Source organism: Marinobacter sp. DSM 26671, assembly GCF_900112835.1.
GTDB classification, from domain to species: Bacteria; Pseudomonadota; Gammaproteobacteria; order Pseudomonadales; family Oleiphilaceae; genus Marinobacter; species Marinobacter flavimaris.
The window spans coordinates 1-56685 of record NZ_FONF01000008.1; the positions used below are offsets into that span (position 1 = coordinate 1).

At 56.9% G+C, this 56685-nt stretch carries 58 protein-coding genes and 1 tRNA gene (1 of these 59 only partly in view); 35 read left to right on the forward strand and 24 right to left on the reverse strand.

Annotation, left to right across the window (positions count from 1 at the left end; translation table 11 throughout):
* Positions 1–358 precede the first annotated feature (358 nt).
* Entirely contained in the window at positions 359–1165 is an 807-nt protein-coding gene (locus BM035_RS10495) for an FMN-dependent NADH-azoreductase (protein WP_254775473.1), read from the reverse strand.
* A gap of 42 nt (positions 1166–1207) precedes the next feature.
* On the opposite strand from BM035_RS10495, the gene BM035_RS10500 reads away from it, so the two are divergent.
* From BM035_RS10500 to BM035_RS10580, 17 genes are all read left to right on the forward strand, one after another.
* Positions 1208–2053 (forward strand): LysR family transcriptional regulator, encoded by an 846-nt coding sequence (locus BM035_RS10500; protein WP_254775482.1) that lies wholly within the window; start codon positions 1208–1210, stop codon positions 2051–2053.
* A 59-nt stretch (positions 2054–2112) separates the two neighbouring features.
* Entirely contained in the window at positions 2113–2400 is a 288-nt protein-coding gene (locus tag BM035_RS10505) for a DUF1330 domain-containing protein (protein ID WP_053114986.1), read from the forward strand.
* Between the two features lie 63 nt (positions 2401–2463).
* Positions 2464–2943, forward strand: a complete 480-nt coding sequence (locus tag BM035_RS10510; protein WP_008169502.1) for an acyl-CoA thioesterase — start codon at positions 2464–2466, stop codon at positions 2941–2943.
* A 150-nt stretch (positions 2944–3093) separates the two neighbouring features.
* The gene (locus BM035_RS10515; RefSeq protein ID WP_014576852.1) at positions 3094–3414 is read left to right on the forward strand and encodes a hypothetical protein; all 321 of its coding nucleotides are present in this window, start codon (positions 3094–3096) and stop codon (positions 3412–3414) included.
* Between the two features lies 1 nt (position 3415).
* Positions 3416–3913, forward strand: a complete 498-nt coding sequence (locus tag BM035_RS10520) for a hypothetical protein (protein WP_053114985.1) — start codon at positions 3416–3418, stop codon at positions 3911–3913.
* Between the two features lie 29 nt (positions 3914–3942).
* Complete coding sequence (locus BM035_RS10525) at positions 3943–4263, forward strand: DUF2834 domain-containing protein (RefSeq protein WP_008169507.1); 321 nt, start codon at positions 3943–3945, stop codon at positions 4261–4263.
* 98 nt (positions 4264–4361) lie between these two features.
* Entirely contained in the window at positions 4362–4628 is a 267-nt protein-coding gene (locus BM035_RS10530; RefSeq protein ID WP_008169508.1) for a DksA/TraR family C4-type zinc finger protein, read from the forward strand.
* Positions 4625–4717 carry a ChaB family protein gene (locus BM035_RS10535; protein WP_075267801.1) on the forward strand — a complete coding sequence of 31 codons (93 nt, stop codon included), beginning with the start codon at positions 4625–4627 and terminating at the stop codon, positions 4715–4717. Before BM035_RS10530 ends, BM035_RS10535 begins: the two co-directional genes overlap by 4 nt.
* A gap of 37 nt (positions 4718–4754) precedes the next feature.
* A complete protein-coding gene (locus BM035_RS10540; protein ID WP_008169509.1) occupies positions 4755–5207 on the forward strand; it encodes a GNAT family N-acetyltransferase in 453 nt (150 codons plus the stop codon).
* Between the two features lie 45 nt (positions 5208–5252).
* On the forward strand, positions 5253–5849 hold the full coding sequence (locus BM035_RS10545; RefSeq protein ID WP_008169510.1) for a glutathione S-transferase family protein: 597 nt from the start codon (positions 5253–5255) through the stop codon (positions 5847–5849).
* A gap of 65 nt (positions 5850–5914) precedes the next feature.
* Positions 5915–6457, forward strand: a complete 543-nt coding sequence (locus tag BM035_RS10550) for a DinB family protein (RefSeq protein WP_092031745.1) — start codon at positions 5915–5917, stop codon at positions 6455–6457.
* 61 nt (positions 6458–6518) lie between these two features.
* The gene (locus BM035_RS10555) at positions 6519–6851 is read left to right on the forward strand and encodes a YnfA family protein (RefSeq protein ID WP_092031749.1); all 333 of its coding nucleotides are present in this window, start codon (positions 6519–6521) and stop codon (positions 6849–6851) included.
* 219 nt (positions 6852–7070) lie between these two features.
* Positions 7071–7982 (forward strand): serine hydrolase domain-containing protein, encoded by a 912-nt coding sequence (locus BM035_RS10560; RefSeq protein ID WP_254775475.1) that lies wholly within the window; start codon positions 7071–7073, stop codon positions 7980–7982.
* 75 nt (positions 7983–8057) lie between these two features.
* Positions 8058–8477 (forward strand): DUF4399 domain-containing protein, encoded by a 420-nt coding sequence (locus BM035_RS10565; protein WP_405420962.1) that lies wholly within the window; start codon positions 8058–8060, stop codon positions 8475–8477.
* Positions 8478–8590: 113 nt separating this feature from the next.
* Complete coding sequence (locus BM035_RS10570; protein ID WP_008169520.1) at positions 8591–9337, forward strand: SDR family oxidoreductase; 747 nt, start codon at positions 8591–8593, stop codon at positions 9335–9337.
* Positions 9338–9359: 22 nt separating this feature from the next.
* On the forward strand, positions 9360–10679 hold the full coding sequence (locus BM035_RS10575; protein ID WP_254775477.1) for a serine hydrolase domain-containing protein: 1320 nt from the start codon (positions 9360–9362) through the stop codon (positions 10677–10679).
* A gap of 30 nt (positions 10680–10709) precedes the next feature.
* Positions 10710–11102, forward strand: a complete 393-nt coding sequence (locus BM035_RS10580) for a hypothetical protein (RefSeq protein ID WP_092031757.1) — start codon at positions 10710–10712, stop codon at positions 11100–11102.
* Positions 11103–11190: 88 nt separating this feature from the next.
* Here the strand turns inward: BM035_RS10580 and BM035_RS10585 are convergent, their stop codons facing one another.
* From BM035_RS10585 to BM035_RS10610, 6 genes are all read right to left on the reverse strand, one after another.
* A complete protein-coding gene (locus BM035_RS10585) occupies positions 11191–11913 on the reverse strand; it encodes an amino acid ABC transporter ATP-binding protein (RefSeq protein ID WP_014576841.1) in 723 nt (240 codons plus the stop codon).
* The gene (locus BM035_RS10590; RefSeq protein ID WP_008169529.1) at positions 11910–12563 is read right to left on the reverse strand and encodes an amino acid ABC transporter permease; all 654 of its coding nucleotides are present in this window, start codon (positions 12561–12563) and stop codon (positions 11910–11912) included. Before BM035_RS10590 ends, BM035_RS10585 begins: the two co-directional genes overlap by 4 nt.
* On the reverse strand, positions 12563–13228 hold the full coding sequence (locus BM035_RS10595) for an amino acid ABC transporter permease (RefSeq protein WP_008169533.1): 666 nt from the start codon (positions 13226–13228) through the stop codon (positions 12563–12565). Before BM035_RS10595 ends, BM035_RS10590 begins: the two co-directional genes overlap by 1 nt.
* A 153-nt stretch (positions 13229–13381) precedes the next feature.
* Positions 13382–14200: a transporter substrate-binding domain-containing protein gene (locus BM035_RS10600; RefSeq protein ID WP_092031758.1), complete on the reverse strand. Its 819-nt coding sequence runs from the start codon at positions 14198–14200 to the stop codon at positions 13382–13384.
* A gap of 309 nt (positions 14201–14509) precedes the next feature.
* Positions 14510–17077, reverse strand: coding sequence for an ABC transporter permease (locus BM035_RS10605; RefSeq protein ID WP_053114981.1), 2568 nt, complete (start codon positions 17075–17077; stop codon positions 14510–14512).
* On the reverse strand, positions 17067–17720 hold the full coding sequence (locus BM035_RS10610) for an ABC transporter ATP-binding protein (RefSeq protein WP_206076561.1): 654 nt from the start codon (positions 17718–17720) through the stop codon (positions 17067–17069). Before BM035_RS10610 ends, BM035_RS10605 begins: the two co-directional genes overlap by 11 nt.
* 165 nt (positions 17721–17885) lie before the next feature.
* Between BM035_RS10610 and BM035_RS10615 the strand changes: the two genes are divergently transcribed.
* Positions 17886–19082 (forward strand): CaiB/BaiF CoA transferase family protein, encoded by a 1197-nt coding sequence (locus BM035_RS10615; protein ID WP_092031761.1) that lies wholly within the window; start codon positions 17886–17888, stop codon positions 19080–19082.
* Positions 19083–19121: 39 nt separating this feature from the next.
* Positions 19122–20033, forward strand: coding sequence for a histone deacetylase family protein (locus BM035_RS10620; protein WP_039881763.1), 912 nt, complete (start codon positions 19122–19124; stop codon positions 20031–20033).
* 26 nt (positions 20034–20059) lie between these two features.
* Here the strand turns inward: BM035_RS10620 and BM035_RS10625 are convergent, their stop codons facing one another.
* Together BM035_RS10625 and BM035_RS10630 are read right to left on the reverse strand one after the other, a co-directional pair.
* Positions 20060–21163, reverse strand: coding sequence for a histone deacetylase family protein (locus BM035_RS10625; protein ID WP_008169546.1), 1104 nt, complete (start codon positions 21161–21163; stop codon positions 20060–20062).
* 16 nt (positions 21164–21179) lie between these two features.
* Positions 21180–21722 (reverse strand): GNAT family N-acetyltransferase, encoded by a 543-nt coding sequence (locus BM035_RS10630; RefSeq protein ID WP_254775478.1) that lies wholly within the window; start codon positions 21720–21722, stop codon positions 21180–21182.
* 177 nt (positions 21723–21899) lie between these two features.
* On the opposite strand from BM035_RS10630, the gene BM035_RS10635 reads away from it, so the two are divergent.
* From BM035_RS10635 to BM035_RS10645, 3 genes are all read left to right on the forward strand, one after another.
* Complete coding sequence (locus BM035_RS10635; protein ID WP_092031765.1) at positions 21900–23024, forward strand: hypothetical protein; 1125 nt, start codon at positions 21900–21902, stop codon at positions 23022–23024.
* Positions 23025–23037: 13 nt separating this feature from the next.
* Positions 23038–23703, forward strand: coding sequence for a DNA-3-methyladenine glycosylase I (locus BM035_RS10640; RefSeq protein WP_092031768.1), 666 nt, complete (start codon positions 23038–23040; stop codon positions 23701–23703).
* A gap of 88 nt (positions 23704–23791) precedes the next feature.
* On the forward strand, positions 23792–25891 hold the full coding sequence (locus tag BM035_RS10645; protein ID WP_092031771.1) for a TonB-dependent siderophore receptor: 2100 nt from the start codon (positions 23792–23794) through the stop codon (positions 25889–25891).
* Positions 25892–25942: 51 nt separating this feature from the next.
* Here BM035_RS10645 and BM035_RS10650 read toward each other — a convergent pair whose 3' ends face one another.
* Both BM035_RS10650 and BM035_RS10655 read right to left on the reverse strand, forming a co-directional pair.
* Complete coding sequence (locus BM035_RS10650) at positions 25943–26182, reverse strand: DUF1289 domain-containing protein (RefSeq protein ID WP_053114972.1); 240 nt, start codon at positions 26180–26182, stop codon at positions 25943–25945.
* A 104-nt stretch (positions 26183–26286) separates the two neighbouring features.
* Positions 26287–27198: a pirin family protein gene (locus tag BM035_RS10655; RefSeq protein WP_092031774.1), complete on the reverse strand. Its 912-nt coding sequence runs from the start codon at positions 27196–27198 to the stop codon at positions 26287–26289.
* A 158-nt stretch (positions 27199–27356) separates the two neighbouring features.
* Between BM035_RS10655 and BM035_RS10660 the strand changes: the two genes are divergently transcribed.
* From BM035_RS10660 to BM035_RS10675, 4 genes are all read left to right on the forward strand, one after another.
* Positions 27357–28376 carry a sodium:calcium antiporter gene (locus tag BM035_RS10660; RefSeq protein ID WP_008171986.1) on the forward strand — a complete coding sequence of 340 codons (1020 nt, stop codon included), beginning with the start codon at positions 27357–27359 and terminating at the stop codon, positions 28374–28376.
* 14 nt (positions 28377–28390) lie between these two features.
* Positions 28391–29086: an aspartate/glutamate racemase family protein gene (locus BM035_RS10665; protein WP_008171988.1), complete on the forward strand. Its 696-nt coding sequence runs from the start codon at positions 28391–28393 to the stop codon at positions 29084–29086.
* Between the two features lie 93 nt (positions 29087–29179).
* Positions 29180–31372 (forward strand): OsmC domain/YcaO domain-containing protein, encoded by a 2193-nt coding sequence (locus BM035_RS10670; protein WP_092031777.1) that lies wholly within the window; start codon positions 29180–29182, stop codon positions 31370–31372.
* 139 nt (positions 31373–31511) lie between these two features.
* Positions 31512–33071, forward strand: a complete 1560-nt coding sequence (locus BM035_RS10675) for a glutamate synthase-related protein (protein WP_062784763.1) — start codon at positions 31512–31514, stop codon at positions 33069–33071.
* On the opposite strand, the gene BM035_RS10680 is transcribed toward BM035_RS10675, so the two are convergent.
* Positions 33041–35119 (reverse strand): dehydrogenase, encoded by a 2079-nt coding sequence (locus BM035_RS10680; RefSeq protein ID WP_092031780.1) that lies wholly within the window; start codon positions 35117–35119, stop codon positions 33041–33043. The two genes, BM035_RS10675 and BM035_RS10680, sit on opposite strands and share 31 nt — an antisense overlap.
* A gap of 162 nt (positions 35120–35281) precedes the next feature.
* Here BM035_RS10680 and BM035_RS10685 point away from each other — a divergent pair, with 162 nt between their 5' ends.
* Positions 35282–36295, forward strand: coding sequence for a class I fructose-bisphosphate aldolase (locus BM035_RS10685; protein WP_092031783.1), 1014 nt, complete (start codon positions 35282–35284; stop codon positions 36293–36295).
* A gap of 30 nt (positions 36296–36325) precedes the next feature.
* Here BM035_RS10685 and BM035_RS10690 read toward each other — a convergent pair whose 3' ends face one another.
* From BM035_RS10690 to BM035_RS10725, 8 genes are all read right to left on the reverse strand, one after another.
* Complete coding sequence (locus tag BM035_RS10690; protein WP_008171998.1) at positions 36326–37318, reverse strand: MBL fold metallo-hydrolase; 993 nt, start codon at positions 37316–37318, stop codon at positions 36326–36328.
* 126 nt (positions 37319–37444) lie between these two features.
* Positions 37445–38416: a tRNA dihydrouridine synthase gene (locus BM035_RS10695; protein WP_008171999.1), complete on the reverse strand. Its 972-nt coding sequence runs from the start codon at positions 38414–38416 to the stop codon at positions 37445–37447.
* Positions 38417–38553: 137 nt separating this feature from the next.
* On the reverse strand, positions 38554–40725 hold the full coding sequence (katG, locus tag BM035_RS10700) for a catalase/peroxidase HPI (RefSeq protein WP_008172001.1): 2172 nt from the start codon (positions 40723–40725) through the stop codon (positions 38554–38556).
* Between the two features lie 365 nt (positions 40726–41090).
* Positions 41091–41309, reverse strand: coding sequence for a DUF2835 domain-containing protein (locus BM035_RS10705; protein ID WP_092031786.1), 219 nt, complete (start codon positions 41307–41309; stop codon positions 41091–41093).
* 6 nt (positions 41310–41315) lie between these two features.
* On the reverse strand, positions 41316–43208 hold the full coding sequence (htpG, locus tag BM035_RS10710) for a molecular chaperone HtpG (RefSeq protein WP_008172006.1): 1893 nt from the start codon (positions 43206–43208) through the stop codon (positions 41316–41318).
* A gap of 248 nt (positions 43209–43456) precedes the next feature.
* Positions 43457–43891 carry a PaaI family thioesterase gene (locus BM035_RS10715; protein WP_008172009.1) on the reverse strand — a complete coding sequence of 145 codons (435 nt, stop codon included), beginning with the start codon at positions 43889–43891 and terminating at the stop codon, positions 43457–43459.
* Positions 43888–44358: a PaaI family thioesterase gene (locus tag BM035_RS10720; protein WP_088557496.1), complete on the reverse strand. Its 471-nt coding sequence runs from the start codon at positions 44356–44358 to the stop codon at positions 43888–43890. Before BM035_RS10720 ends, BM035_RS10715 begins: the two co-directional genes overlap by 4 nt.
* A gap of 18 nt (positions 44359–44376) precedes the next feature.
* Positions 44377–45117, reverse strand: a complete 741-nt coding sequence (locus BM035_RS10725) for a DUF599 domain-containing protein (protein ID WP_008172012.1) — start codon at positions 45115–45117, stop codon at positions 44377–44379.
* 198 nt (positions 45118–45315) lie between these two features.
* Between BM035_RS10725 and BM035_RS10730 the strand changes: the two genes are divergently transcribed.
* From BM035_RS10730 to BM035_RS10745, 4 genes are all read left to right on the forward strand, one after another.
* A complete protein-coding gene (locus BM035_RS10730) occupies positions 45316–46593 on the forward strand; it encodes a M48 family metalloprotease (RefSeq protein WP_092031789.1) in 1278 nt (425 codons plus the stop codon).
* Between the two features lie 173 nt (positions 46594–46766).
* Positions 46767–47312: a hypothetical protein gene (locus tag BM035_RS10735; RefSeq protein WP_008172020.1), complete on the forward strand. Its 546-nt coding sequence runs from the start codon at positions 46767–46769 to the stop codon at positions 47310–47312.
* A complete protein-coding gene (locus BM035_RS10740; protein ID WP_092031793.1) occupies positions 47312–48499 on the forward strand; it encodes an iron-containing alcohol dehydrogenase in 1188 nt (395 codons plus the stop codon). Before BM035_RS10735 ends, BM035_RS10740 begins: the two co-directional genes overlap by 1 nt.
* 168 nt (positions 48500–48667) lie before the next feature.
* Complete coding sequence (locus BM035_RS10745) at positions 48668–49450, forward strand: substrate-binding periplasmic protein (protein WP_092031796.1); 783 nt, start codon at positions 48668–48670, stop codon at positions 49448–49450.
* A gap of 12 nt (positions 49451–49462) precedes the next feature.
* On the opposite strand, the gene BM035_RS10750 is transcribed toward BM035_RS10745, so the two are convergent.
* On the reverse strand, positions 49463–51949 hold the full coding sequence (locus tag BM035_RS10750) for an ABC transporter permease (RefSeq protein ID WP_092031799.1): 2487 nt from the start codon (positions 51947–51949) through the stop codon (positions 49463–49465).
* A complete protein-coding gene (locus tag BM035_RS10755) occupies positions 51949–52668 on the reverse strand; it encodes an ABC transporter ATP-binding protein (protein ID WP_041645164.1) in 720 nt (239 codons plus the stop codon). The genes BM035_RS10750 and BM035_RS10755 overlap by 1 nt, the downstream gene beginning before the upstream one ends.
* A gap of 62 nt (positions 52669–52730) precedes the next feature.
* Here BM035_RS10755 and BM035_RS10760 point away from each other — a divergent pair, with 62 nt between their 5' ends.
* Positions 52731–53360, forward strand: coding sequence for an arylesterase (locus BM035_RS10760; protein ID WP_008172029.1), 630 nt, complete (start codon positions 52731–52733; stop codon positions 53358–53360).
* Between the two features lie 7 nt (positions 53361–53367).
* Here BM035_RS10760 and BM035_RS10765 read toward each other — a convergent pair whose 3' ends face one another.
* Complete coding sequence (locus tag BM035_RS10765) at positions 53368–54216, reverse strand: YheT family hydrolase (RefSeq protein WP_254775479.1); 849 nt, start codon at positions 54214–54216, stop codon at positions 53368–53370.
* A gap of 189 nt (positions 54217–54405) precedes the next feature.
* Here BM035_RS10765 and BM035_RS10770 point away from each other — a divergent pair.
* Positions 54406–54481, forward strand: a tRNA-Asn gene (locus BM035_RS10770).
* Positions 54482–54537: 56 nt separating this feature from the next.
* Here the strand turns inward: BM035_RS10770 and BM035_RS10775 are convergent.
* Entirely contained in the window at positions 54538–55827 is a 1290-nt protein-coding gene (locus BM035_RS10775) for a M18 family aminopeptidase (protein ID WP_092031804.1), read from the reverse strand.
* 121 nt (positions 55828–55948) lie between these two features.
* On the opposite strand from BM035_RS10775, the gene BM035_RS10780 reads away from it, so the two are divergent.
* Together BM035_RS10780 and BM035_RS10785 are read left to right on the forward strand one after the other, a co-directional pair.
* Positions 55949–56434 (forward strand): hypothetical protein, encoded by a 486-nt coding sequence (locus BM035_RS10780; protein ID WP_014576806.1) that lies wholly within the window; start codon positions 55949–55951, stop codon positions 56432–56434.
* Positions 56435–56541: 107 nt separating this feature from the next.
* On the forward strand, positions 56542–56685 hold the 5' end (the start) of the coding sequence (locus BM035_RS10785; protein ID WP_092031807.1) for an outer membrane beta-barrel protein. It continues 465 nt past the right edge of the window; 144 of the gene's 609 nt are visible here — the first part of the coding sequence; its start codon is at positions 56542–56544; its stop codon lies off the right edge, out of view.

Consider the following 56685-nt stretch of genomic DNA (forward strand, 5'->3'; position numbering starts at 1 on the left):
CGACCACGCCCTTGGAGAGCCCGCAGGCACGGGCAATGCGCTCATGGCTCAGGCCCGCTTCGTACTTGAGGCGCAAGACCTCGATGATCTGTCGCATGGAAATCCTCGCTGCCGGCATCCGCCCTTCCTCGTGATGAAAAAGAAACGGGTATGCCGGATAAAGTTGAAGAATTCCAGCGTGTTGGCAGTGATTCCGGCATCGTGACCGGCGATTCCGGAAAAACGCCCGAAATCGGTCACGATAAAACGGAATGAGCGGTCACGATCGCCCGGAACAGGCGGTCACGTTCAAACGGAATGGGTGGTCACGATGGGCCGGAATATGCAACAGGTTGCCAGACGCTCTTCATCAATTCGGTCACGCATCGGTGACCTCATTTCTTGACGATAACGCCGGGGCTGAAAGGCTCAGCTCTGAAGCAAGGCTCTCGGCTCGAGCTTTGGCGTTGGCGACTGACACGCGGTGCCGCTCGTCGCCAAATTCCTGATATTCAGCGGTGACTTCGTAAATGGTGTCCACCCCGAGGTATTTGCTCAACGTTCTGAGGTGCGGCACCAGGTGGCCAGACTCTTCTCTTATTCCGCCTTTTTCAAAGCCAAACTCTCCGCTGGAGGTCACGATGATCAATGTCTTACCGGAGAGCAGAGGCTGCAGCGGGAAGTCCCCTCGTTCGAGATCGAAATCAAACGTTTTGCCGATACGTACGATCTGATCGAACCAGGCTTTTAGCTGAGCCGGCATACCGTAGTTGTACATGGGTGAGGAGATCACAATAACGTCGGCTGCTGAGACCTCAGCGATAAGTGTATCAGAGAGTGCCAGTGTCTCCTGCTGCGCCGGGGTCCTATCTTGCTCCGGGGTAAACACCGCGCCAATCCAATCCTGAGTGATGAAAGCGGGTGGGTTCACGCCAACATCACGATAGATATATTCATCCTCAGGCCGGTTCTGTTTCCAGGTATCAATGAATCGGCGGGCGACATTTTTCGAGATGGAATCGTGATCCGGGTTCGGGTTTGTCGCGGCTCTGACGCTTGAATCAATGTGTAATAGTGTGCTCATGTTCATTTCCTTGGCTGATTGATGACAGGAGCTAGTTTGTGGCGCTGGATGGACTTGCACAAACGGAAAAATTACACTTGCAGATGAATTAAACTCATCCAAACGTTCATGAACTCGTGATTGACCTGGAGATTCACATTGCAGGTGTCATTACAGGCGCTGAAAGCCTTTGAGTCGGCTGCCCGCCGGGGTAGTTTCAAGTTGGCGGCAGAAGAACTTTCGCTGACGCCGACAGCCATCTCACACCATATTGGCAACCTGGAAAACCGATTGAATGTGAGCCTGTTTCATCGGCAAGGAAGACGGATATCCTTGACGGGAACGGGTATCCGATTAGCCAAAGCGACCTCGGAAGGGTTTCGGAAAATCGACAGCGCTTTGGAAGAGGTGGTGAAGGCAGGCAATACAGTCAGGGTGACGACGACATCATCCTTGGCAGCGATGGTGCTGATCCCTTCCCAGCACGATTTCGAACAAGCCAACCCCGAGATTTCTGTGGAAATATCGACCGGCGAGTCGGTCGACAGCCAATCCTACATCATTCCCATTCGATTCGGGGATGTCTCAGTTGCTGAGCCTTCTGATGTCATTCGATTTGAGTCATTCAATGTATTTGGTGCCTATGGAATGACGCCTCCCTCCTGGGAAAATGCCCCTTTAACCCTTTTTACCACGGAGTGGAAAAACCAAGCGTTACCGGCCCCTCCCCTCGCCGATTGGTTAGAAAAAAATGGACTGCAGGGGGCAAATATCCAACTCAAAACGTTTGATCAGGAGCTTTTCGGGATCCAACAGGCTATGGCAGGCAACGGGCTGGTGTTCTGCTCTACAACGCTCGTCGAACGGCTGTTGAAGGCCAACGTTCTGCAGCACTTCGACACGCAATCGGTAACATCAGATTTGTGCTATTACGTTCCAGGTAGGGATAGCTTCGAAACGAGGAGTGCGGCCAAATTCCTGAATTGGATCGAAGATATCCTGAACCAGTAATACATACAGTCATTTTCATTTTTCATGGACATCAGCCCAATAAAAACCGGAGAACGCCAATGACCGCCTACGTGATCGGCAACATCACCGTAAAAGACCCCGAGAAATGGGCAGAATACCGCAGCCTTGTTCCGGAAACGCTGGTTCCCTGGGATGGGGAGCTGGTGCTTCGGGGTACACGGGCAAAGGTGCTGAGTGGGCAATACCGGCACACCGATACGGTGGTTATCCGCTTTCCCAATGCGGATTCCGCCACCGATTGGCACAATTCCCCTGCCTATCAGGCATTGGTGCCGTTACGCACCCAGGCAGCGGATGTGGATCTGGTGACTTTCGAGGCCGATTAATAACTACTGCCACCACCAGCACCCTGGCGCCTATACTGGACAGCAAACCAACAGAGAAGCGCCATGGAAAACAATTCAACAAGCCTGAGCATGACCGTCCTGATGACGCCGGACAAAGCCAATTTCTCTGGCAATGTGCACGGCGGCACCCTGCTGAAGTACCTGGATGAAGTCGCCTATGCCTGCGCCAGCCGTTACGCCGGGACGTATGTCGTTACTCTGTCCGTCGACCAGGTGATGTTCCTCCAACCCATCCAAATTGGCGAGCTGGTCACCTTTCTGGCCAGCGTGAACTACACCGGCCGTACCTCCATGGAGATCGGCATCAAGGTGGTTACCGAGAACATCCGCGACAAGTTGGTTCGCCATAGCAACAGCTGCTTTTTTACCATGGTGGCGGTTGATGACAACGGTAAAGCCGTCGCCGTGCCGCAGCTGGTTCCACGTACCGATGATCAGATCCGGCGATTTGCCAACGGTAAGGAGCGCCGCGCCATTCGTGCCGAACTGGAGGAACGCTACAGGGAGCTGCATAAAAAATGAGTCCGGCGCAAATAACTGAAGCAGATCTATTTTTTCGAATTTGAACGTGACTTGGTCGCAGTAGATTTACTCGCTCTCGCAATGATCATTTGCTAACGTGCAAAGCGTCCAGGAGGACGTGATCTCTCAGTAAACAAAAGGAATTGGATCATGGATCACAGTGACCGTGAGTATGTCTCCGCTGCCATCAACTTTTTCTGGGGCGATGGCACGGCCTCACCTGAATCCGTCAATGAACGATCCGCTGAGGTCGTCTATACCGCAGTAACCGAGTCGCAATCGTGCTCAGCTTCCATGGACCTGGTTCCCAGACCGAGCGGCGGCAAGCCAGGAATCTCCTATATCGTGAAACAAGTGGCTGGCATCGGTAAAAACATCGCTTCCGGTAACAGTCAGACTTATTACATTTGCAAGCTGCAAGTCAGCCAGAATTTCCGCTCTGAAATCCACATGGCACTAAAGGGAATTTGAGATGTTCAAGATTGGATTGATCGCTGTTGCTTTAAGTTTGTCCGTTGCTGTTCATGCCGGTAACCGAATCGAGCTTTTGTACTCGGACTTGAGATTCAGCATTCCGGCAGGTTTCGCCGCTGTTGGCGATATTGGCGACAGCCAGAACATGTTGATCTTCCGATACGGCGACGAGCTAGGTAAACGATTCCTGGCATTCGCAGACATGACCCACGATGAAACGTTGGAATACGGCTGCCCAGCGGCCACTTTCTTCGAGGCTGTTTTCTTTGAGACAGCTGCAGCCGATTGTGACCAGACGTTGATCGGGGCCGTGCACGAGAATTTTGTCAGCGGCAGAGATGTCGCCACCTGGACGCAGGATTCCTATTCACTCGCCTACTCCGACCACGGGAACAAAGCCTTCCTCTTTGTGATCGGCAAAGATGCAAAGCTGCTAAAGATTGACTCCGATTTTCTTGATGGCGAATCCCTCAAGCGCATCGCTGAAGACATTTAATTCCAGCAACAAATAAATCAAGGAAGATTATGAGACTATCCCCCCTCCCCCTCGTCGTTCTCTGCCTGTTTATGGGCTTCACCTTCTGGGTGATGGCCGGCGCCGAGCAATCGCTCCTCGCATTCGGCGCCCAGTTGATGTCGAGCCCCGATACCGCACAGGTTGTTATCGATCTCTACATTCTCGCGGTATTGGCTTGCATCTGGATGTACCAGGATGCCAAACGTCGAGGCAAAGGATTGGGTTACCTGGTTCCGTTTTTCGTTCTGACAGCAGTGTTTGTCTCCGCAGGGCCCTTGCTGTATCTGGTTCTTCGAGGTGGGCGCGAGACTGAAGCCGGTAGGCTTTAACCGTTCGCATCAGCCAAATCAGCGTCGGCCATCTTTGAGCACCCGAGCTACAATGCTAACGTTGAGTGGTTTCAGTCAGCCAGACTTCGGAGGGCCCCATGGCAGGCGGATGGTCTCGTGATGGTGCGGTTCAGGAACAGATCGACGCAAGCGTTGAGGATGAAATCCAGCGCGCACGCAGCCAGTTGGCCAAAGGCGAAAGTGCCGAGGAATGTGATGAGTGCGGAGCACCAATTCCAGAGGCCCGGCGCAAGGCCATTCCCGGTGTTCGTTTGTGCATTGACTGCCAGTCGGCCCATGAAAAGGAGCGCAGCCAGTCTGGCGGCATCAATCGCAGAGGCAGCAAGGACAGCCAGCTGCGATAGAGACGGCCCACAAAGTAGCCTGGGCGGCGGTTAAAGAGGAATATCGCAAGGAGGGCGACAGGTGGGTCAAAGGCAAATCCCAAGAATGAATCGCCATAGCACACCCTCCCGGACTAGCGTTTGAATATGGACATTTCAATCGAACCGGGGCGGGCTGATCATCTTGATGGCATTCACGCTCTGGTCCTCGAATGGGGTTACACAGCCAGCAGGCTCCGAACGAAAGCATGGCTCGAGGCAATCGCTAACTCTCCCGACCATCAGCTTTTCGTCGCCCTTTCCGGGGGTTCGGTCGTCGGATGGATAGCAGTGGAAAAGCGCCTGTTCCTCAGCGAGCTGTTTGTCGCGGAAATTACAGGCCTGGTTGTAGGCTCCCGGGCACGGAGGGCTGGTATCGGCCAGCTATTGGTCCAGTCTGCTGAAGACTGGTCCAGCTCTATGGGACTCCCGCGGGTGGTGGTACGCTCTAATGTAACGCGCCTGGAGTCTCATGGCTTTTATCCGGCGGTTGGTTATACGCAATCCAAAACAACGCATGTCTACACCAAAGACCTCAAGCAGCCCGGATCGGAGCCCTGAACGCCCCGGCCTGAAAAACGGCGCTCTCCCAGCAAAGGAAACTGCATGAAAATCTATGGCGATACCCAATCCGGGAACTGCTACAAGGTTCAGCTCGTTTGCCAACTGCTGAACATCGACCACCAGTGGATTGATGTCGACATTCTGGCGGGCGACACAAAATCCGATGATTTTTTGAAAAAGAACCCGAATGGCAAGATTCCTCTGCTGGAGCTGGATAGTGGCGAGACGCTGTCAGAGTCCAACGCCATCATCAACTACCTCGCGTTCGGCTCTGATCTGTACCCGAATGACCGCCTCGCTCAGGCCCGCGTTCTGCAATGGCAGTTCTTCGAACAATACAGCCATGAGCCGTTTATCGCCGTTGCGCGCTTCATCAACAAGTACCTGGGACTGCCGGCAGACAAAGCCGACGAGTATGCCGCCAAGCAAACCGGCGGGCACAAGGCCTTGCAGGTGATGGAGCAACAACTGGCAGAGACGCCATTCCTGGCGGGTGAGAAGGTCACTACTGCAGATATCTCACTCTATGCATACACCCACGTCGCGGATGAGGGTGGTTTTGAGCTGGAAGCCTACCCTGCGATTCGCGCATGGCTGGATCGGGTTGCGGCATTACCGAATTTCAGGCCTATGGTTTAGGAGTCCTTTGTAATTTCCTACCAATCCCCGTATGAAACCCAAAGAGTTCGAACAGGGTCAAGACAATGAGTCTGGGAACAAATTTCGAATTGATGGCCGCCTACAATCAGTGGATGAATGAAAAGATCTATGGAGCGGCAAGGGGCCTTGAACAAACCGAGTTGGCCAAGGATCGTGGCGCGTTCTTCGGCTCCATTCTCGGAACGCTCAACCACATTGTTGTTGGCGACACCATTTGGCTAAAACGGTTCGCCATGCACCCAACGTTTAGCATTGCCCTGAAGGAAGTCGTAGATCTGCCCTCACCCAACAAACTGAACGATATCCTGTTTGAGGACTTCGCCGCACTGTCGGAGCGGAGGGCCTGGCTCGACAACCATATTATCTGTTGGGTTGGCACGTTGTCGGATGACGACCTGAACGTGGTTCTCCGTTATCAGAACACAAAAGGGGTTCCAGCGAACCGTCGGTTCTCCAGTCTTCTTCAACACTTTTTCAATCACCAGACCCATCACCGCGGGCAGGTTTCTACGTTGCTCTCACAGGCCGGGGTGGATATCGGGGTGACGGATCTACTGGCTCTGATTCCAGACGAGGGTTTGAAATAACCCTAAGCGAATCTCGAAACCTCATTGAATACGGCATTTCATCGATCATAAGGAAAAACCTGTGCCTGAACTGAAGACAGTCGGTCTTTTTCTCGTCACCGCGCTGGCTGAAATCGTTGGCTGCTACCTACCCTATCTCTGGCTTCGCGAGGGAAAGAGCATCTGGCTTCTCGTACCCGGGGCCCTGAGCCTGGCGGCATTTGCCTGGTTACTTTCCCTGCATCCTACTGCCGCCGGTCGGGTTTATGCGGCCTACGGCGGTGTGTATATCTTTATGGCCATTCTCTGGCTTTGGGCTATTGATGGTATCCGGCCAACCGTTTGGGATCTGGTGGGATCCGGCGTAGCCCTGCTCGGCATGGCGATCATCATGTTTGCGCCTAGAGGCGCATAAATCTGCATCGCGTACCCGATAATCACCACAGATCTGATTAAGCCGTGACCTCCTCTCGGCGCGCTGACGTACAGTAGTCATATGATCGACGTTCCACTTACCAAAACGAAGACGCTAGCGCCTCCTTACACTATGCAACGCTTTTCATATTGGCTTTTCGCACTGCTGCTCCTGGTGACCCCGCCAAGCCACTCAGAGACGGCCGACTGGCAAACAGAGGTGTCCAGAGAGGCTGCAAACCTTGAGCGACTTCACTCCTTGATTGTTGTCCATGAGGGCCAGGAAGTTCTGGCATTGGATTTGAAAAGTGCCGGGCTCGACACGCCAACCAACATCAAATCTCTTTCAAAGACAGTACTCGCCGCGCTGGTGGGTATCGGCATCGAAAAAGGTGTGTTCGAGGGAACCAATCAACCGGTTATTGAAACGCTCGGTGACCGCGTACCCGCCTCCGCCACCAAGGGCGTGGACCGGATAACTCTGGGGCACCTGCTGTCTTTGCAGGCCGGGTTGCAGCGGACATCTGGCCGTTACTATGGCCCCTGGGTGAACAGCGATAACTGGGTGCACCATGTGCTCACCCGGCCGTTCGTGGATGAGCCGGGCGGTCGCATGCTCTACTCCACCGGCAGCAGCCACCTGCTCTCGGCGGCGCTCACCGAAAGCGCCGGGCGCAGCACGCTCGACCTGGCGCGGGAATGGTTGGGCGAGCCACTGAATATAACCATTCCTGCCTGGGGCCGGGACCCCCAGGGGATCTATTTTGGTGGCAATAATATGGCTCTTTCGCCAAGGGACCTGGCAAAAATCGGCGAGCTTTATCGCAATGAAGGCCGCCTTGGTGATCGGCGCCTGTTTCCGGAAAACTGGGTGCGGGAGTCCTGGATTGAACGCGGAAGGTCCGCCTACACAGATGATCCCTATGGCTATGGCTGGTTCCAGCAGCCGCTCGCCGGCGAAATGGGGTATTACGGGCGTGGGTACGGAGGCCAGGTACTGTATGTGATGCCCGCTCGCAAACTGACCGTGGTGATGACCTCTGACCCTACCCCTCCCTCGCCGGGTTCAGCCTTTTTGCGCCGCCAGTTCCAGTTAATTGAGGAGCACATAATTCCTGCCTTGGAAAACTGAAGCGGCCGCCACGCATACGTTTCCTCAACTATACTCACTGGTGGCGAATACCAAGGAGGAAACGAAATGAACAGGATCGCAATTACACTGTTTTCAGCTCTGTTGATCGCGCCAGTAGCAGCGATTGCAGAGAGCATGAAGTCTGAGGCGCCGGCCAACGCTGGCGTGTATTTCGTGCAACCAACTGACGGCGCAACCGTAAACGAAACCTTCAAAGTCGTCTTTGGTCTGCGGAACATGGGCGTAGCACCTGCTGGCGTGGAAAAAGCAGGCACCGGACACCACCACCTGCTGATCGATACCGACGTACCGTCCGATCTGAGCAAATCCCTCCCGGCAACGGATCAAATCAGACACTTTGGTGGCGGGCAAACCGAAACCGAGATCACGCTATCACCGGGTAAACACACGCTGCAGCTTTTGGTCGGTGATCACATGCATGTGCCGCACAACCCGCCAGTGGTTTCCGAGAAGATCACAGTAATGGTGGAGTAACGTTCTACCCTGAACGGAATGGCCAGTGCAGAGTTGCATTTCAGTCAATCCCCTGGGCGTTCGATCATGGTACTGTGAGCGCAAATAATCCGAACGAATCCAGGGGATAGCTGATGCGAAAGAACATTCTGATTACCGGTGCCAGCACCGGTCTCGGGGAAGGCATGGCTCGCGAATGGGCGGCCAAAGGCTGTAATCTGGCGCTCTGTGCGCGCCGGGCAGACAAGCTGGAAGCTCTCCAGCGGGAATTGCAGCAGGCTCATCCGGATATCCGGGTACTCGTCCGAGGCCTTGATGTCTGCGATTACGATCAGGTGTTCGAAGTGTTCCGGGGCTTCCGGGATGAGCTCGGTAGTCTTGATCGGGTGGTGGTTAATGCAGGTATTGGCAGCTCACAGCCCATCGGCCGTGGGCATTTCGCTGCCAACCGCCACACCGCCGAGACCAACTTCATCGCTGCTATTGCCCAGAGTGAGGCAGCCATGGAGATCTTCCGCGAGCAGAACAGCGGTCACCTGGTGTTAATGTCGTCTGTCAGTGGTGTTCGCGGCTTCCGTGGTCCACTGAACGTATACGCTGCCACCAAGGCCGCCGTAGCCTCTTTGGCGGAAGGTCTGCAGCTCGATACCAAGGGTAAGCCGATCAACGTCAGCAACATTATGCCCGGCTACATTCTCACGGATATTAACCGGGACACTAAAAGCGCGCCCTTCCGTGTGGATCTGGAAACCGGTGTAAAGGCCCTGGTGAAAGCCATCGAATCGGAGAAGCGCCGGGCCTACGTGCCCTGGTGGCCATGGACGCCGCTAAGCTATGTATTAAAAGCCCTGCCTTTTGAAGTCTTCTCCAGAGCCATGTGATCAATCGACAAGGTGAATGGACATGTCCGCTTTCAATCCTGCTTATGTCCTTGTGCTACTCGCTTTAAGCTGCCCGAACGCGTGGGGGAGCACCCACGGCTCTGCCCCGCTGAGCGCAGAGGAATCGGACCCTCAAGCACTACAGTGGATGACCGGTTTCCCGCCGCCCGACGACAAGCTGATCGCCCACCCCCAAAGCAATTACTTCAGCTTCCCTAAACTCCGCTGGACTGTCTGTCATATCCGGGAACTGCTGCCGACCACTAGGATCAGCCGCGGCATCGGTGCACCCGATCCACTGCCGTACGCAATGGATAATGGGATCAACGACATTTCGTTCATGCCGATGGGTAGCGACACCCAAATGAACTGGCGCGAGTCTTTGGCTGCGAACTACACCGACGGGTTGCTGATTCTTCACAAAGGCAAGATCGTATACGAATATTACAACGGCTGCCTGAGCGAGACCGGCAAACACGCTGCTATGTCGATGACCAAGTCCCTGACCGGCCTACTGGCTGAAGTTCTGGTGGCCGAAGGCAAACTGGACGATGAAGCAACTGTGGACAGCCTTGTGCCTGAGCTGAAAAACAGTGCTTTTGGTAGTGCCACCGTGCGGCAAGTTATGGATATGACCACCGCGCTGGATTACAGCGAAGACTACGCCGATCCTGAGGCTGACATCTGGCAATACTCTGCGGCAGCCAGCCCCTTGCCAAAGCCTTCTGATTACAGTGGACCGGAGGGTTATTTCGAGTACCTGCAAACCGTTGAGCAAAACGGCGACCACGGCGATGCGTTCGGCTATCGGACTGTCAATTCTGATGCCCTCGGTTGGATAATCGCCCGGGTAAGCGGTAAGAGCGTGGCGAATCTACTTTCTGAACGTCTCTGGAACCCCCTTGGCACCGAACAGGATGCCTACATGACGATCGATGCCAAAGGCACGCCTTTCGCGGGTGGTGGACTGAGCGCAGGGCTCAGGGATCTTGGCAGGATAGGCCTGTTGATGCTGAACAAAGGCAAGTACAAGAATCGGCAACTGTTCCCTGAATCTGTGGTGAATGCAATCCAGGCCGGCGGCGACAAAAAGGCCTTTGCCAAGGCTGGCTACACCACCCTTCCCGGCGGAAGCTATCGCAGCATGTGGTGGATCTTCAACAACGCCAATGGCGCTTATGCCGCTCGAGGCGTTCACGGGCAAACCATCTACATTGACCCCACCGCCAACATGGTTCTGGTACGCTTCGCATCGTTTCCCAATGCCAGTAACAGCAAGATCGACCCAACCTCTCTGCCACTATATCAAGCCGTCGCAGACTACCTAATGAACAGGGATTGAGGAACGCTTGACCACAATGGAATACGCTCAATGATCAAATCCTTTGCCCTGGCAGCGTTGATTGCTGTTCTGCTGGGGTTCCTTGGCTTTCAATACTACATCACCTCCGTGCCGGATCTGGCAGAGCCCATTACCGTGGAGGAATCCCGATTCATCGAGCAGGACCAATCCCTCCTGTTAACGCTACGGGGTGGCGAGGGCCGCCAGTTTACCGTAGGCCTGCGCGGAGACATCGCCAACGATCCGGAACAAACCGCTTTGTTCTTTATCAGCAATCCAGATCTGGTGCCCTATGTGTACTGGCCGGGTCTTCGGAGCAACGACGAAAAACGGGTACTGGAGCTGCTGGAAGATATGGTTGAAAAACAAAAGCAGGAGGCAGCGGTCAGGCAGATTTATGAGGTGCTGAAGAACCGGAACTGAAGCCGCCGGATTCTGGGCGGGCTGGAAAAATGGCTGGGAAAGCGGGTCCAAGAACTCCCCCAGCCAGCGCCACGGTTGTGGCGACTTTCTAGCGCACTTTTGAAAGGAACTTCTGGGTGAGCGGGTTTTGCGGATCGGTAATCACCTGGCGTGCTTCACCGATCTCTGCGATCACACCCTCGTGGAAGTAAGCCACCCGATCAGAGACATCCCGTGCGAACCCCATTTCGTGGGTCACACAGATCATGGTCATCCCCTCTTCTGCCAACAGGCGCAGGGTATCCAGAACCTCGCCGACCAGCTCCGGGTCGAGCGCGGAGGTCACCTCATCAAGCAGCATGTAGTCAGGCTTCATGGCCAGCGCACGGGCAATCGCCAGGCGCTGCTGCTGGCCGCCGGACATTTTGGTGGGATAGACGTCGAACTTGTCACCCAGGCCGACGTGCTCCAACTCTTTCTTGGCAATTTCAATTGCCTCTTCCTTGCTCATTTTCTTGACGATTCTGGGCGCCAGTGCGGCGTTCTCCAGCACAGTCATATGAGGAAAGGAATTCCATTGCTGAAAGACCATGCCCAGTTTCTGGCGCAGCTTGTCCTTATTGGTCTCTTTGGCATGGACATCCACATCATCAACGAGGATCTTGCCCTTGTTGATGGGCTCAATGGCATTGATGCAATACAGGAGAGTTGACTTGCCACTGCCGGAGCCCCCGATAACGCTCACGACCTCGCCTTTCTTTACATCCAGGCTTACGCCTTTCAGTACTTCAAGATCGCCGAAGGATTTATGGACATTCTGTACGCTGATCATATTGCCATTTTCCTCTCAACATACCGGCCGTAGTGGGACAGCGGGTACGAAATAATGAAGTAAAAGATACCAACACCGATCAGAATCTCGAGCGGTTGCTGGGTTCTTGAAATCAGTTGCTCCGACGTGCGCAGCAATTCCATGTAACCGATGACCGAGACCAGGGCCGAGTCCTTGATGACACTGAGTGCAACACCCAGCCACGAGGGGAACACAGCACGCAAACCAATCGGCAACCGAATGTGGTAGATGGTCTGCCATTTGGTCATGCCCAGTGAGCGCGCTGCCGTCTGCATTGAGGGACTGACGCTCTCAAAGCCACTGCGGAACACCTCGCTCATGAAGGCCATGGTATACAGCGAAAGCACAATGGAGCCCGCAACAAACGGCGCCAGTGGATTCCCCATCGCACCGACAAAGGTGGAGAACAGAATAAGCTGGATGATCAGGGGAACACTTCTCAGCACGTCTAGCACGCTACCGAAAAGGACGTTGACGGCCTTGTTGCTCTCGGCACGGAGAAAACCAACGATCAAACCCAGAATAGTGCCCACCACGATGGCGACAACGGAGATGATGATGGTATTCCAGACGCCGGTCAGGATTAGACCGCTATCGCTCCAGGACAGGGGTGTGAATAAGGAATTCATCAGATTTCCCCCTTGAAGAGTCTACGCGCAAGCAATGATGACCCGAACAACACGAGTTTGGTGATCACGAAGTACATCACGGCCGCCACAATGAAGAACTCCAGTGTTCGGAACGACAGCGACTGCAAACGCTGAGTCGTGCCAGAAAGCTCGCTCATGCCCACGAGAATGCCCAGAGAGCTCATCAGGATGGACCAGACAAACTGGTTGGTCATCGGGTGGTAAATGCGTCTCAGCATCTGGGGAAGGATGATGTATCGATACGTCTGGATACTGGTCATGCCCAGGGACTTGGAAGCGCTGTACTGGGTGCTCGGGATCGACTGGAAACCACCCCGGAACGTCTCTGTCAGGTAGCCCGCGTTGATGAAGACCAGTGCGCTCAGTACCGCCACATAGGGGCTGAGGTGGATACCAAATGCTCCAAGGCCAAAATAGGCCATGTAGATCTGGAACAGGGCCGGCGTATTCCGGGCGATCTCGACCCAGACCGTAGCAACCTGGCTGAAGAACTTTGTGTTATTCATTTTGGCGATCGCCAACAGTATTGCGATCACAACGCCCAAAAGCATCGCCAGAACGGATACGTGCAGGGTAACGAAGGCACCGTTCAGCAGCTGGGGCATGTTCTGGAACACAACGTTCCAGTGAAATTCGTAGTCCATACCTTGGCCATTTTATGAATGGTAGGAAACTCGACCAGAGCCCGGTGAGAAGGGCCTTGATCAGAATTTTAGGTCAGGACACGCGAGGGTGAGTGCCCGACCCGGGAACCAATGCAATGACGGCCGCCTGTTTGGCGGCCGTCGGTTCGGCGCTTACTTGTTGTCCCGGAGGGACTTGATCAGATCGGCCGGCGCATCGGTACCGAAGTGCTTGTTGTAAGCTTCGTTCATGTTGCCGTCCCGAATCTGGCGTACCAGGAACAGGTTCAGGTAGTTGATCCAGGCAACCTCATCACGCTTGGCGATGATGCCCACAACGTCGTCGTAGTTGGGAACGTAGGGGCCCGCTTCAAAGTCTGCGAACTCTTCGCTACGCAGTTTGGTCGCGATGTTGGTGTTGGTAGAGATGATTGCGTCGACCTTGCCCTGGTAAAGACCCAGGTACGCATCGTTCTCGGATTTGAAGGAGGTGTAGTTGTCCTTGCCCCAGCCCTGTTGCTCGGCATACGCGAGGTATTCGGTTTCGTAGGTGGTGCCGAGTGCCGCACCGACTTTCAGGTTCTTCAGGTCGTCGAAGGATTCAATGTTCTTGTCCTCGTTGGCGATAACCTGGAATTTGAAGACGAAGTACGGGTAGGTGAAGCCAACGGTCTTGGCGCGCTCCAGTGTATCGGAGGTAGAACCGATAACCACATCAGTCTTGCCGGACACCAGGGAGGGAATCCGCTCGCCCCAGGTCAGGTTGAGAACATTGACGTCTACGCCGAGCTCCTCGCCCAGGTCGTTACAGTAATCGACGTCGAAGCCTGCAGGCTCGTTGTTCTCGTCAAAATATCCCATTGGTGGGAAATCCAGAACCACGCCACAGTTCAAAGTGCCACGTTGAATCACGGTGTCCAGCTGATCGGCTGTCGCGCTTACGGAGGTTACCGCAGCACAAGCGAATACAAGCGGTGCTAGTTTGCGAATCATAGTTATTCTCTCTTTTTCTTTCGTGGGCGAAAAGTGTGTGTCCGTTATGCCTACACAATAGGAGTTATGTGCAAAAAGCATACGTAAAAATACTACCGTAGATTATTTAGTGAAAATTTTTGAAATTTGCCATTTGGTAGGCAATTTTCCTTAATTTCCTCAATATAACCGGATTTTTTGAGCCTGCAACTCGTGATAGCGGCCAAAAAACGAACAAACAGTCATTTTTCATATTCTTAGGTCTATGATTTAACTGATGTTTACACCTCCTTAATCAAAAAGACGAATTTATTACGATAGCAGGCCATTTTAACGGTCTCTGAGCAACACCGCGGGGTTTAACCGCATTGCCCTGAGCGTGGGCAGGAGTCCACCCAGCAGCGCCAGCGAACTGACACCTCCGGCAACCAGTGTCCCAATCCACCATAAATCGCCTGCCGGCAGCTTCAGGGCCAGGTCAGCTACAGGTAAAGCAATTAGCGCACCAAGCGCTGTCGCGAAAACCGTTGCCAGAAAGGTCAGCAAACCGGTTTCCAGCAGCATGGATTGGCGGATCGCTCCGTGACGGGCGCCAAGGCAGTGCAACAGGTTGGCCTCGTAAAGCTGCCGCCTGCGGCTGACACTGACCACGCTGGAAAGCACAAGCAGGCTGGCGAGAAGACTGACCGATGCCACAGCCGCCAGGCCCGCGGCTGCCTTGTTCAGCAGATCGCCTGCGGTTTCCAGCCAGTCAGCGGTGCGCAGCGTGATTACATTGGGGATGGTCTGTGCCAGCCATTGCTGGGATTCCCTGGCCGCCTCATCGCTTTGGTAGACCGCACCAACGTAAAGGCTGATCAAGTCGTCCAGTGCGCCTTGCTGCAATATGCCCTCGAACCAGAATCGGGTCTGCAGCCCTTTTTGCCGGTAAATTGCACGGATTTCGACGTCGATGCTCTTATCCTGTGCAGTAAAGGTGAGCTGGTCGCCCACCCCCAGTCCAAGCTGGTAAGCCTCCCGATCCTCCATGGCCATGTAAGCGGGCTCCCCCTCGGGGGCCGGCGATTCCCACCAGTTGCCCTCCACCAGTTCCAGTGCTTCGGGGTTTCCCGAGAGATAACTCAGTTTGTATTCATCTCCCATGGCTTCTCGCCGAGCTTCGGCGTTATCGGCGAGAACCTCCGCAATCGGCTTCTGGTTAATAGTGTCCAGACGGGATCGGACCATCGGGAGCAACTCGACGCGGCTGGAAGCATCCAACGCTTCCAGGCCGTTTTGCAGCGGTTCCATCTGGTCCGGGAACACTTCATAGAGGATTAGCGCCGGAGACTGTTCCGGTATGGTGGTTTCAAGCGCCCTCAGGAGCGTGGTAACCATCAACGTGCAGGCCACCACAAGCGTCAGTGCGGTACCCAGTGACAGCAGGGTTGCCCGGAGCGGCGAATCCGGCCGGTGCAGATTGGCCAGGGCCAACCGCCGGGCAAACCTGCGGTCGGCAAAACCGCCGTTTTCCAGGGCTTTGGCTCCACGGCGCAACCCCTTGATCAAACCTTCCAGGAGGCCCCAAAGCAGCGTAACCGCCAGCAGGAACAGAAAGCCCAGATGAGGCGATGGGAGCCAGAACAGAGTAGCGCCGATGTAAACGGCCAGCAGCAGATAGCTGGCGATCCGCCAGCTGCGAGGCTCGTTTGGAGCCGCCTCGACCTGTCCCCGGAAAAGCCCGGCCGGCGCAGCAGCCAGGGCTCGAGCGAGTGCCGGCAGTGCAAACACGTAAGCAGTCAGAACAGCGAACAGCCAGCTCAGCAGCAAGGGAACCAACCACAAGGACAACCAACCGACGGCCCCATCGGGCCCCGCCAGAGCAAAGGCATCGCCCGCCAGGCTGATCGCCAGGGCGGAAAGCCCCAGCCCGATACTACCGCCAATAAGCCCTGCAAGGCTGCCCAATACACCAATCTGCAGGAGGTATATGCCGACAAGCGGTTTGCGACGCAGGCCAAGTGTTTGCAAGGTGGCAATTGTGCCCAGCTTTTCATCGAGGTAGGCGTGGATGCTGTTGGCAACGCCGAGGCCACCGATGAATAATGTAGTGAAAGCGATAAGGATGAGTGCTGTGGCAATCTGGTCCAGACGCTCGGAAATCCGTTCGCTGCGCTCGGCAAACGTAGTGATTTCCCATCGCGCATCCGGGAATGCCTGCTCGAATTCCTCAAGCCAGGTGTCGAGATTCTGTTCGGTTTGTACCCGGTATTCGTAATCCACGCGGCTACCCGGGCGAATCAAACCGGTTGCCTCCACGGCCTGCTCGGAAATCATGATCGGCAGACCTCGCCAATTGGCGTTCAGGCTCCGATCCGGTTGCTTCTCGATAAGGCCGCTGATTCGAAAGGTGGCGGCGCCAATCTCAATCTGGTCACCCACCGACTGGCCCAGGCGTTCGGCCAGCAAAGGATCGATGATAGCCCCCCACTGCCCTTCCTTCTGGTCTGTAAGCGCCCCCAGAGATTCATCCGGCGTTAGCTCCAGCTCGCCGTAGAGGGGATAGAGAGCATCCGGAACCAGTATCTCCGCCCGGAAGAAGCCGTCGCCGCCGCTTCCGCTGACGATGGTATCGAATTCCCGAACCAGTGAAATTTTGCCGGTAGCCCGAATCCATTCGAGCGCATCATCGGGCAGCGGCTCGCTGGTATCCAGCTCCACATCGCCACCGAGCAGAGCGCGGGTATCCGCCAGCAAGCTTTGCTCGATCACCCGGTAGAGGCTGGCTGTCGCAGCCACAAGGGTAACGCCGAGAATCAGGCAGGCCAGGAAAATCTTCAATGCAGAGATACGTGACCGCAGGTCGGTGATCGCGAATCGGAGCATCCAGAGCGGGTTTGTGGAGCGTTCAGGAGGCATAGAGACGCCCACCGTCCATCCGGACCCTGTGCTGACAACGCTCGGCAACGCGCTCGTCGTGAGTCACCAGTACCAGCGTGGATTTGCTGTCCTTGTGCAAGTCGAACAGCAGAGAGAGCACTTTCTCACCGGTTTCGTGGTCCAGATTGCCTGTGGGCTCATCCCCCAACAACAGGCTTGGCTGATGAACCAGAGCCCGCGCGATCGCTACCCGTTGCTGCTCGCCGCCAGAGAGCTGCCCCGGGTAGTGCTGCAGCCGATGGCTGAGACCAACTGCCTCCAACATGGCGAGAGCTCGTTCCCGCGGCCTGGCCTCGCCGGCAATCTCAAGCGGCAGACTCACGTTTCCCAGGGCCGTGAGGCCAGGCAGCAGGTGAAAGGACTGGAAAATAATGCCAAGGTGCTCACTTCGCCAGTCGGCCAGAGCATTGGCGTCCATGTCGCCCAGGCGTTGATCGCCGACCAGAATTTCACCACTGGTCGGTCGCTGCAGGCCGGAGAGCAACAAAAGCAGGGACGTTTTCCCGCTACCAGAGGGGCCTGTGATTGCCAGTGTTTCTCCCGGGGGCACCATGAGGGAGGCATTTTTGAGTACAGCAACCTTGCCGGACTCTGTGGGGTACTCGAGAAAAATGTCGGTCATTTCAACACTGGTGGACACTGGCGCTCCTCTGGTTTGATGAATTTCCTGCTCTGTTGCGTACTGGTAAATGATCGGCATCCGCATAAAGTTTAGAGTACGAACCCTTTTTAAGAGTGGCGCACTCACGTTTTTTGGCGCCTCCAAGGAAAAACAGGAGTCCTGACCATGACCGGACCGCTCGATGGCATCCGCATTATCGATCTGACAGCCATGATTTCCGGGCCTCTCGCGACCATGATACTGGCGGATCAGGGTGCCGAGGTTATCAAGATCGAGAATCCGGCGGGTGGAGACTTTACTCGCTCCGCGGCCAATCGGCAGGGCGATATGTCGGCGCTGTACCTCAACAACAACCGCAACAAGAAATCAGTGGCACTGAACCTGAAAGAAAAGGCAGGACGCGACGCGCTGCTTCGACTGGTGGCGTCGGCCGATGTCTTTGTGCAGAACTTCCGGCCGGGCGTCATTGAGCGGATGGGACTTGGCGAGGAGAAGCTGCGCAAGGTGGCCCCGAATCTCGTGATGGTATCAATCAGTGGCTTCGGTGATACCGGCCCCTATTCCCAGCGACCGGTTTACGATCCGCTGATCCAGGGCCTCTCCGGATTGGCCACCGTGCAGGCCGGCGCCGATGAATTGCGTCCGCAACTGGTTAGGACCATCCTGCCCGACAAGCTCACCGGTGTAACCGCAGCCCAGGCGATTACCGCGGCTCTGTTCGCCCGGGAACGCACCGGGGAAAGCCAGCATGTCCGGCTGTCCATGCTGGACGCGATCATCGCGTTTCTCTGGAGCTCCGACATGGGCAGCCAGACCTTTGTTCACAGTGAGGTGCCACAGCAGGAGGCTGCGAGCCTTCAGGATCTCATCTATGAGACCACAACCGGCTACATCACCATTGCGGTTCAGAGCGATCGAGAGTGGCAAGCCCTTATTTGTGCTGTGGACCGCCCGGAGTGGGCGGAGGATCCAAGGTTCCTGACTGCCCGGCTGCGCCAGGAGAATATTGATGCGAGGCTGGAGCTGATCCAGTCGGTCATCAAAACCGATACGGCCGAACACTGGCTGGCAAGGCTTGAAGCCGAACAAGTGCCCTGTGCCCCGGTGTTGACCCGCACTCAGGTGCTCGACCATCCCCAGGTGCTGGCCAACGATCTGCTCTCACACTACGACCACCCCCAGGCTGGCCGACTGCGCCAGGCCAGGGCCCCATCGCGATTCTCGGCCGCACCGGAGCAGCACTGGCAGGGAGCTCCGCGCCTCGGCGAGCAAACCGGCGAACTGCTGGCAGAGTGCGGGTATTCCGCCGAAGAAATCCAGTCGATGTGTGATTCTGGCATCGCAGCCGTGCCTGCCAAATAACATTCTGACGTCACAAATCCACTGCAGCCGGACGATCAAATGCCCGTACCCGTGGTTCACCATCCAGACTACAGCTTCCCATTCCCGGCAAAGCACCGATTTCCCATGGAAAAATTCGGGCTCCTTGCCGATTACGCCCGCTCGAGAGGGCTTCTCACTCAAGCCAATAGCTTTCGCCCTGCCCCATGCCGGCAGGCGTGGCTGACCCGTACCCACTGCCCGGATTACCTCGCCCGTTTCGCCGGCGATCAACTCTCGGCGCGGGAGAAACGGCAGATGAATCTGCCCTGGAGCAAGGGCCTCGTCCGACGCACTTTCCTGGCTCCTTCAGGCACGGTTCTGACGGCGCAGTTGGCCCTCCAGCATGGCATTGCCTGTCACCTGGCCGGTGGCACCCATCACGCCCATTACGATTACGCTGCCGGCTTCTGCATCCTCAACGATCTGGCGATCGCCGCCAATGTGCTGTTGCAACAGGAGGGCATTGAACGTGTGCTTATCTTCGATGTGGATGTGCATCAGGGTGACGGTACCGCTGCATTGTTGGCGAACGAGCCGAATGCCTTTACCTGCTCGATTCACTGTGAGCGCAACTACCCGTTCGAGAAAAAGATTGGCGATCTCGATGTCGCCTTACCGGATGGCCTCGAAGACGGGGCCTATCTTGAGGTTGTCAGCGAAACGCTGCACAAATCACTGGCGTTATCCCGGCCGGATATCGTGCTCTATGACGCAGGCGTGGACGTATTCAGGAATGATCCCCTCGGCCGGCTGAACATTTCCGAACAGGGAATTTTTGAGCGGGACTTTCAGGTGCTCAGTGAATTGAAACGTCGGGACATTCCAGTAGCGACGGTGATTGGCGGCGGCTACGATGATGACCGGGTGAAACTGGCCAAGCGGCACGGGATTGTTGTGGAAGCCGCCAGCCGGGTGTTTTCAGCCGACTGACCTAGTTTTTATTGCTCAAAGCAGAATTAGTCCTCATCACTGAAGGCAGACCGATGGAACTCAGCTGCCTCTTCGGCCTCCGGCACGCCGATCTCATGAACTTCCGGCACCTCTCCTCCGGCCAGCACTTCGAGCACGGCGTGCACCCCCTTGGACAGCGAACTCAGGCTGTAGCCACCCTCCAGAACCAGCGCTAACCGTCCCTCACAGTGTTTGTCGGCAATCGCCTGAACAATGCCTGTGATTACTTTGAAGCCATCGTAGGTGAGGTTCAGGGCCATGTCGTTTCTGTGCGGATCAAAGCCGGCAGAGACCAGCACCAAATCCGGCTGGAAGTAATCCGCCGCCGGCATCAGGATCTCCCGGAACACTTTCTCAAAGGCAACGTCGCCAGCCGTTTCCGGCAGTGGCACGTTGATGGTGTAGCCCTCCCCCAGCCCATCACCGATCTCTTCCAGGTGACCGGATCCGGGATAGAATGGCGCCGCGCAGTGGGTATCGAAAAACAGGACATCGGGGTCTGCCCAGAAAATGTCCTGGGTACCGTTGCCATGATGGGCATCCCAATCGATGATCAGAATCTTCTCACAGCCGAGTTTGGCCTGGGCATGGGCCGCAGCAATGGCCACATTATTGAGCAGGCAGAATCCCCGTGCCCGAACCGGTTCCGCATGATGGCCGGGCGGGCGGATCAGGGCAAACGCGCTGTCACACTCCCCTTTCACAACGCTTTCAACGGCGGCAATGGCGTTGCCGGCCGCAGCCGTGGCGGCTTTGATGCTGTCGGGTGACACCGCCGTCGTGTCTTTATCAAGCCACGCCCGTTTGCCGTCCAGTGAGAAGATGTGGTCAAGGTAGGAGGTGGTGTGTACCCGTGCCAGCTGATCGTAGGTTGCGGCAGCCGCACCCGATTTGAATTGAGTACCTGCCACAGGGTTTTCATCCAGATACTCCTTGATGGCGCTGATCCGCCCGGGGTGCTCCGGATAGCTCCATTTGAAATCCAAGCCCTGAAGAATGGATCGCACTCGCTTTTCCACCCGGCTGGGCATGAACGGAAGATCCACCTCGGGGTTATGCCCGAGCATGATCTCATCGTAAAACACATTCACACTGCGATCGCCGATCATGGCCTGTTTCCTTTTCTTATCCTTGTGATTCCGCCAGCGCCTGCTTAACCACCGAGGTGAATGCCGCCGCGCGAACCCCAGTCGGTTTGAAACCTAGTTTGGTCCAGGCAGCCTTGGCTTCCTTGTTTGAAGCAGAGTATTCGAGGATCAGCTCCGAGGCGTGATGCTCCTCCGCGAAATTGACAAGATCCCGCAACAGTGCCTTCAGGATACCAAGCCCCCGGAAGTCCGGCTCTACCCAGATATCATCAATAACGCCGGACTTGAATTCTGCCGCTTCCGACTGCTCCCAGATGCCCTGGCTTCTCCAGATATAAACATAACCCATACCCACGAGCCCGGCGCTTTTGCTTTCAGCCACAACGAGTCGTCTGTTGGGATCGTCCAGCGCGGAGTGCAGGGTTCGCAGAAGCCGTTTGTACTCGCTTTCCTTCAAATCATGGGGAGGCGCACCCGAAACATGCAGCGCCAGTTTGGCGAGGAAGCCCACCATCTCGGGCAGATCCTCTTCCCGGGCCTCTCTGATCACAAATCCACGCTTCGCTTGATTTACCGCCACTTGCAACTCCCGTTCGACCTTCGCCAAAAGCATGCCAGCCCAATCCCGGAATGATCTGCATTTTCGGGGCGTATACATTTGCGCTACTCTCCAAAGCGTAGTCGCTGGTTGATCGAGCTACAAAAGCGGCAACCCCTACACGGTTCTTTGACCCATTCCTGCCCGGGGTAAGTTTCGATGAGAAAACTCCTGTTGATTCTGGGGATTTCGGTGATCGTTGCATTGTTGTCGACGGTCACATCCCGGCCCATGCTGATTGAAGAGCGGCTGATCCAGATTCAGGCGGAAAATACTCTCCGGGAATTCCCTCGGATCGAGAAAGAGCCACTGGAAGTTCAGGCAGCCTTGCTGGATATGGCAGACGACGAACTGCTGCTACTGAAGGCCCGGGCAGCGTATTTGCGATACCCGGCGATGACACGCGAAGTATTTCCCCTATATGGTCCCGAACCGGAATTCCGGGAAATTCTTCGGCTCTATGGCGAAAACATTCTTCCGCCGATTCACTATTTCCTGAGCAAACCTGTTGGCTCTATCGAGCTGATGAACGATCTGGCGAGCAAATATCAGGCGGCTCTTGAGTTCTTTACCGGAGGCGAAGAAACCGATAACAGTACCGGCGGCCAACAAAATACCTCCCGAAAGGAAAAGCTGACTCCGCAAGAGCGCGGGTGGTACGCCGTGCGCTTTATTCAGGAAGAAGGGCACGATTTCCTGGGCCAGTTCGTATTTAACGAGCAGGGCGACGTCATCTGGGTTCGAACCGAACGGGTGCTGGAGAACATCAACCAGTTCTTCGCAAGTGGTATACGCAACCTTGAGATTCAGCACCGCACCGGTGACGACGTGACCGCCTCTGATATTGGCTGGGCGTCGGTGGATGTTCTGGTTTTTGCCAGCGCGTTGAAGGTACTTCGGGTAGGACGGGCTGTCGCTGTTTCATCCAGAGGCGCTGCCAGGGGTACCCGGTCCGCAGCACTGGCCGCTCGCCTCACGACTAGCGGGCGCATGCTGATGACGACCGCCCGCTACGCAAAATGGCCCGCCGTGATTGGCGTGGGGTATCTGGTGGTCACACACCCCGGTATCATCAATGACGTCCTGGCAGAGGTAGCGGAAGTAATGGGCTACCCGGTAAAGCTGGTGCAGTTTCTCGGGTGGATGCTGATACTACTGCCGGTGTTGTACATCGGCAGTTGGGTATTCCGGTTGATTGTGCGCCCTGCCCTCGGGTTGCTCGGAACCCTGATTATTGGCCTGTCGCACATTGGCCGGAAAAAATCACTTAACACACTGGACTGATTCAGAGACCGCTATGTCCTTTTCCCGCATCTACGAACAGGCCGTTCTTCAGAAAGGCGGCGAGAGCGAGGTTCGCGCACGGCTGCCGAGAGTGGCGGCACCCGGCGAGCTTGAGGCTTTTGGTGACGATCGATACCTTTCGGAAATCACCCGGTGCATCTTCAAGGCCGGTTTCGTCTGGCGGGTGATCGAAAACAAATGGCCGAAGTTCGAAGAGGCGTTCGAAGGCTTTGTACCGCTTTACTGGCAGCAGGTTCCTCCCGAAGTGCTTGAGCGTTTGGCGGGCGACGAACGCATCGTCAGGAACGCTCAGAAAATTCAGACCGTTCCCGAAAATGCGCGGATGATTGTCGATGCCTCCCGGGAACACGGCAGCTTCGGCAAGTTCCTCGCCGACTGGCCCAGCAGTGACCAGGCCGGCCTGCTGATATGGCTTAAACGCAACGGAGCGAGGCTCGGTGGCAACAGCGCCCAGTACTTTTTGCGGCGAGTGGGTTGGGACGGCTTTATCCTTTCACGGGATGTTATTGCCGCGCTGCATAGGGAAGAGGTTTTGGATGCCTCACCCACCAGCAAGAAAGGGCTGATGCAGGCGCAGGAAGCGTTTAATCTCTGGCATGAGGAGAGTGGCCTGCCCTACAGCCACCTCTCGAGAATCCTCTCGTTTACTATCGACTGATCTTGTCACGCGATTTCATTACCTCTTGTTTATTTAATGATAATTGTTATCATTCGCCTCCGCATTAACAACGAAGGCGCATTTTTGTATGAAAGTCATCCGCTCCCGACGCTGCAGCTCTGCAGCACTGGTTTCACTCCTCGGCGCAAGCTCTATGGCCATGGCGCAATCGCAAACCGACGACGCGACCACACTCGAAGCTCTCGAAGTGGTTTCTGATGCGATTACCGCTCCGGACTATATACCTCTGGAAAAAACGCCAGCCGTTGGAAAACTGAACGTTCCGGTTGAAGAGCAACCCTATTCGGTCTCAATCGTCGATCGCAGCTTCATCGAAGATTCCGGCGCCAAGAACATCCAGGACGCCCTGCTCTACACCCCAGGGGTTAACGCGGGCAACTTCGGTTTTGATACCCGAATCGATTCCGCAAAAGTGCGTGGAGTAGACGCCGGCCGCTACCTGGATGGCTTGCGTCAGATCTACGGTTCCTACAACACTGTTCGCACCAATGTGTACGCCCTCGAGAGCATCGAAGTGCTCAAGGGGCCCTCCTCCATGCTTTATGGCCAGAGCGATCTGGGCGGCATCATCAATGGGGTATCCAAGCTCCCGGAAGAGGAACAGGGCGGCGAGATCTGGGCTCAGTATGGCACCTTTAATCACAAGCAACTGGCCGTGGATGTAACCGGCCCCGTCAACGAGAGTGGTGATTTGTTGTACCGTCTGATCGCACTGGGACGCGACAGCGACACACAGGTGGATTATGTGGAAGACGATGGCTACGTGCTCTCCCCTTCACTAACCTGGCGCGCCACCGATGATACAAGCATCACCCTGCTTCTGAACCGTCAGGAGAACAAAGGCCAGGTGTCTGCCCAGTTCCTGCCACAGGCCGGCACCCTGGAGCCGGGTTCTCAGGGTTTCATCGGTTCCGAGCGGTTTGTTGGCGAACCGGGTTGGGATCGTTATGACCGTGAGAAGACCGAAGCTACCCTGTTTGTCGACCATCAGCTGAATTCCAACTGGGCGGTTTCCGCTACGGCCCGTTATACCGATTCCAGCGCAGAAACTCGTGAGCATTGGATCACTATTCCAAGCATTCCTGACGCCAACGGTGAGGTATCACGAACCATTTACACGGCAGACACTGAAACCCGTATCTTCAACATGGACGCTCGTCTCGAGGGCGATGTTGATCTGGGCATGACCCGCCACCGTCTTATTATCGGAGCCGACCGCCAGGATGCCCTCTGGGAACAGGACAACTACTTCTACGGCTATGGTCTGGGCGGAAGATTCGATGTTTACGACCCACAGTACGGCAACCTGAATGACAGCATCATCAACCCATCCGACCGGCCAGACAACGAGATTGAGCAGATTGGCCTCTACGTTGCCGACCACATTGAAATCGGCCCTGTTGTCGTTTCCGCCGGCCTTCGCCACGACTGGGCCGAGAACCGCAGCCTGGCCGTCTCCGGATCAGACACCGTCAGTGATGAAGAAGCCACTACCGGTCGCGCGGGTCTGATGTACCGGTTTGAAAACGGGATTTCTCCGTACATCAGCTACGCTGAAGCCTTCAGCATGAACCTCGGTACCGACGGCACTCCCGAGGCCAATACCCTGAAACCGACAACCGGCGACCAGCAGGAAGCTGGCGTGAAGTATGTTTCACCGGACGAGTCTCTGGGCATCAGCGCCGCGTATTTCGATATTACCCAGGAGAACCGCGTCAGTGATGGCAATACGCCAGGAGGTGTCGAGCAGACCGGCGCCGTGATCGACGGCTGGGAGCTGCAGGTGAACAAACGCTGGCAGCGTTTCGAAACCCAACTGGCCTACACCGATCTGAATGCCAGGGATGACGCCTCTGGCAACCGGCTCCCCTATGTGGCCGAGCGTCAGGCTTCCTGGTGGAACCAGCTCTACATCGCCAACAACTGGCGGGTCGGTGCCGGGGTGCGCTACGTGGGTGACAACGTTGGCTCAGGAGGCGGGCCCGTCGTTCCTTCCGTTACCCTCTACGACGCCATGATTGGCTACACCTGGCAGAACTGGGACTTCACCGTAGATGCCAAAAACCTGGCCGATGACGAGTACATCACCTGGTGCCGCTCCGAAGGCGCAGACTGCGGCTACGGCGAGCGGCGCACTGTGAATGCAAACGCCAAATATCGTTTCTAAAGCTTCATCCTGACGTCTCTGGTCGCCGCAGCCTGAAAACCGCTGCGGCGATCAGCTCTTCTTTTTTTTCTTCTTTTGGGCCTTCTCGTACAACTCGCGCAATGCTTTGGGATTCTTTCCTTTACCCGAGCCGTGAGACTCCAGGATACGCGTCCAGATCGCCTGCTTCTGGTCAGGAGAGAGCTGCTTCCACTCCTTTTTTTCTTGCCTGGTTCGGCCACAGGCTTTACAGATGGCCCTCTTGTTAAACTCGCAGACGTCAATGCAGGGCTTCTTGGTGACGGGCTCCATGGACTCTGGCTTCCCCTTTTGCAAAATAAGTGGCTTAGTCCAAGGCTGAGGGCTGCAGCCCCCGGATACAAGGCGTTGGGCCCGTGGAAAACCGAGACGACAGGCTAATACGGTATATACGCTTCCTCATCACCCACGACTTTCTCGAACCGCCCTGCCCGCCAGTCTTCTCTGGCTGTACCTATACGGGCCTTGCTAGAAGAGACGAAGTTCCACTCGATAAAACGCTTGCCCAGCGGCTCACCGCCAATCACGGCAATCCGGGTATCCTCTGTGGCGGTAATGGCAACACCGGGCTGTCGGGAAAAGATCGTCATGCTGTGGGTAGGCAGCTCAGAGCCATGGGCTCGCAGGGCGCCACTGGCAACGTAGACGGCGCGCTCAGGCGCCTGGGGTAATGCCAGGGTCTGACCGGTTTTAAGGGTGGCTTCAAGGTACAGGGTTTCGCTGAACTTGAGCACCGGCGAAGTGACTCCGTAAGCACTGCCGATCATGACTCGAACCGGCACGCCGTCTATCTCAACCGCGGGGATGTCATCCTCTGGATAGTGGTGAAACGCTGGCGCAGTTTCTTCGTGCTCTTGCGGCAGGGCCAGCCAGAGCTGGAGCCCATGCAAGCGGTGATGCGTTGCGGTGATCTCAGGACGCTCCCGCTCGGAATGGGCGATACCGCTGCCGGCCACCATAAGATTGATATCTCCGGGCCGGATTGGCTGGTAGCTGCCAACGGAATCCCGATGCAGTATCTCGCCCTCAAACAGGTAGGTAACAGTGGCAATACCAATATGGGGATGCGGCAGTACGTTGAGACCCTGGCCAGCCGGAAATTCCGCCGGGCCCATTTCGTCAAAGAATACCCAGGGGCCTACCATTTTCCGCTTCGCGGTTGGCAACTGCCGACGTACGGAGAAGCCGCCCAGATTGGCAACCCGGGGGCTCAAAATGGTTTCGATGGCGCTGCACGGCGCATCGGCCGAATCACAGTTCTGTTCAACAGTATTCATCAGATTGCTCATGCATCGCTCCCGTTTTGCCCCGACTCTGTCACCCGGTTTCCTGAATCTATTATAGAAGCCGGAATCTTTCTCCGGGCACCGATATTCATCCTGGCCATTCCGCAACCGCTATAGTTACCGTAAGCAATTCAAGCAATCGCAACAGTCTGGGGCCTTGAGTGTTTCCATCACTGACTACCGGCATCATAGCTTTTGCCATCGCATCCGTCGTTATTGTGACAGCCGGCAGCCGACTTGCGCGGGTCGCCGATGAACTGGCTGATCGCACAGGTCTGGGCGAGGCGTTGTTCGGCATCTTTCTGCTGGCCGGGGTAACCTCACTGCCCGACTTCGCCGCCACGCTGAGCGCGGCCATGGATTCAAGGCCGGATCTGGCCATGAGCAATGTCATGGGCAGCATGGCTGCGAACCTGGTGTTTCTGGGCATTGCAGACATCATGTACCGGAAGGCCAACCTGGAGCACGCAGCTGCATCTTCCACCAACCTGATGCTGGCCGCGTTGTTGATCGTTCTGCTGGCTTTGCCGCTACTGGCAATTGCGAGTCCACCAGTTTCCCTCTGGGGAATACACCCAATCACACCCGTGATTACCGCAGCGTATTTGTTCGGGCTTCACCTGGTTCGCACAACAGACAGTAAACCCATGTGGTTTCCCCGACTGACCCGCCAGACCGTTCCCGACAAGCCTGGTCATTATCTTCGCGGCGGTCTTGCCCAGGCCTGGGTCACTTTCATTATTCTGGCTGCAATTACAGGCATAGCTGGATGGGTACTGATGGAAGGGGCCAAAGTGATCAGTGACGAAACGGGCCTGTCCGATACCCTGATTGGCGGCCTGTTTACCGCGCTCGCTACCTCCTCACCCGAGCTGGTCACCACCATTGCTGCCATCCGCAGGAACGCGCTGACCCTGGCGGTAAGCAATATATTCGGCACCAACTGTTTTAATATGCTGGTGATCGCTTCAGCCGATGTGGGCTACCCTGGCGGTTCCATCTATCACGACATTACCCCGATACAGATGACCTGGGGGCTTGTCAGCATACTGATGACAGCCACGTTGTTAATGGGAATGGTCCGGCGCCAACGCTATGGAATTGGCAAGATCGGGTTTGAAAGCGCCCTGATGCTCTCGGTCTATGCAGTGGCGCTGATTATCGTGACAATTAGCGGATAATAAGGAGATTACCCATGAAAACGATTGGCCTTCTCGGCGGCATGAGCTGGGAATCCACCCAAACCTACTACCGACTCCTCAACGAGGGGGTCAAAGGCCGACTGGGCGGGCTGCATTCGGCGAAGCTGGTGCTCTTCAGCGTGGATTTCGCCGAGATCGAAGCGCTTCAACACAAAGGTGATTGGCCCGCTACTGCCGACATTCTTTCCGACGCCGCCTTGTCATTGCAGAGGGCCGGCGCGGATTTCCTGGTGATCGGCACCAACACTATGCACAAGGTTGCTCCTGAAATTGAACAGGCGATCGAGATCCCGTTGCTACACATAGCAGATGCCACAGCTCAGGTGCTGAAGAATGATGGAATCAACCGGGTAGGCCTGCTGGGCACGCGATTTACCATGGAACAGGCGTTCTACAGGGACCGACTGGAGGCCGCCGGTATCGACGTTCTCACGCCGGATGAAATCCAGCGGGACGAGGTGCATCGTGTTATCTACGAGGAGCTTTGCCTGGGAGAGATCAAGCCGGACTCGCGCGACATCTACCTCGATATTGTCAGCTCGCTTTCCGAGCGCGGCGCGCAGGCGGTGATCCTGGGCTGCACCGAGATCGGCTTGCTGATCAAGCAGGCGGATACCGGGGTTCCCCTCTACGACACCACGGAGATTCACGCAGCTCAGGCCGTCGAGCTGGCGTTACATCATCCGTAGAAGACCGACCAAGACGAACGCCTGCAAAAACTGGATAATGGCCGCCATTAAAAACCATGGCGCGCCAAATTCTCCGATCCAGGACTCTCTGCAATGGAAATCAACGTCAACTTTCTCGAGAACCTCAGACTTGAAGCCAAGTTTGACGATTTCACGGTCGTAACGGACCAGCCGATTCGCTACAAGGGCGACGGCTCGGCGCCCAGCCCGTTCGATTACTTCCTGGCGTCCTCTGCCCTGTGTGCGGCCTACTTTGTCCGGGTCTACTGCCTGGCCCGGGACATTCCCACCGAGAATATCCGCCTGTCCCAGAACAACATCGTGGACCCGGAAAACCGCTACAACCAGATCTTCAAGATTTCCGTGGAGCTGCCCGAGGACATTTCGGAGAAAGACCGCCAGGGCATCCTGCGCTCGATCGACCGCTGCACCGTGAAAAAAGTGGTCCAGACCGGCCCGACCTTCGAGATTGAAACCGTCGAGAACCTGGACGCGGACGCCCAGGCACTGCTGATGACCCAGCCGGAAGGCGGCACCCAGACCTTTATCGAAGGCAAGGACCTGCCCCTTGAACAGACCATTGCCAACATGACTGGCATTCTCGAAGAGCTGGGCATGAAGATCGAGATTGCCTCCTGGCGCAACATTGTGCCTCACGTGTGGTCCCTGCACATTCGCGATGCCGCCTCACCCATGTGCTTCACCAATGGCAAGGGTGCCACCAAGGAAAGCGCCCTTTGCTCTGCCCTGGGCGAATTCATCGAGCGGCTCAGCTGCAACTTTTTCTACAACGATCAGTTCTTTGGTGAGGACATCGCCAACAGCGACTTCGTCCACTACCCGAACGAAAAGTGGTTCAAGCCGGGCCCCAACGACGAGCTGCCGGAAGGCATTCTGGATGACCACTGCCTCGCCATCTATAACCCGGACGGCGAGCTTGGCGGCTCCAATCTGATTGATACCAACTCCGGCAGAGCCGACCGGGGCATTGTCTCCCTGCCCTACGTGCGAAAATCGGATGGCGAGGTGGTGTATTTCCCCTCCAACCTGATTGAGAACCTGTTTCTCAGCAACGGCATGAGTGCGGGCAATACCCTGAACGAAGCACAGGTTCAGTGTCTGTCGGAGATTTTCGAACGGGCGGTAAAGAAGCAGATTATCGAAGAGGAGATTGCACTTCCGGACGTGCCCCGGGAGGTACTGGAAAAATACCCGAACATCCTGGAAGGCATTGAAGCCCTGGAAGCCCAGGGTTTCCCGACTCTGGTAAAGGACGCCTCCCTCGGCGGCCAGTTCCCGGTAATGTGCGTTACCCTGATGAACCCGCGAACGGGCGGCGTGTTCGCCTCTTTCGGCGCTCACCCGAGCTTTGAAGTGGCCCTTGAGCGAAGCCTGACGGAACTCCTGCAGGGCCGCAGCTTCGAGGGCCTCAACGATGTGCCGGCGCCCACCTTCAACAGCCTGGCAGTGACCGAGCCAAACAACTTTGTGGAGCACTTTATCGATTCCACAGGCGTGGTGTCCTGGCGGTTCTTCAGCGCCAGGTCCGATTATGATTTCGTTGAATGGGATTTTTCCGGCACCAACGCCGAGGAAGCCGAGTGTCTGTTCGGTATCCTTGAGGAACTGGGCAAGCAAGTGTATGTCGCCGTTTACGAGGAACTGGGCGCGCCGGTCTGCCGAATCCTGGTTCCGGGCTATTCCGAGGTGTATCCGGTGGAAGACCTGATCATGGATAATACCAACATGGCTTTGGACTATCGGGAAGACATCCTCAACCTGCACCGCCTGGACGATGAGCAACTGGCCGATCTGGTGGAGCGCCTGGAAGCCAGCCAGCTGGACAACTACATGACGATCATCACCCTGATCGGCGTGGAGTTCGATGAAAACACCATCTGGGGCCAACTCACGATCCTTGAGCTGAAGATCCTGATCTGCCTAGCCCTGCAGTGGCATGAAGAAGCCCTGGAATTCGTCGACATGTTCCTTCAGTTCAACGACAACACCGTTGAGCGCGGCCTGTTCTACCGAGCCATGTATGCGGTTCTCGAAGTCACCCTTGACGACGAAATGGAGCTGGGCGACTACATCACCAACTTCACCCGCATGTTCGGCGAGGAAACCATGGAAGCTGTTGTTGGCTCAGTGAATGGCAGCGTTCGTTTCCACGGCCTGGAAGCCACGAACATGCAACTGGATGGGCTGGAGAAGCATCAGCGGTTGATCGAGAGCTACCGGAAGCTGCACGCGGCGCGTGCAGCCAGGGCGGGCCTGCAGCCGTAATCGGACGCCGAGCGAGCCGCGCCGCATTGGCGGCGCGGTCAGTCCTGATCCACACTTGATCATTACAAGTAGCCTATTTGCGTTTAATGCCCGTACACCCTTGTACATTTGTGGCATACGCCAAACAAGGAGCCTTGCAATGAGCAATCCGGTGATCGCTGATAACAAGCCCAAGAAAGTCAGCCTGAAAAAAGGCGAGGAATACGCCTTCTGCGTTTGTGGCCGTTCCAACAACCAGCCGTTCTGCGACGGTTCCCACGGAGATACGGGGTTCAAGCCCAAGGTCTTCAAGGCCGAAAAAGACGAAGAGGCCGTTCTGTGCCAGTGTAAACAGACCGGAAGCGCGCCTTATTGTGACGGCACTCACCAGCAGTTCAGCGATGACCAGGTTGGCAAGGAGGCGCCGGAGTCAGATGATGATGGCGGCGAGGAATCCGGTGATGCGCCGAAGGCCAAATCCACCAAAGAAGAACCCACCGTTGAATTTATTCATCAGTTGGCCCGTGAGGGGCTGAGCAGTATGGGCCACCATGGTCCGACAACTGCCATGGGCGTGCCCCGCCATACCCTGCCCCACTGGGACGACCTCCAACTGATGGTGGCGCAGATGGCCAGTAAACCGCTGGCAGACGACGCCGACGTCTCGACCGAACTGGTGATCGGGCCTGAAGCCCGCAAGCCACTGACACTGAGCATGCCGCTATTCGTTTCCGACATGAGCTTCGGCGCGTTGTCGGAGGAGGCCAAGATTGCCCTCGCTCGTGGCGCCGAGCTAGCCGGCACCGGCATCTGCTCTGGCGAGGGCGGCATGCTGCCCGAGGAGCAACAGGAAAATTCCCGATACTTCTACGAGCTGGCCAGCGCCAAGTTCGGTTACAAGGAAGAATTGCTCAAGAAAGTGCAGGCGTTTCACTTCAAGGGTGGCCAGGGCGCCAAGACCGGCACCGGTGGCCATTTGCCGGGCAACAAGAACACCGGCAAGATCTCAGAGGTGCGCAATATTCCTGAGGGCGAACCGGCCAACTCCCCACCCACTTTCGACGATTTGCGCTCAGTTGAGGATTTCCAGCGCTTCGCCAGCCATGTTCGGGAAGTCACCGGAGGTATTCCCGTGGGCTTCAAGCTGAGCGCCAATCACATCGAGCGGGATGTGCAATTCGCCCTGGATGCCGGCGCCGACTACATCATTCTCGACGGCCGTGGCGGCGGCACCGGTGCTGCACCCGAGATCTTCCGTGATCACATCAGTGTGCCCACCATTCCTGCCCTGGCGCGTGCGCGGCGCTATCTGGATGACCGCGGTGCAAGCGGACGGGTCACATTGATCGTTACCGGTGGCCTGCGGGTCCCTATCGATTTTGTGAAGGCCATGGCGCTGGGCGCTGACGGTATTGCCGTTGCCAACAGTGCCATGCAGTCCATCGGCTGTGTTGCAGCCCGTATCTGTAACACCAACAATTGCCCGGCAGGCATTGCGACCCAGAACAAGGACCTGCGCCAACGGTTGAACGTCGACCAGTCTGCCAAACAGCTGCAGAACTTCCTTGAGGCCTCTGTCTCACTGATGCAGGTGATGGCACGAGCCTGTGGCCACGACAGCCTGAGCAAACTGAACATAGATGACCTGTCCACCTGGCATCGGGAGATGGCCCTGCTCAGCGGCGTTCGCTACGCCGGTGTGCTTGATCCTTCTGCCTGAGGTGCTTCTTGGCTGGCCGCCAGGACTCGAACCCGTTCGAAGTCCTCCTCGGTGAACACACCGTTCACCCCGGAAATGGCGGCCAGCTTCATGCCATGCTTCAGCCCCAGCTTGTAAATCTCCCGCACTTTTTCCCACTCGATATTCCGCCCGAGAGTGAAGTTCTCGAAACGCGCTTCCAGAGCAAGCACGATGGTTTCCGCCAGGCAGGCATAGGCAATGCCTTTCGGAAGCCCGATGTCTTTCATATGCACTTCACCCGGTAGCTGAATCTCGCCAGATTCGATCACCAGCACATCCGGCCGCTTGGCGACATCCTCCGCCGGGATATCCAGTGGGCGGGCGACGTCGGTTATGACGCAGCCCGGCTTCACTTTCATGATATCCAGGATACGTTTGCCGGCCCCGGAGGTGGCGGTCACGATCATGTCCATGTCGGCCAGATCGCGTTCGGCAGAGCCGGCAACATGTACGATGGCACCCGGCGTTTCCTGTTCGATGCTTTCCTTGAGAGCCAGCAGTTTGGCCGGCTCCGGTGCCGCCAGATAAATCTCGTCCACTGCCTTGGCCAGCAATCTGGCGCAGACCGACCCGATAGCACCCGTAGCGCCCACCACCATAGCCTTGCCGGCCGCTTTGCCACTGGGGCCAATACTCACCCGCCCTATTTTCTTCATGGCGTCATGGGCCGCCCACAGGGCACCGGATGCGCTGTAGCTGTTGCCGGTCGTGATCGGCAGCGGCGCCCGCTTGGCCACCGTTATACCGGCATCACCCACGACCTTGGTAAACGCACCCAGGCCCATGATCTGGGCGCCGAGTTTCTTGGCCAGTTTGGCCGCCTGCAGCAACCGGGCGTAGGTAAATTCCGGCCCGTGGGCCATGATTTCCCGAGGTGTGCCACCAACGGTAATGAGCCAGCCCTCCACCTCATCGCCATTGGGTGACCGGATTCCGGATACCTTGGAGTAGATGAACGGTGGCGAATACGCGATGGCCTTTTCCACCAGGTTCATGACCACAGGCGGCGATACGTTGGCAACCCAGTCCAGGGGCGGTGTTTTGGTGAGGTATTGCTGCGACAGGGGGTGAATGACAAACGCAAACCGGTTAACCCGGCGATAACCGTTCGGGTAAAGGATTCGCGGCTCAATCTGCAGGCTCTGAATAACATCCAGATAGTCATCGGGGCCCAACTGGTCCGGCGTCCTGGAAAGCGCCGCACTGATCATCGCCTCCATCACATTCACGCCAACGGGGCGGCCCTCCAGCCAGGGACTGTAATCCACTACCATGGCAACCTTGCGCGAACGCATCCAGTCCATAGCCGCGTCCGTTACCCGCGAGGTGATCACGGTTTTTCCATCCAGCTCTTTCGCCGTGAAATTCTCCAGGTCGCCTATCGAAGCCACGATGACATGAGCCTCGGAGACCGCGTGATGGAGCGAACCTTTCACCAGGTTCTCACCCAAACGATACAGCGGTGTTCGGAGAATGGTTTCAACCGCTTTCACCGCCGCAGGCCTGAACATGATGGGTGCAGTGAGCGAGGTATAGGTTTCCAGCTGTTTCAGGGAAGTCAGCAGCCTGGGCACTCCGAAATCCGTGTAAGGATCGGCAAAGAAGAGATTCTCGGTATGTTCGGAAAGGGCCCTGGCAATCCGGTAACCGGCCTGCCCATTCAAAAAGAGCACCCGGGCATTGTCGAAGAAATGCCCGAGCTCAGACTGGGTATGACGCACAGCCCATTCCTGCAGGATAGCCCGCAACCCGGCACCGGTGGTTACCGGCTTATCCGGCACACAGGCCTCAAGGCGGGCAGTATCCGGGTGTTCAAGCTGCTCCCGGCCCACCTCGTAATGATCGTGTACCATGCTCAGACCGATGGCATCTGCCTGCGGATGCACGGACTCCAGAACCGCCTCGGCCCGGGAAAGATCGCCTTCCGTACCGATCCGGATAATCCGGAAAGGCTGCCCAAGAAACGACGTCTCGATATCATAATCGTACTCACCAGATCCCTGGCTGACGCTGACAACGGTTTTCATATTCAGGTCTTCCCGTTTTCCTGTTGTTATCATCTACAGCCTAATTCAGGAGATCGGTTTCTGCCTTAGCGCAGATCAAATTCCAGACCGCTATTCAACGTCTACAATAGAGTGGCTGGCCGAACGACCAACAGACTTTCAAGGATCAACCAGGAGCTCACCATGACCATTCAGGAAGAACTCAACTCTACCGTCCGGGAACTGGTTCAGCCCGGCAAGGGAATTCTCGCGGCGGATGAAAGCCACCCGACCATTGCCAAGCGTTTCAAGGCCGTTGGCGTGGAGTCGAGCGAAGATATGCGCCGGGAGTACCGAAGCCTTATTTTCTCGGCTTCCGGGCTCGGAGAATTCATCAGCGGGGTCATTCTGTTTGAAGAGACTCTCGGCCAGCAGAGCCTGGATAATGTTCCCATGCCAAAGGTGCTGGCCAGCAAAGGCATTGTGCCGGGCATAAAGGTAGACAAGGGCAAAGGCCCTCTTGTGAATGCCCCCGGTGATGAAATCACCTTTGGCCTGGATGGTCTGGAGGACCGCCTGGAGATCTACAAAAACCAGGGGGCCCGGTTCGCCAAGTGGCGGGATGTGTTCCATATATCGGACACCCTGCCCTCACGGCAGGCGATCGAGGCGAATGCCGAGGTTCTCGCCCGCTATGCGGCGATCTGCCAGTCCCTGGGTATCGTGCCGATCGTTGAGCCGGAAGTACTGATTGATGGCAACCATTCCATCGAGCGCTGCGCGGAAGTCAGCGAGGCGGTGATTCGGGAGGTGTTCCACGCCCTTTACCGACACAAGGTGGCACTGGAATACATGATCCTCAAACCCAGCATGGTGACGCCGGGCAAGGAAAGCCCGAAGGCATCCCCGGAAGCCGTGGCGACAGCGACTCTCGATGTTTTTCGCAGGGCGGTACCGGCTGCGGTACCCGGCATTTTCTTCCTCTCGGGCGGCCAGACACCGGAAGAAGCCACTCTCAATCTGAACGCCATGAACAGCATGGGCGCGCAGCCCTGGGAGTTGAGCTTCTCTTACGGACGGGCTTTGCAGGAACCGGCACAGAAGGCCTGGGCAGGCAATCTGGACAATGGTCCGGAGGCTCAGGCAGCAATGCTGAAGCGGGCCCGCCTGAACGGTGCCGCTCGCGCGGGCCATTACCGACCGGAGATGGAAGACTGACCGGCAACAGCCCTGCGTGCCCGTGTTCCCTTAGTTGCAGCCGGAGACGCAGCTCGCCATGCCATTGAACGCCATGGTGCGGCCACTGAGGGGCACATGAACCGGCACTGTCACTGAATCCCGGAACAGAGCCGTGCGCGTTCCTTCCTGCACCATGCCACCGGAGGTCGCAGGTTCGTTGGCGTGGGAGGCGATAACCGCCTTCGGTTGCACGAGGTCATTGATTACGTAGGCGGCCTGTTTCGGTCCGGTGGTGAACGTATCACCGATGTTCATCACCACAAGTCCCGCACCGTAGTGATCCTTCACGACCAGCTTTTGCTCGGCAGTAATGCCAGTGTCACCGGACAGGTAGACCACCAGGCCGTTGGAGAACCTGAGCACGTAGCCCGTGGGTGGTCCGACACTGGCGCCAACACCCGCGGCAGCCAGATACTCTGCCAGTGGCCCGGTGAGGAACGAAGGCGATACGCCATTGCTGTGCACAGCCGGCACGGTCGTAATTGCCACTCCGCCAACCTCACGCTCGCCACCGAACCGAACCAACAGCGAGTTTGCAGGATCACCGCCGGCATCTTTCAGCTTGGCGGCAAAGAAGGCGGGCATTTCGCTACCCGTAACAATTTTTGAACCGTGTTTTACCGCAATATCAACAGTGTTGGATTGTGGCAATGTTGAAACGCCGGTGTCTGGAGATCCGCACGTGCCCTGATTGGTCTTGCTGATGCGCTGATCACCCACATGGTCCCCATGCATGTGGGAAACCAGAACAACATCAATTTTGCCCAGTCGGGGATCATCCGGACCGGCGACCGTTCTGCCGGCGTCATAGAGAATTCGGGTGCCATTGGGATCTTCAAAGACCAGCGCCCGGTCCCGGCCACAGAACTCACCATCGTGGCTTCCCAGGGGTGTGACTTTCACCACGTGGTCGTCGGCGGCAGCCGGCATAGCGGCGCCCACTAGCATACCGACTGACACTCCGGCAAAGGCCATCGTGTTGCGCAAACCTGCTCTGAACATGTTGTTCGTCCTCCCACTCGTTTTTTATTGGTACCGGTATTGATACGAACGACAATCCCGTTGATACCAGTTTAGGCGGCGGGAAGGTCAACGCGTGGGGATTGAGTCAGTGCGCTTGAATGAGGATCAGGCAGCGCGGGAGTCCGTCAGGATAACCCGCTGTTCCAGGCATGCCATCATGGGCGCCACCTGACGGATTTTCCGGGCCTCGGGCCAGAGCGCCTCTGCCTCGGCGAAACCCTGGCGGAGAAAGTTAAGCCATTGTTTGATACGACCGGTCACATAGCGGTCCTCAAGCCAGCCCTGAAGAACCGTAGCGTACTCACGAACCAGGGCGACAGCTTCCGGCCAGGTCATATCCGGCACCGTTTTGCCCTGCTGGCTGGCCTTGATCTGCCGGGCGAGGTCTGGCCGGGCGATCAGGCCACGGCCAATCATCACGTCATCGCAGCCGGACACCTCACGGCAACGCCAGTAGTCCGCGACACTCCAGATTTCGCCATTGGCAATTATGTGGGTTTTGACAGCTTCCCGGGCCCGGGCGATTTCCTCCCAATAGGCCGGCGGCTTATACCCGTCTACTTTGCTGCGGGCATGAATGACAATCTCTGCCGCGCCTGCCGCTTCCAATGCCTGGGCACAAGCCACACCCATGGATCGGTCGTCATACCCCAGCCGCATTTTGGCTGTGACCGGCACATGCGCTGGCACAGCCTGACGCACAGCAGCCACGATCTCATGCATAAGCTCCGGCTCGCGCATCAACACACAGCCACCCTTGTGCTTGTTGACCGTTTTGGCCGGGCAACCAAAGTTGATATCCACCTGGGTGGCGCCGAGTTCAGCCGCACGCACGCCGTGGCGCGCCATCTGGTGAGGGTCTGAACCCAGCAGCTGAACGGCAACGGGGGTGCCCACTTGAGTGAGCGACCGGTTGTACAATTCGGGGGCGTATTTGTAGAACACTCTCGGTGGCAGCATGCCATGGGTGACACGAACGAATTCCGTTACGCAACGGTCGATGCCGCCTACCCCGGTAAGGGTTTCACGGATGGGTGCGTCAACCAGCCCTTCCATTGGGGCGAGAATGATGCGCATGAGTGCTCCAGCAATTACAGGGTCTGTTCGGGGTGAGACTGATCAAAAATCACACGGAGCGGATTGTAAGGAATTTGGCGGGAAGTTGATAGACGGACACCCCGAAACCGGGGTGTCCAATCGCTTGCTTACAGGTCTTATTCGACGTCGAACCGGTCGGCGTTCATGACCTTGCTCCAGGCTGCAACGAAGTCTTTCACGAACTTCTCTTCGTTGTCGTCCTGGGCATACACTTCTGCGTAGGCACGCAGGATCGAGTTGGAACCGAACACGAGATCAACACGGGTCGCAGTGAACTTGGTATTGCCACTGTTGCGATCCACGATGTTGTACGAGTTCTTGCCAGTCGGCTCCCAACGATTCGACATATCAGTCAGATTGACGAAGAAATCATTGGTCAACTGGCCAACGCGATCGGTGAATACGCCGTGCTTGGTGCCGCCGTAGTTGGTACCGAGCACCCGCATGCCACCCAGCAGGACGGTCATTTCAGGCGCTGTCAGTCCCATCAGTTGGGCACGATCCAGAAGCATTTCTTCCGGCTTGACCACGTAGTCCTTCTTCTGCCAGTTGCGGAAGCCATCCGCCAGCGGCTCCATCGGATCGAAGGATTCGGCATCCGTCATCTCGTCGGTAGCGTCACCACGTCCCTTCAAGAAGGGTACGTGAACCTCGTGGCCGGCTGCTTTGGCTGCCATCTCGATGCCAAGGTTACCGCCAAGCACGATAACGTCAGCAACGCTGGCGCCAGTGTCAGCCGAAATCTGCTCGTAAACCTTCAGCACCTTATCCAGACGATCGGGCTCGTTACCCTCCCAGTCCTTCTGGGGCGCCAGGCGAATCCGCGCACCGTTTGCACCACCACGCATGTCTGAGCCGCGGAAAGTACGGGCACTGTCCCACGCGGTGCAGATCAGCTCGTTCAGGCTCAATCCGGCCCCGGCAATCTTCTGCTTGACCACTTCCTCAATGTAATTGGTCTCGCCCTGGGGAACAGGATCCTGCCAGATCAGATCTTCATCAGGCACACCCGGTCCGATATAGCGGGACTTGGGCCCCATGTCGCGGTGGGTCAGCTTGAACCAGGCACGGGCGAAGCAGTCTTTGAAGTACTCGGGATCTGCCATGAACTTCTCGCAGATTGCGCGGTACTTCGGATCGACTTTCATTGCCATGTCGGCATCGGTCATCATCGGCTTGCGACGGACGGACGGATCAGTCGGATCAACCGGCATGTGCTCTTCTTTGATGTCGATCGGCTCCCACTGGTTTGCACCAGCCGGGCTCTTGGTCAGCTGCCACTCGTAGCCAAACAGCAGATCAAAGTAGCCCATGTCGAACTTGGTCGGATTCGAGGTCCAGGCACCTTCGATGCCAGAGGTAACCGCGTTGGTCGCCTTGCCGTCGAGGTTCGGGTTCATCCAGCCAAAGCCCTGGGTTTCAACGTCAGCCCCTTCCGGCTCCGGGCCGAGGGCATCGGCGTCGCCATTACCGTGAGCCTTGCCCACCGTATGGCCGCCAGCGGTCAGCGCTGCGGTTTCTTCATCGTTCATCGCCATGCGGGCAAAGGTCGTTCTCACCTGCTCCGCGGTCTTCTGCGGATCCGGCACACCGTTCACGCCCTCAGGATTCACATAAATCAGGCCCATTTGCACTGCAGCGAGCGGGTTCTCCATGGTGTCGGGCTTGTCGACGTCTTCATAACGGCTGTCAGACGGCGCCAGCCACTCTTTTTCCGCGCCCCAGTAGATGTCTTTTTCCGGATGCCAGATGTCCTCGCGGCCATAAGAGAAACCGAAGGTCTTCAGGCCAAACGACTCATAGGCAACATTACCGGCCAGGATAAACAGGTCGGCCCAGCTCACCTTGTTGCCGTATTTTTTCTTAAGCGGCCACAGAAGGCGGCGTGCCTTGTCGAGGTTGCCGTTGTCGGGCCAGGAGTTCAGCGGAGCGAACCGCTGGTTACCGGTGCCGGCACCACCACGACCGTCGGCCAGGCGATAGGTTCCAGCGGCGTGCCACGCCAGTCGAATCATCAGGCCGCCGTAATGCCCCCAATCGGCAGGCCACCATTCCTGACTGTTGGTCATCAGCTCGTGCATGTCTTTTTCGAGGGCTTCGTGATCAAGCTTTTTCACTTCTTCCCGGTAGTCGAAGTCTTCACCGAGAGGATTGGTTTTGCGGTCGTGCTGATGAAGGATGTCGAGATTGAGGTTCTCAGGCCACCAGCCGGCTACATCGGCTTTTTCCTGAGTGTTTGAACCGTGCATTACGGGACACTTTCCGCCCGCACTGTTGTTGTCTGTCATTTTTCTCTCCTCATTGGGGTTGGCAAAACGACACTGCTTTGATTCAGGCACTTCTAACTATAGGACACACCCAATAATCTGCTCTGAGTATTTCTTATGTCCCGGATAGCGTGCGCCTATAGGATTTCCCGCAATGTTTGCGGGTTCTCTGCCTTACTGGGCACAAGCGTAATCACTTGAATATCTCGCCAGAATGTCTAAAAAGTCCGGCCATGCGATTGAACGACTGAGTGACATTACATTGGACATGGATCTGCTCCTGCCTAACGAGAACAGCTCCACCGTAGCGCGGGACCGATGGCGTAATACAATTAATTAAAAATAAATTTGTGAGAGTTTTTATTTATGGATGAAGCTCTGGTCGGTCAGAGCCGCTCAATGGATGAAAACTTGCCGGCTTCGTCAAAGACGATGCGGAAACTGCCGCGAATGCCATCGCGAAGATAAAAACGGGAGAGGATACGGGCCGGGAATCGGACAGAGCGTCCGTCCCGGGCCGTGGTGTGAACATCTGTGGCAACGCCCTGATAGAGCTTGATCCACTCATCAGGGCTGATGCTGATATCCACAATAATCTGCTGCATTGGCGATCAGTTCGCCAGTTCAAGCAGCAGGCGGTTCAGACGGGTGACATAGGCACCGGGGTCCGGGAGTTGCTCTCCGCTGGCCAGGGTGGCCTGGTCCAGGATAACGGCAGAGAGCTCGTTGAACCGCTCTTCGCCCTTCTCGCTTTCCAGTCGCTGGACCAGCGGATGATCAACATTGATCTCGAAGATCGGTTTGCTGTCCGGTACTTTCTGGCCGGCAGCTTCCATGATCTTCTTCATCTGGGCGCCCATATCGAAATCGCCTACCACCAGACAGGCCGGTGAATCGGTCAGGCGGTTGGTTACACGCACCTCCTGCACCCGGTCGCTCAGGGCATTCTTGATGCGCTCCAGCAGGTCCTTGTGCTCTTCAGCCGCCTCTTCCTTGTGTTTCTTGTCTTCCTCGGTCTCGACCTCGCCCAGGTCCAGGTCGCCACGGGCAACATCCTGCAACTGCTTGCCGTCGTATTCGCTGAGGTAACCCATCATCCACTCGTCGATGCGATCTGTAAGGATCAGCACCTCAATGCCCTTTTTGCGGAAGACTTCCAGATGCGGGCTGCTCTTGGCCGCAGTGAAGTTGTCGGCAGTGATGTAATAAAGCTTCTTCTGCCCTTCCTTCATCCGGCTGATGTAGTCATCCAGCGACACGTTCTGTGTGCTTTCACCGGTGTGGGTAGAGGCGAAGCGCAGCAGGCCGGCAATTTTCTCGCGGTTGCTGAAATCTTCCGCCGGGCCTTCTTTCAATACCGTGCCAAACTCGCCCCAGAACTTCTGATACTGCTCGGGATCCTTCTTGGCCAGCTTGGACAGCATATCCAGGACCCGCTTGGTGAGCGCGGTGCGGATGCTTTCCACGGTGCTGTCGTTCTGCAGGATCTCACGTGACACATTGAGGGACAGATCGTTGGAATCAATCACACCCTTGGCAAAACGCAGGTACAGCGGCAGGAACTGTTCGGCGTCGTCCATGATGAACACGCGCTGCACGTAAAGTTTCAGGCCACGGGGCGCTTCACGGTTGTACAGATCAAACGGTGCACGGGCCGGGATATACAGCAGGCTGGTGTAATCCAGCTTGCCTTCCACCTTGTTGTGGGACCAGGTGAGCGGGTCTTCAAAATCGTGGGCGATGTGCTTGTAGAACTCCTTGTACTCCTCGTCCTTGATCTCGGTACGGGGGAGTGTCCATAGCGCTGTCGCATCGTTAACGGTTTCGTACTCGTCCTTCTTCTCACCTTCGTCGGATTCAGCCTTCATGACAACCGGGAAGGAAATATGATCCGAGTACTTCTTCACCAGACTGCGCAGCTTCCAGCCGTTGGCGAATTCCTTGGCGTCTGGCTTCAGATGCAGGACGATCTGGGTGCCGCGGTTATCCAGATTGACCTGCTCGATGGAAAACTCGCCGTCACCCTTGGACTCCCAATGCACACCTTCTTCTGCAGGCGCACCCGCGCGGCGGGTAAATACATCAACCTTGTCGGCAACAATAAACGCCGAATAGAACCCAACACCGAACTGACCGATCAGCTTGCTGTCCTTCTTCTCATCGCCGGACAACTGCTGGAGGAATTCAGCCGTACCGGAACGGGCAATGGTGCCAAGATTCTGGATAACATCGTCACGGGTCATACCGATACCGTTGTCGGTGAGCGTGACGGTATTCGCCTCTTCGTCAAAATCCAGGCGAATCTTCAGCTCAGGATCGCTTTCATACAGGCTGTCGTCCTTCAGCGCTGCGAAACGCAGTTTGTCTTCGGCATCTGAAGCGTTGGAAATCAGCTCACGAAGGAAGATTTCCTTGTTGGAATACAACGAGTGAATCATCAGGTGAAGCAGTTGCTTCACTTCGGTCTGGAATCCAAGCGTTTCTTTATTGGCTTCAACCGTCATGGCGTTTTAGTCTCCTGAAACGAATAAACAGGCACGGCGTTGTGCCCGAGTTACCTCATAGCTTTGAGAGTGAGCGCGGAGGCCGTTCCGAAACCGTGCGGAGCCATGGATGGCGGAGCCGAGCGTACATGGACGTATTCACAGCGTGTTTCGGAACGGCCTCCGTGCTCGCTCCTGCACAAAAATCTCAGTCTGAGCAAAAAGTGGGGGCACACCGGGGCATTTCAAGCCCCGGAGTATAGGCAAGATCAGTCTTCGAGGAGGAAGTGCGCCCTGGCAGTCGCAATGGGTTGCGAGCGGGATTTCTGCCAGGCGCTGACCATCACGTTGGCAACGCGGTTGCCCTGGCGGGTTAGGCGGCATTCGGCGTAGGTCTCGCGATTGAGACCGGCCCTGAGGTAATCCAGGGAAAAGTCGACGATACGGGGCATGCGCAGACTTTCCTGGGACATGATCAGGTAGATGTTGGCAGACATCTCCATGAAGCCACCGATCACGCCCCCGTGGATGGCCGGCAGGATGGGATTACCCAGGTTGGAGTCTTTGCAGGGCAGACGGAAAATCAGGTCGTCTCCAAACTGCTCACACTGAAGACCAATCCAGGTGGCATAGGGAATGCTGCTGAGCATGCGGCTGAAGTCACCGGTCTCCTGGGTGTAACGCAGGATTTCAGGATCGGTCATTCTTCACCTCCGGTAATCAGGTCCCGGTAATGTTTCGGGCTGGCATCCTTCCCGATACGCATGAAGGTGGCCACGCAGTTGGCGATGGTTTCACCGCCTTCCTGGTAAGCTTCACAGCGGGTAAAAATGATGTTCCGGGTTACCCGGTAGGTTTCAGCCCGGGCATAAACCGGCTTGCGGGGCTGGGCCGGGCGCATGTAGTCCACGCGCAGGTCCAGCGTCGGGCAGAGTTCAAAATCTTCCAGGGCACAGAGGATCACGCACCCTGACGTGGTATCCATCAGGGTGGTGATGGCCCCACCGTGAATCACTCCGGTGTCCGGGTTACCGATAATGCGATCACTGTAAGGCAGGCACAGTGTCAGGCTGCCTTTTGTGGCCTCGGTAACCGACAGACCAAGCTCTTTGGCCTGGTTGAGGGTGGCTATAAAACGGCTAACCCGTTTCCGTCGGATATCATCGTTCATTCAGATTCAACCTGTGGATCAGCTTTTAGGTTTTGGGCTGTTTTCCGCCTTGCCGGGCAGCGGCTCCTCGAAGACCTTCCCTGCCCTCAATGCTTCCAGTGCCGTCGAACAGAACTCGCGTCGATAGAGAACGACAACAACCAGCGTGGACGCCGCCATGAAGACAATCGGGTGAATAAACCAGCCTACCACGGCAAGTGCGTAATAGTAGGACCGCAGCCCAAGGTTAAAGGCATCGCCGGCAAGATTGCAGATGTTGCCGGCACTTCGTGCAAACGCCTCCCTGCCAGCGGGGCTGGTTTTGGTGTCGTCTGGCGGAGGGGCACTGCCCACCATCACCGACACAAAGTTGTACATCCGCATGGACCAGGTGAATTTGAAAAAGGCGTAGATAAAGACCACCAACAGCACCACCATGCGAAGTTCCCAGATTTCCCGGGTCGGCAATGTGCCGAAGGGCATGGTACTGAATACTTCCATGACTTCCTGGGTGTAGCCGAGGGCGGTGATAATACCCGCGAGAATCAGCAGGCAGCTGGAGGCGAAAAACGCACCGTTGCGCTCCAGGTTTCCGACCACAGACGCATCGGCAATCCGGTTTTCCCGCCGCAACATGACGCGCATCCAGTCCTCCCGGTAAAGGTCGAGGGTGTTGGACAGGCAGGGACGGTCCGCGGCACGGCGTTTCGAGTATTCGGTATAACCCAGCCAGCAGACGAGGAACCAGAGCAAAGCGATCAGTTCGAGTAAATTACTCATGGGTTGCCTTGGGTGCGAAGTTGGTGAAACAGAGCGGGAACAGACGCTTATGATACGCCAAGGGCCTGCTCGTCACCACCGCCGGGCAGGTTGCGGTAATCCACTGATGGCCGATCATGTGCTATAAACTGCCCATTCAGGAAGCGGGCAACTGTTTTGAACGAACCCGACATCGCATCATCCAAAAGGGAGCTTACTGTGAACCTGTCTGCCATCAAAAACAGCCTGGTAGCCATTGCGCTGGCGCTGACACTCAGCGGCTGCTCGGTCAATCCGGTTACCGGGGAAAATCAGCTTTCGCTGATCGGTGAAAGCCAGGAGCTCGCCATGGGCGCCGAGCAGTACGTGCCCACCCAGCAAACCCAGGGCGGTCGGTTTTATGTGGACCCGGAGCTGACGCTCTATGTGAGCGAGGTTGGCCAGAAAATGGCCAGGGTCAGCGACAGACCGGACCTGCCCTACGAATTCGTGGTTCTGAACAGCAGTGTACCGAATGCCTGGGCCCTTCCCGGAGGCAAGATCGCCATTAACCGTGGCCTTCTGACAGAGCTTGACGACGAGGCTCAGCTTGCCTCGGTTCTGGGGCACGAGATTGTTCATGCGGCAGCCCGGCACAGTGTTCAGCGCATGCAGCAGGGAATGCTGATCAGCGCCGGCGTTGCCGGACTTGGCTTTGCCCTGTCGGACAACGAATGGGCTGGTCTGATCATGGGTGGTGCTGCCCTTGGGGCGCAACTTGCGCTGGCGCAATACAGCCAGGGCGATGAACTCGAATCCGACCACTACGGCATTCTCTACATGAAAGAAGCTGGCTATGACCCACAGGCAGCAGTGGAGCTTCAGGAGCTGTTCCTGAAACTATCCGAAGGGCGTCAGTCCAGTTTCATTGATGGCCTGTTCGCGACCCATCCCCCCTCAGCGAAACGCGTGCAGGAGAACCGCGAACTGGTGCAGAAGGTTGGCGCGGGCGGCTACCGCGGTGAGGACGTCTATGAACGCAAGATGGCCAAACTCCGCTCGCTGCAACCGGCTTACGATGCCCATGACAAAGCCATGGAGCTGGCCTCCAAAGGCGAGATGAAGCCTGCGCTGGACAAGATCAACGAAGCCATCCGTCTGCTGCCACGGGAAGCCATGTTCTATGCCCTTCGCGGCCGCATTTATCAGGACCAGAAGGAAACAGAGAAGGCTGCGGCCGACTTTGAAAAGGCGGTGGAGCTCTACCCCGAGATGTTCAAGTATCGCCTTTACAATGGCCTGAATGCTCTGAGGCTCAACAATCTGGACAAGGCCAGGGAGAATCTGACCAAAGCCAATGAAACCGTCCCCACTTCCATTGCCTTCCTGCGACTGGGCGATGTTGCGGTAAAACAGAACAACCGGGATGAAGCCATTGCCTATTACAGCAAGGCCGCCGAAGCCGGTGGAGACGTAGCTAAAGAGGCCAAACGTAAACTGGCGGCACTCACGCAATAATTGCCGCCGGAATCGTTGACTTTAGAAGGCCGGAGTCCCGAGGGGTTCCGGCCTTTTTATTGCCCGGGATCAAGATTGCCGGTCTGACGCACATCTTCTGTCATCGCCTCCATTGACTTTTAGAGCAATAACTCTAAAAATCAGGTGACATCAACAACGATTGGATGACGGACATGCTAGCGAAACGTATCCAGCCCATGGTCTTCCAGGCGCGCCGACTGTACGTGGAACTGATGTTCCAGGTGATGGGGCGAGCCCTGCAGGCTGTGAGCGAGGTGGACGAGAAGGTTCAGAACGAAGCCCGGGCACTGCCTGACGGTTTCCTGTTTGAGATGATGGTAATGCCGGATGGCTCAAAGCTGATCGTCGAGCATACCGGCCAGGGGCGTTTCCGTTACCACGGTGACAAGGCCCCACGGCCGATCGACCTGTCGATTCAGTTCAAGCACATCGCCCACGCTTTCCTGGTGCTGTCTTTCCAGGAAAAAACATCAGTGGCTTTCGCCAATGACCGCATGCTGGTGGATGGCGACATCAGCTATGCCGTGCGGATGACGCGGGTACTGAACCGGCTTGAGTCCTTCATCCTGCCGAAAATGGTCGCCGAGCGCGCCGTAAAGGAATACCCGGCCGACCTCCACCTGCCGGAAAAGCTGATCAGCGCCGCGCGCATTTACCTGAAAGTTGCCACCAATTTCGTTGAGACAGTGAGAGCGTGATGACCAATAAATACTATGAGTTCTTCTGCCCGGTAAAAGTCATTGCCGGCAAGGCTGCCCTTGAACACATCCCTTACGAGCTGACCGGAATGGCTGCCAAGCGGCCAATGATCGTAACCGACAAGGGCGTGCGGGCTGCGGGCCTCCTGGAACCCGTGATCGCAGCTTGCGAGGAAAGCGGGCTGGAAATAACCACCATCTATGATGACGTTCCGCCCGACTCCTCGACCACGGTGGTTCGCGATATCGCCGGCATCTATCGTCAGGAAAAGTGCGACTCCATCATCGCCGTGGGCGGTGGTTCGGCGATCGATACCGGCAAGGCCGTCAACATCCTGGTTTCCGAGGGTGGTGACGATATCGCCAAGTACAGCGGTGCCGGTGTGCTCAAGCATCCGCTCAAGCCCTTCTTCGTGGTGCCGACAACAGCCGGGACCGGTTCGGAAGTTACATCGGTTGCGGTCATCACCGATGAAGCCAAGGGCGTCAAGCTGCCCTTCACGTCGTCGTTCCTGCTGCCAAACGCGGCCATCATTGACCCGCGCATGACCCTCACCCTGCCGCCGCACATTACTGCCGCCACAGCCATGGACGCCGTGACCCACGCAACCGAAGCGTTCACCTGCATGGCGAAAAACCCATTGAGTGACGCCTACGCGACCGCGGCCATCAAGAAAATCAGCCAGTCGCTCCTTCAGGTCATGGACAACCCGAAAGACAGCGACGGACGACTGGAGCTGGCGCAAGCCTCGACCATGGCCGGCATCGCCTTCTCCAACTCCATGGTGGGTCTGGTGCACGCCCTGGGGCACGCCACCGGCGCCGTCTGCCACCTGCCCCACGGCCTTTGCATGAGTCTTTACCTGCCCTACGCCCTGGAGTACAACCTTGAAACCATCCGGGAACCCCTGGGTGAACTTTTGCTGTACCTCGAGGGCCCCGAAGTCTTTGCAGCAACACCGGCAAGCCGCCGGGCAGAGGCCAGTATTTCCGCGATCCGGAAGTTGCGGGATGCCTTGTACAAGCGCTGCCAGCTGCCCCGGACACTCAAGGAAACCGGTAAGGTGACCGAGGCACAGCTGGACCATATCGCTGAAATGGCGCTGGATGATGGTTCCATAATGTTTAATCCGAAGGAAGTAACGCTGGAGGATGCCCGCTCAGTTCTGCGCCGCGCCTGGGCGTGACTTTTTCGCCGGGGGCCCTGCCTGGCCCCCGGCGTTTGCCTTGTGTGGAGATAGAATTCACATCATTGAAATTGATCAAGCAAGAGAGGAGAATTAGCCAATTCTGGCAGGGATGATAGCCGGGTTCATTATCCACCTACAGTACTGTTCCGTAGAGAGCCCCACCGCATGCAAAACCGATATCCCCGCCCTGTTAATGCCACTCTTGGTGTCCTTCTTCTTGTACTGACTGCACTTTCCTCGCCAGTTTTTGCCTCACAAGATACGTCTGGCGAACAAAAGGTTTTCCGTTTCAATATTTCGCCCAATGGTTACCCGCCCTATCTCATCGGTGACCAGAGCCAACCATCAGGAATCATGTGGGATGTGGTGTCCGAGGTAGCCCAGAGGCTCGGATACCGGGTAATCGCTGAGCAAATCCCCCGTAAACGTGTAGATCAGATGCTGCTTAATGGATACATCGATGCCACACCAAGGGCTCGGGAGTGGGCGGACGCCCCGGAGAAATTCCTGTTTACCGATGCGGTAGTCGACATCGAGGAAGTGTTTTTTGTGCCAGCACAATCCAGCTTTTACTACGAGAGCCCGGACGATCTGATCTCCAAAACCATTGTCACCCACCTCGGCTACCGATATCCGCTGCTTGAGCCCTACTTCGAGGAAGGTCGGATTCGCCGCTTTGATGTTTCCAGAGACAAGGACATGTTCACCTTCGTGCTGCACGGTGACCGCTTCGACGCCGCCGTCGCCGACCGGCTCGTCGGAAAGTGGATTCTCAGAAACGAGGGGCTGCGGCAGCATTTCGACATCAGCAACGAAAGCATCAGCAATTACGGGTTCCGGCTAATGCTGCGGAAAGACTGGCAGTCCTTTGCCAGCCAGTTCAACGGAGAACTGGCGAAGATGAAGGCGAATGGCGAGCTGGATGCCATTCTCGCCAACTACCGCTGAAGCCGCCCGGCGCTACTCGAGGCGTCGCAACAACAGCATCGGCGATACACTCAACACCGGCCGTAGCTGCCAGCGGCCGAACAGGGCAAGAACAACGGCGCTGACGATTGGAATCGGCAGCACCACGTGCCAGTGCCACTGGAATGTGCCCTCGAACATCCTGAACTGAAGCGCCCAGACTGCCGCCTCGGCGGCGACCACTCCGAGCACACCTGCGAAACCACCCAGCAACGCAAATTCGAGCATGGTGCTGCGAACCAGCAACCTCTGGCGCCCGCCAAGTGTTCGCAGCAGCGCGCCTTCCCTCTGTCGATCCTGAAGCGTCGCACTGACGACTGCAGCCATCACCACAAGCGCGGCGGCAAGGATCAACGCCAGAATGGCTTCAATCGCCTGGGTGACCTGCCGGACGATCTCCTGGATCCGCTCAATCACATGATCAATTTCCAGAACGGAAACCGTCGGGAACTGCCGGGAAAATTCGTTCAGGGCATCTTTCTTGTCCTTGGGCAGGTAAAAACTGGTGATCCAGGTCGCGGGCATCTCGGTGAGCCCGCCCTCCGGCGGGAACGCCATGTAGAAATTGGGCTTCATGCTGTCCCACTGGACCGTCCGAATACTGGTGACGGCTTCTGTCACCTTTTCCGAGCCAATGGTGAACGTCAGTTCGTCGCCCAGTGACAGTCCCAGCTTTCCGGCCAGCTCCGCTTCCACCGAGACACCTTCCTTCTGGTTTTCACCAAACCAGGCGCCCTCGACTATCTCGTTGTCGTCCGGCAAGGCCGACATCCAGGTCAGGTTCAGTTCACGGTTGAGAGCGTTAACATTCTCATCCTTGCTGACCGTTTCCTTGACTGGCTGACCATTGAGTTCGGTCAAGCGTCCTCGAACCATCGGGTAAAGTTTGTCCAGTGGCTGGCCACGCTCCTGCCAGAACGAATCGACGTCCTCGACCGCTTCCGGTGCAATATTGATCAGGAAATGATTGGGCGCGTCATCCGGCAACTGGGCCTGCCAGTCTGTCAACAAAGAGGTACGCACCAATATCAGCGTGGCCGCCAGCATCAACGTCATCGCAAATACAGCAATCTGGGAAAGACTGGCCCGGCGATGCCGATACAGCCCCACAAGGGCCAAACGCCAGGCGTTACCACCGCCGCGAACCTTGCGCAGTGTTGCCACCAACAGCCAACCCACCAGGCCAAGTGCCCCGAGCAGCAACGCAAGCCCCCCCAGAAGGGAAACCACCAGGGCAAGTTCGCCCGCATACATCCACACAAGCCCGAAAACCGCCACAATGGCAATTATCATATCCGGCAGGGCCTCGCGCCCGGTTTCACCCGGCTGGCTGCGCAGAACACGCATTGCCGGAACATTGCGAAGCCTGCGAACGGGAGGATAGGCAAACGCAAACAGAGAGACCAGTGCCGTCAGCAAGGCGGGCACCAATGCAGACGGATCGAGCTGAAATTCCACCGGGCGCTCAAGCACCTGGCTCAGCATGTGAATCAGCAACCAGTACAGCGGCATCGCGACCAGCAGTCCGCCCACGATCCCGGTGACACCCCAGAGCGCGAGGCGCTTGAGGTACAGACCGCCAATACCCGCACCGCTGAGCCCCAGCGTTTTCAGAAGTGCCACGGTATCGCGCTGGGAAAGGGCATACTGACGACTCGCCACAGCCACGGCCACGGCGGCAAGCAGGACTGCAAGACTGCCACCCAACAGCAGGAATCGCTCGGCTCGCTCGAGTGAGCGCGAGAAGGTCTCGCCATCCCGGACACCCGCCCATTCATGACTGGGTTCGAGTCTGGGTTCCAACCATTGGTAGTACGATTCCAGCGCAGCTTCATCACCGGCAAACAGGTAGACGTATTCAACCCGGCTGCCCTCCTGGATGACCCCGGTGGCGGCCACATCATCCACATGCATCATCACGCGGGGGGCCAATGCCGACAGCCGGAAACCGCCGTCCGGCTCCCGGATGAGCAGGCCGGACACGGTAAGATTCAGATTACCAACTTCAAGCGAATCGCCGACTTCGAGATCCAGCAGCCTGAGCAAACGCGGGTTGATCCAGACCTCTCCCGGCCCGGGCCCCTGATTTACCAGTTCCCGGGTACCTGTCGGGTTCCGCTGGATTTCGATGTCGCCGCGAAGCGGATATTCATTGCTCACGGCCTTGACTGACACCAGCTGGAAATTCTCGTCACCGAACACCATGGTGGAGAATTCCACCATTCGACCGGTTTTCAGGCCCTGATCGGAGGCTTCCTGAAGCCAGGCGTCCGGAATCGGTCGGCCATTCTCTGCCTCAAGCTGGCGATCCGCTGCCAGGAACGAGCTGGCTGAAGAAACCAGGGTGCGTTGAAGCTGACTGGCAAACAGGGCAATGGTGGCAACAGTGGCAACGGCGATGATGAGAGCGGCCAGAACGACGCGAACGTCTCGTTCACGCCAGTCCCGGCGAACCGACATGAGTTTTTTTGCAGCAGCCATCAGTGCGCCATCTCCTGCGCTGCTTCCGGTTCGGTCAGAACGCCGGCTTCAATATGGAACTGCCGATTGCAGCGCGCCGCGAGGTGTTCATCGTGGGTTACCATCACCAACGTTGTGCCCTGCTCCCGGTTCAACGCCATCAAGAGATCAGACACTGCCTGACCGGTGCGGTTATCCAGGTTGCCCGTCGGCTCGTCAGCGAACAGGATCAGCGGCTCAGACGCAAATGCCCGCGCGATGGCAACCCGCTGCTGCTCACCACCGGAGAGCTGTCTGGGCGTGTGGGTCAGCCGTTCGCCAAGCCCAACCCGTTCCAGTAGCTCACGGGCCCTCTTCTCCGGCGACGCCATGCCGGCAAGTTCCAGCGGCAACATAACGTTCTCGAGCGCGGTTAGCGCCGGCAAAAGCTGGAAAGACTGGAATACAAAACCAACCCGGTGTGCGCGGAGTTTTGCCCGCTCATCCTCGCTGAGCTTGCTGATCACCGAGCCGTCCAGCTCCACCGTCCCCTCGCTGGGCGTATCAAGACCCGCCAGCAAACCCAACAGGGTGGTTTTACCAGAACCGGAGCGCCCGACAATGGCTACGGATTCTCCCCGATTGATTTCGAGAGTGACCCCTTGCAAGATCGTGAGCGTATCGGTTTCAACACTGACGCGGTGGGTCAGGTTATCTACCCGTAACATTGGGCTCTGGCTATCCGGGTTAACATTGGTCATCTGATTCACGGAATCTCCCGATCCTGGGTCTCGAAAACGGCTTAAAGGTGTATTGGTTGTCTATGCATACGGCATTGGTGTACGTCAGATCAATTCTTTTTCTCGTGTTTGCCGTGCTGGCGCTGCCGGCAGTGGCCAGTCAAAACACGCTGCTCATCGTAGGTGACAGCCTCAGTGCGGCCTATGGAGTGCCCTCCGAAACTGCCTGGGTGCAGTTGCTGAGAAACCGGCTCGAGAGCAAAGGGTTGAGCGACTGGGAAGTGGTCAATGCCAGCATCAGCGGAGAAACCACGGATGGCGGTGCCCGCCGGCTGCCTGATCTCCTTGAGGAGAACGAGCCCGACGTCGTGGTCATTGAATTGGGTGGCAATGATGGCCTTCGCGGCTTTCCCCCCAACGTAATCGAATCCAATCTCGCCTCCATGATCGAAAAGGTGCAGACCTCGGGTGCTCGCGCCGTACTGGTGGGCATGCAGATACCGCCCAACTACGGACAGCGCTACACAGAGATGTTTGCCGAAATCTATCCGAAGCTGTCTGACCGATACGACACCGCGTTGGTTCCCTTTTTCCTCGACGGCATCTACAACCAGGCCGGGTTGATGCAGGACGACGGGATTCACCCGACCGAGGAAGCCCAGGGCAAACTGCTGGAGAATGTCTGGCCGGTGCTCAAACCGATCCTGCAATAAAGAGGGTTCAGGTCAATCCCTGGAGGAATGCCAGCGCACGGCGCTCTGACCAATAAAAGCCATCTTTCGAATGCTCGACAAACCCGACGTGGCCGCCCCAACGAGGAGCTTCGAGGCGCATATGAGCGCCCAGCTCCCGCCGGGATTCCGGGAAACAGCGCGCCGAGAGAAACGGATCGTCGGCGGCGTTTACCATCAGCGCCGGCACGCGGATATCTCGCATGCGCCCCAATGCTGAACACTGGGCCCAGTAATCCCGGGCATTGCGGAAACCGTGCAGAGGCGCGGTGTAGCGGTCATCAAACTCATGAAAGCTGCGAATGGCATCAAACCCCGAAATATCAATCAGGTCCGGAAACCTCTCCGCCTTTTCCTCCATTTTTACCTTCAGATCCCGGAGAAAGCGCTGCATGTAGATCTTTCGGCTGGGCAACGCCAGCATATCTGCGCTGCCGGCCAGGTCGCAGGGAACCGAATAGGCAACGGCTCCGCAGATCCGGCTATCAACACGCTCGCCCTGTTCGCCCAGATAAAGCAGCGTCAGATTGCCCCCCATGCTGAACCCGGAAAGAAACAGGGTGTCGTAAGCACCTGACAAACCGTGGTTGACCACCAGGCCGAGATCCTCGGTGGCGCCGCTGTGATAGAACCGCGGTTGCCGATTCATAACCCCGCCACAAGAGCGGAAGTTCCAGTCAAGAACATCCCAGCCTTCCCGAAGCAGGGCGCGAGTTAAACCGAGCACGTAGGGCCGCCTGCTGTGACCTTCCAGACCGTGAGACACGATGGCCAGGCGATCGCTACCCTGCCGGTACCAGTCCAGGTGCAGTTCGTCGTCATCCAGTGTGGCGATCACTTCCGGCTCCGGTTCTACCATCGGGACTTTGCGAAACAGTGTGGGCCAGACAGACTGAACGTGGCCATTGCGCAACCACGGCGGGGGCCGGTAGTGAAGAGTCCTGCTTTCGTACAATTTTTAGCCTTTCATATCAGGGGGTTGACCCCGTAAACCAAAGCGCTTAATATGCGCGCCACTTGATGCTGTTCCCCGATAGCTCAGTTGGTAGAGCAACGGACTGTTAATCCGTTTGTCGCTGGTTCGAGCCCAGCTCGGGGAGCCACTTATTCCGAAATGCCGCTGATTCTTCTGAACCAGCGGCATTTTTCGTTTACGGCCTCAGAAAATCTGCTCGCGCTGCATGAATTCGGTCAGCACGCGGAACAACGTGAACCCATCCTCGGTGCCAATCAGCTCCCGAATGGAATGCATACCGAACTGGGGCACGCCAATATCCAGCGTGGTTACACCCAGGTTCCCCGCCGTCAGGGGCCCAATGGTGCTGCCACAGCCCATATCGCTCCGAACCACAAAGGTCTGGTGAGGCAACCCCAGCTCGTCACTGATGTGCCGGTAAACTGCTGCCGATCGACTGTTGGTGGCGTACCGCTGGTTATGGTTGACCTTGATCACCGGCCCCTGATTGAGAATCGGGCCATGATTCTCATCATGTTTATCCATGTAATTCGGATGAATGCCATGGGCATTGTCCGCCGACACCATCATTGAGTTGGCAATAGCACGAGCCTTGCCAGCGCCGACCCAGCGGTCCAGAACCGCTGTCAGGAACGGCCCTTGTGCACCTTCGGCAGACATACTGCCAACTTCCTCGTGATCGTTGCAGACCAGCAACGCGGCTTCGTCCCCGGAGGTTTTCAGCAGCGACTGGAGGCCAATGTAACAACTCAGAAGGTTGTCCAGGCGAGCCGAGGCGATGAAATCATCACGCAATCCGACAAACGAGGCTTCACGGGCATCGTAGAAACTGAGCTCGTAACCCAGGACCTTGCGGACAGTGAGCCCGGTCTCGGACTTGACCTGCTGGGACAGTAGATCCACGAAGCTGGTGGTATCGCTTTCAGGAACCTGCATCAGAACCGGTGGCAGATCGGTCTGTGGGTTAACCGTGCGATTGCTGTTGGCTTCTCGATCAAGATGGATTGCCAGGCTCGGAATGAATGCCACAGGCTTACGGAAATCCACCAGGGTGTCCCGTACCTTGCCGTCTTCATCCAGCACCGTCACCCGACCGGCCAGGGAAAGATCCCGGTCAAACCAGGGATTCAGCAACACACCACCGTAAACTTCGACACCCAACTGAAAGAAGCCCTTGCGGCGGAGCTCAGGGTTCGGCTTGACCTTCAGGCAGGGGCTGTCGGTATGAGCACCCACCATGCGGATTCCCGAGGTGGTGACATCTTTGCTGCCAGTTCGGAAGGCGACAATTGAGGAGCCGTTGCGGACAACGTAATAGCCCTGGTTGCTCACCAGCGACCAGTCTTCCCGCTCATCCAGCTCCTGAAACCCGGCCGCACTCAGCCGTTGTTTCATGGTGTCGACCGCATGCCAGGGTGTGGGGGAAGTGTTCAGAAACTTCAATAAATCTTTGTTAAATTCAGCGTGTTCCATGATGTCCCTGATTAAAAGATAATTGCGCCAACAGTATGGCATGAAGCCGTAAAGCCTCATACTGCGTCAACGGACATTCCCTATAACCGGGTCACAAATCAACCATCACCGGGAGCCCAACGTGCCAGCACCGAGATTTCTCGACATTGAATACTGCCAGACCGACGATGCGCTTTTTCCCACCGCCATGGCCTGGTCGCTGGAAGACGGCCGAATGAAAACCGTGGTTATCGCTCCTTCCGACGACTGGCTCCCGGAAGACGGTGACCTGGGCGATGTCGACCTTCTCTACCTTGAAGAACAGGGCGTGCCCCTGATCGAGCTTGCCCGGGAACTGCACCAGGATCTGCCCGACCAGACCGTCTTCGTGGACGGCCTCGATCCGGACGAGATTCTGGTAGACCTCATTTTCACGGCCGTGGCACAGGAGGCCCCGTTCGAAATCGCACCCATCAGTGAGCTGATCACCGGCCTGGACAGCGAAACCCTGGAAGACCGCCGCCGCCAGCTCCTGTTCGAGGAAAGCCTGGAACCCCAGTTGCCTGAAAATGGCGTCTACGCACTGCTGCTGATGGCGCGGGAAGAAGGCCTGTTCGACGAGGATTGAGAAACAGCAGGAATTGACAGGGGGAAGTGTGACACGGGTCGACGTAACAAACGGTTACACGAGGCAGAATCAGCCCGTATTCGCCCATGTCAGGAAGCCCGATAACAATGAACAAGGTTGTGCGAACGCCCCTCATCTGTCCGCTTGTCCCTGCCCTGCTCCTCGCATCCCAGGCCGCCCTGGCCCAGGAAACGCCAAGGGCCGACAAACACTACATCGGGCTGCTGGCAACCACCTACAACCACCGCACC

What these genes read in the sequence shown, in the direction of transcription:
- BM035_RS10740 (WP_092031793.1), top strand. Translation starts at nt 47,312, where the DNA reads ATGACCAATAAATACTATGAGTTCTTCTGCCCGGTAAAAGTCATTGCC.
- BM035_RS10590 (WP_008169529.1), bottom strand. Translation starts at nt 12,563, where the DNA reads ATGAATTCCTTATTCACACCCCTGTCCTGGAGCGATAGCGGTCTAATC.
- BM035_RS10640 (WP_092031768.1), top strand. Translation starts at nt 23,038, where the DNA reads ATGTCCTTTTCCCGCATCTACGAACAGGCCGTTCTTCAGAAAGGCGGC.
- BM035_RS10720 (WP_088557496.1), bottom strand. Translation starts at nt 44,358, where the DNA reads ATGAACGATGATATCCGACGGAAACGGGTTAGCCGTTTTATAGCCACC.
- BM035_RS10515 (WP_014576852.1), top strand. Translation starts at nt 3,094, where the DNA reads ATGGATCACAGTGACCGTGAGTATGTCTCCGCTGCCATCAACTTTTTC.
- BM035_RS10610 (WP_206076561.1), bottom strand. Translation starts at nt 17,720, where the DNA reads ATGACCGACATTTTTCTCGAGTACCCCACAGAGTCCGGCAAGGTTGCT.
- BM035_RS10650 (WP_053114972.1), bottom strand. Translation starts at nt 26,182, where the DNA reads ATGGAGCCCGTCACCAAGAAGCCCTGCATTGACGTCTGCGAGTTTAAC.
- BM035_RS10705 (WP_092031786.1), bottom strand. Translation starts at nt 41,309, where the DNA reads ATGCAGCAGATTATTGTGGATATCAGCATCAGCCCTGATGAGTGGATC.
- BM035_RS10655 (WP_092031774.1), bottom strand. Translation starts at nt 27,198, where the DNA reads ATGAGCAATCTGATGAATACTGTTGAACAGAACTGTGATTCGGCCGAT.
- BM035_RS10575 (WP_254775477.1), top strand. Translation starts at nt 9,360, where the DNA reads ATGTCCGCTTTCAATCCTGCTTATGTCCTTGTGCTACTCGCTTTAAGC.
- BM035_RS10600 (WP_092031758.1), bottom strand. Translation starts at nt 14,200, where the DNA reads ATGATTCGCAAACTAGCACCGCTTGTATTCGCTTGTGCTGCGGTAACC.
- BM035_RS10620 (WP_039881763.1), top strand. Translation starts at nt 19,122, where the DNA reads ATGCCCGTACCCGTGGTTCACCATCCAGACTACAGCTTCCCATTCCCG.
- BM035_RS10760 (WP_008172029.1), top strand. Translation starts at nt 52,731, where the DNA reads ATGCATACGGCATTGGTGTACGTCAGATCAATTCTTTTTCTCGTGTTT.
- BM035_RS10505 (WP_053114986.1), top strand. Translation starts at nt 2,113, where the DNA reads ATGACCGCCTACGTGATCGGCAACATCACCGTAAAAGACCCCGAGAAA.
- BM035_RS10715 (WP_008172009.1), bottom strand. Translation starts at nt 43,891, where the DNA reads ATGACCGATCCTGAAATCCTGCGTTACACCCAGGAGACCGGTGACTTC.
- BM035_RS10570 (WP_008169520.1), top strand. Translation starts at nt 8,591, where the DNA reads ATGCGAAAGAACATTCTGATTACCGGTGCCAGCACCGGTCTCGGGGAA.
- BM035_RS10750 (WP_092031799.1), bottom strand. Translation starts at nt 51,949, where the DNA reads ATGGCTGCTGCAAAAAAACTCATGTCGGTTCGCCGGGACTGGCGTGAA.
- BM035_RS10550 (WP_092031745.1), top strand. Translation starts at nt 5,915, where the DNA reads ATGAGTCTGGGAACAAATTTCGAATTGATGGCCGCCTACAATCAGTGG.
- BM035_RS10735 (WP_008172020.1), top strand. Translation starts at nt 46,767, where the DNA reads ATGCTAGCGAAACGTATCCAGCCCATGGTCTTCCAGGCGCGCCGACTG.
- katG (WP_008172001.1), bottom strand. Translation starts at nt 40,725, where the DNA reads ATGACAGACAACAACAGTGCGGGCGGAAAGTGTCCCGTAATGCACGGT.
- BM035_RS10680 (WP_092031780.1), bottom strand. Translation starts at nt 35,119, where the DNA reads ATGAAAACCGTTGTCAGCGTCAGCCAGGGATCTGGTGAGTACGATTAT.
- BM035_RS10530 (WP_008169508.1), top strand. Translation starts at nt 4,362, where the DNA reads ATGGCAGGCGGATGGTCTCGTGATGGTGCGGTTCAGGAACAGATCGAC.
- BM035_RS10605 (WP_053114981.1), bottom strand. Translation starts at nt 17,077, where the DNA reads ATGCCTCCTGAACGCTCCACAAACCCGCTCTGGATGCTCCGATTCGCG.
- BM035_RS10690 (WP_008171998.1), bottom strand. Translation starts at nt 37,318, where the DNA reads ATGTTCAGAGCAGGTTTGCGCAACACGATGGCCTTTGCCGGAGTGTCA.
- BM035_RS10580 (WP_092031757.1), top strand. Translation starts at nt 10,710, where the DNA reads ATGATCAAATCCTTTGCCCTGGCAGCGTTGATTGCTGTTCTGCTGGGG.
- htpG (WP_008172006.1), bottom strand. Translation starts at nt 43,208, where the DNA reads ATGACGGTTGAAGCCAATAAAGAAACGCTTGGATTCCAGACCGAAGTG.
- BM035_RS10540 (WP_008169509.1), top strand. Translation starts at nt 4,755, where the DNA reads ATGGACATTTCAATCGAACCGGGGCGGGCTGATCATCTTGATGGCATT.
- BM035_RS10645 (WP_092031771.1), top strand. Translation starts at nt 23,792, where the DNA reads ATGAAAGTCATCCGCTCCCGACGCTGCAGCTCTGCAGCACTGGTTTCA.
- BM035_RS10745 (WP_092031796.1), top strand. Translation starts at nt 48,668, where the DNA reads ATGCAAAACCGATATCCCCGCCCTGTTAATGCCACTCTTGGTGTCCTT.
- BM035_RS10525 (WP_008169507.1), top strand. Translation starts at nt 3,943, where the DNA reads ATGAGACTATCCCCCCTCCCCCTCGTCGTTCTCTGCCTGTTTATGGGC.
- BM035_RS10675 (WP_062784763.1), top strand. Translation starts at nt 31,512, where the DNA reads ATGAGCAATCCGGTGATCGCTGATAACAAGCCCAAGAAAGTCAGCCTG.
- BM035_RS10725 (WP_008172012.1), bottom strand. Translation starts at nt 45,117, where the DNA reads ATGAGTAATTTACTCGAACTGATCGCTTTGCTCTGGTTCCTCGTCTGC.
- BM035_RS10685 (WP_092031783.1), top strand. Translation starts at nt 35,282, where the DNA reads ATGACCATTCAGGAAGAACTCAACTCTACCGTCCGGGAACTGGTTCAG.
- BM035_RS10670 (WP_092031777.1), top strand. Translation starts at nt 29,180, where the DNA reads ATGGAAATCAACGTCAACTTTCTCGAGAACCTCAGACTTGAAGCCAAG.
- BM035_RS10755 (WP_041645164.1), bottom strand. Translation starts at nt 52,668, where the DNA reads ATGACCAATGTTAACCCGGATAGCCAGAGCCCAATGTTACGGGTAGAT.
- BM035_RS10625 (WP_008169546.1), bottom strand. Translation starts at nt 21,163, where the DNA reads ATGATCGGCGATCGCAGTGTGAATGTGTTTTACGATGAGATCATGCTC.
- BM035_RS10775 (WP_092031804.1), bottom strand. Translation starts at nt 55,827, where the DNA reads ATGGAACACGCTGAATTTAACAAAGATTTATTGAAGTTTCTGAACACT.
- BM035_RS10510 (WP_008169502.1), top strand. Translation starts at nt 2,464, where the DNA reads ATGGAAAACAATTCAACAAGCCTGAGCATGACCGTCCTGATGACGCCG.
- BM035_RS10585 (WP_014576841.1), bottom strand. Translation starts at nt 11,913, where the DNA reads ATGATCAGCGTACAGAATGTCCATAAATCCTTCGGCGATCTTGAAGTA.
- BM035_RS10665 (WP_008171988.1), top strand. Translation starts at nt 28,391, where the DNA reads ATGAAAACGATTGGCCTTCTCGGCGGCATGAGCTGGGAATCCACCCAA.
- BM035_RS10520 (WP_053114985.1), top strand. Translation starts at nt 3,416, where the DNA reads ATGTTCAAGATTGGATTGATCGCTGTTGCTTTAAGTTTGTCCGTTGCT.
- BM035_RS10545 (WP_008169510.1), top strand. Translation starts at nt 5,253, where the DNA reads ATGAAAATCTATGGCGATACCCAATCCGGGAACTGCTACAAGGTTCAG.
- BM035_RS10635 (WP_092031765.1), top strand. Translation starts at nt 21,900, where the DNA reads ATGAGAAAACTCCTGTTGATTCTGGGGATTTCGGTGATCGTTGCATTG.
- BM035_RS10595 (WP_008169533.1), bottom strand. Translation starts at nt 13,228, where the DNA reads ATGGACTACGAATTTCACTGGAACGTTGTGTTCCAGAACATGCCCCAG.
- BM035_RS10695 (WP_008171999.1), bottom strand. Translation starts at nt 38,416, where the DNA reads ATGCGCATCATTCTCGCCCCAATGGAAGGGCTGGTTGACGCACCCATC.
- BM035_RS10615 (WP_092031761.1), top strand. Translation starts at nt 17,886, where the DNA reads ATGACCGGACCGCTCGATGGCATCCGCATTATCGATCTGACAGCCATG.